The 56,847-nt window shown below is 67.4% G+C and carries 53 protein-coding genes (1 of these 53 only partly in view); 24 read left to right on the top strand and 29 right to left on the bottom strand.

Annotation, left to right across the window (positions count from 1 at the left end; genetic code table 11):
* The 3 genes in view from A5697_RS09900 to A5697_RS09890 are tightly spaced (at most 4 nt apart) and all read left to right on the top strand, a layout consistent with a single transcriptional unit that may run on beyond the window.
* Positions 1-1,284: the 3' portion of a CaiB/BaiF CoA-transferase family protein gene (locus tag A5697_RS09900; protein WP_068010126.1), read on the top strand. The gene continues 1,032 nt to the left of window position 1, outside the view; only the last 1,284 of its 2,316 coding nucleotides appear in the window; its start codon lies beyond the left edge, outside the window; it ends in the stop codon at positions 1,282-1,284.
* Positions 1,281-2,045, top strand: a complete 765-nt coding sequence (locus A5697_RS09895) for an SDR family NAD(P)-dependent oxidoreductase (RefSeq protein ID WP_068010124.1) — start codon at positions 1,281-1,283, stop codon at positions 2,043-2,045. The genes A5697_RS09900 and A5697_RS09895 overlap by 4 nt, the downstream gene beginning before the upstream one ends.
* A 4-nt stretch (positions 2,046-2,049) precedes the next feature.
* Positions 2,050-3,321: a hypothetical protein gene (locus tag A5697_RS09890; RefSeq protein WP_068010122.1), complete on the top strand. Its 1,272-nt coding sequence runs from the start codon at positions 2,050-2,052 to the stop codon at positions 3,319-3,321.
* A gap of 10 nt (positions 3,322-3,331) precedes the next feature.
* On the opposite strand, the gene A5697_RS09885 is transcribed toward A5697_RS09890, so the two are convergent.
* The 5 genes from A5697_RS09885 to A5697_RS09865 all read right to left on the bottom strand — a co-directional run bounded on the left by A5697_RS09885 (position 3,332) and on the right by A5697_RS09865 (position 9,218).
* Entirely contained in the window at positions 3,332-4,639 is a 1,308-nt protein-coding gene (locus tag A5697_RS09885; protein WP_082953320.1) for an HNH endonuclease signature motif containing protein, read from the bottom strand.
* A gap of 213 nt (positions 4,640-4,852) precedes the next feature.
* Positions 4,853-5,962 carry a Xaa-Pro peptidase family protein gene (locus tag A5697_RS09880; protein ID WP_068010117.1) on the bottom strand — a complete coding sequence of 370 codons (1,110 nt, stop codon included), beginning with the start codon at positions 5,960-5,962 and terminating at the stop codon, positions 4,853-4,855.
* A complete protein-coding gene (locus A5697_RS09875) occupies positions 5,952-7,184 on the bottom strand; it encodes a Xaa-Pro peptidase family protein (protein WP_068010116.1) in 1,233 nt (410 codons plus the stop codon). The genes A5697_RS09880 and A5697_RS09875 overlap by 11 nt, the downstream gene beginning before the upstream one ends.
* Before the next feature lie 93 nt (positions 7,185-7,277).
* A complete protein-coding gene (locus tag A5697_RS09870) occupies positions 7,278-8,501 on the bottom strand; it encodes a cytochrome P450 (protein WP_068010115.1) in 1,224 nt (407 codons plus the stop codon).
* A gap of 39 nt (positions 8,502-8,540) precedes the next feature.
* A complete protein-coding gene (locus A5697_RS09865) occupies positions 8,541-9,218 on the bottom strand; it encodes a TetR family transcriptional regulator (RefSeq protein WP_068010114.1) in 678 nt (225 codons plus the stop codon).
* Between the two features lie 145 nt (positions 9,219-9,363).
* Between A5697_RS09865 and A5697_RS09860 the strand changes: the two genes are divergently transcribed.
* Entirely contained in the window at positions 9,364-9,861 is a 498-nt protein-coding gene (locus A5697_RS09860) for a nitroreductase family deazaflavin-dependent oxidoreductase (protein ID WP_068010112.1), read from the top strand.
* Here the strand turns inward: A5697_RS09860 and A5697_RS09855 are convergent.
* The 3 genes from A5697_RS09855 to A5697_RS09845 all read right to left on the bottom strand — a co-directional run bounded on the left by A5697_RS09855 (position 9,858) and on the right by A5697_RS09845 (position 11,942).
* Positions 9,858-10,349: a DUF2231 domain-containing protein gene (locus tag A5697_RS09855; protein WP_068010111.1), complete on the bottom strand. Its 492-nt coding sequence runs from the start codon at positions 10,347-10,349 to the stop codon at positions 9,858-9,860. The two genes, A5697_RS09860 and A5697_RS09855, sit on opposite strands and share 4 nt — an antisense overlap.
* Positions 10,350-10,382: 33 nt before the next feature.
* Positions 10,383-11,006: a hypothetical protein gene (locus tag A5697_RS09850; RefSeq protein ID WP_067943691.1), complete on the bottom strand. Its 624-nt coding sequence runs from the start codon at positions 11,004-11,006 to the stop codon at positions 10,383-10,385.
* A gap of 117 nt (positions 11,007-11,123) precedes the next feature.
* Positions 11,124-11,942 carry a SigB/SigF/SigG family RNA polymerase sigma factor gene (locus A5697_RS09845; RefSeq protein ID WP_067943689.1) on the bottom strand — a complete coding sequence of 273 codons (819 nt, stop codon included), beginning with the start codon at positions 11,940-11,942 and terminating at the stop codon, positions 11,124-11,126.
* A 670-nt stretch (positions 11,943-12,612) separates the two neighbouring features.
* On the opposite strand from A5697_RS09845, the gene A5697_RS09840 reads away from it, so the two are divergent.
* The 3 genes from A5697_RS09840 to A5697_RS09830 all read left to right on the top strand — a co-directional run bounded on the left by A5697_RS09840 (position 12,613) and on the right by A5697_RS09830 (position 14,853).
* Positions 12,613-13,506: an SDR family NAD(P)-dependent oxidoreductase gene (locus tag A5697_RS09840; RefSeq protein ID WP_068010110.1), complete on the top strand. Its 894-nt coding sequence runs from the start codon at positions 12,613-12,615 to the stop codon at positions 13,504-13,506.
* 181 nt (positions 13,507-13,687) lie between these two features.
* The gene (locus A5697_RS09835; protein WP_067943685.1) at positions 13,688-14,473 is read left to right on the top strand and encodes a heavy metal-binding domain-containing protein; all 786 of its coding nucleotides are present in this window, start codon (positions 13,688-13,690) and stop codon (positions 14,471-14,473) included.
* Positions 14,473-14,853, top strand: coding sequence for a DUF5073 family protein (locus A5697_RS09830; protein WP_068010109.1), 381 nt, complete (start codon positions 14,473-14,475; stop codon positions 14,851-14,853). The genes A5697_RS09835 and A5697_RS09830 overlap by 1 nt, the downstream gene beginning before the upstream one ends.
* Before the next feature lie 46 nt (positions 14,854-14,899).
* Here A5697_RS09830 and A5697_RS09825 read toward each other — a convergent pair whose 3' ends face one another.
* From A5697_RS09825 to A5697_RS09815, 3 genes are all read right to left on the bottom strand, one after another.
* A complete protein-coding gene (locus A5697_RS09825; RefSeq protein WP_082953318.1) occupies positions 14,900-15,526 on the bottom strand; it encodes a cutinase family protein in 627 nt (208 codons plus the stop codon).
* Positions 15,527-15,623: 97 nt separating this feature from the next.
* On the bottom strand, positions 15,624-16,076 hold the full coding sequence (locus tag A5697_RS09820) for a hypothetical protein (protein WP_068010107.1): 453 nt from the start codon (positions 16,074-16,076) through the stop codon (positions 15,624-15,626).
* 37 nt (positions 16,077-16,113) lie between these two features.
* A complete protein-coding gene (locus tag A5697_RS09815; RefSeq protein WP_068010106.1) occupies positions 16,114-16,785 on the bottom strand; it encodes a TetR/AcrR family transcriptional regulator in 672 nt (223 codons plus the stop codon).
* A gap of 155 nt (positions 16,786-16,940) precedes the next feature.
* Here A5697_RS09815 and A5697_RS09810 point away from each other — a divergent pair, with 155 nt between their 5' ends.
* Positions 16,941-18,707, top strand: a complete 1,767-nt coding sequence (locus A5697_RS09810) for an amidohydrolase family protein (protein WP_068010143.1) — start codon at positions 16,941-16,943, stop codon at positions 18,705-18,707.
* A gap of 18 nt (positions 18,708-18,725) precedes the next feature.
* On the opposite strand, the gene A5697_RS09805 is transcribed toward A5697_RS09810, so the two are convergent.
* Positions 18,726-19,289 (bottom strand): TetR/AcrR family transcriptional regulator, encoded by a 564-nt coding sequence (locus A5697_RS09805; protein WP_197500965.1) that lies wholly within the window; start codon positions 19,287-19,289, stop codon positions 18,726-18,728.
* A 177-nt stretch (positions 19,290-19,466) separates the two neighbouring features.
* Here A5697_RS09805 and A5697_RS09800 point away from each other — a divergent pair, with 177 nt between their 5' ends.
* Positions 19,467-20,027 (top strand): bifunctional 2-polyprenyl-6-hydroxyphenol methylase/3-demethylubiquinol 3-O-methyltransferase UbiG, encoded by a 561-nt coding sequence (locus A5697_RS09800; protein WP_068010103.1) that lies wholly within the window; start codon positions 19,467-19,469, stop codon positions 20,025-20,027.
* Positions 20,028-20,117: 90 nt separating this feature from the next.
* Positions 20,118-20,963 carry an enoyl-CoA hydratase-related protein gene (locus A5697_RS09795; RefSeq protein ID WP_067943667.1) on the top strand — a complete coding sequence of 282 codons (846 nt, stop codon included), beginning with the start codon at positions 20,118-20,120 and terminating at the stop codon, positions 20,961-20,963.
* On the opposite strand, the gene A5697_RS09790 is transcribed toward A5697_RS09795, so the two are convergent.
* From A5697_RS09790 to A5697_RS09755, 8 genes are read right to left on the bottom strand one after another with little or no spacing between them, the layout of a single operon-like run.
* The gene (locus A5697_RS09790; RefSeq protein ID WP_068010099.1) at positions 20,960-22,657 is read right to left on the bottom strand and encodes an FAD-binding protein; all 1,698 of its coding nucleotides are present in this window, start codon (positions 22,655-22,657) and stop codon (positions 20,960-20,962) included. The two genes, A5697_RS09795 and A5697_RS09790, sit on opposite strands and share 4 nt — an antisense overlap.
* Complete coding sequence (locus A5697_RS09785) at positions 22,654-24,048, bottom strand: SRPBCC family protein (RefSeq protein WP_067943663.1); 1,395 nt, start codon at positions 24,046-24,048, stop codon at positions 22,654-22,656. The genes A5697_RS09790 and A5697_RS09785 overlap by 4 nt, the downstream gene beginning before the upstream one ends.
* 18 nt (positions 24,049-24,066) lie before the next feature.
* The gene (locus A5697_RS09780) at positions 24,067-25,602 is read right to left on the bottom strand and encodes an acyl-CoA synthetase (protein ID WP_068010096.1); all 1,536 of its coding nucleotides are present in this window, start codon (positions 25,600-25,602) and stop codon (positions 24,067-24,069) included.
* 9 nt (positions 25,603-25,611) lie between these two features.
* Positions 25,612-26,484 (bottom strand): enoyl-CoA hydratase-related protein, encoded by an 873-nt coding sequence (locus A5697_RS09775; protein WP_067943659.1) that lies wholly within the window; start codon positions 26,482-26,484, stop codon positions 25,612-25,614.
* Between the two features lie 20 nt (positions 26,485-26,504).
* Positions 26,505-26,741, bottom strand: coding sequence for a lipoyl domain-containing protein (locus A5697_RS09770; RefSeq protein ID WP_067943657.1), 237 nt, complete (start codon positions 26,739-26,741; stop codon positions 26,505-26,507).
* On the bottom strand, positions 26,734-27,750 hold the full coding sequence (locus A5697_RS09765; protein ID WP_067943655.1) for an alpha-ketoacid dehydrogenase subunit beta: 1,017 nt from the start codon (positions 27,748-27,750) through the stop codon (positions 26,734-26,736). Before A5697_RS09765 ends, A5697_RS09770 begins: the two co-directional genes overlap by 8 nt.
* On the bottom strand, positions 27,747-28,727 hold the full coding sequence (locus tag A5697_RS09760; protein ID WP_068010142.1) for a thiamine pyrophosphate-dependent dehydrogenase E1 component subunit alpha: 981 nt from the start codon (positions 28,725-28,727) through the stop codon (positions 27,747-27,749). The genes A5697_RS09765 and A5697_RS09760 overlap by 4 nt, the downstream gene beginning before the upstream one ends.
* A 5-nt stretch (positions 28,728-28,732) precedes the next feature.
* Positions 28,733-29,596, bottom strand: a complete 864-nt coding sequence (locus tag A5697_RS09755) for a mycofactocin-coupled SDR family oxidoreductase (RefSeq protein ID WP_067943653.1) — start codon at positions 29,594-29,596, stop codon at positions 28,733-28,735.
* A gap of 273 nt (positions 29,597-29,869) precedes the next feature.
* Between A5697_RS09755 and A5697_RS09750 the strand changes: the two genes are divergently transcribed.
* From A5697_RS09750 to A5697_RS09740, 3 genes are all read left to right on the top strand, one after another.
* Entirely contained in the window at positions 29,870-31,102 is a 1,233-nt protein-coding gene (locus A5697_RS09750; RefSeq protein ID WP_068010093.1) for a CaiB/BaiF CoA-transferase family protein, read from the top strand.
* Positions 31,103-31,215: 113 nt separating this feature from the next.
* Complete coding sequence (locus tag A5697_RS09745; RefSeq protein ID WP_068010090.1) at positions 31,216-32,580, top strand: wax ester/triacylglycerol synthase domain-containing protein; 1,365 nt, start codon at positions 31,216-31,218, stop codon at positions 32,578-32,580.
* 244 nt (positions 32,581-32,824) lie between these two features.
* Complete coding sequence (locus tag A5697_RS09740) at positions 32,825-33,112, top strand: ANTAR domain-containing protein (RefSeq protein WP_067943646.1); 288 nt, start codon at positions 32,825-32,827, stop codon at positions 33,110-33,112.
* 89 nt (positions 33,113-33,201) lie between these two features.
* On the opposite strand, the gene A5697_RS09735 is transcribed toward A5697_RS09740, so the two are convergent.
* Positions 33,202-33,948 carry an IclR family transcriptional regulator gene (locus A5697_RS09735; RefSeq protein WP_068010088.1) on the bottom strand — a complete coding sequence of 249 codons (747 nt, stop codon included), beginning with the start codon at positions 33,946-33,948 and terminating at the stop codon, positions 33,202-33,204.
* 67 nt (positions 33,949-34,015) lie between these two features.
* On the opposite strand from A5697_RS09735, the gene A5697_RS09730 reads away from it, so the two are divergent.
* Positions 34,016-35,356 (top strand): FAD-binding oxidoreductase, encoded by a 1,341-nt coding sequence (locus A5697_RS09730; protein ID WP_068010085.1) that lies wholly within the window; start codon positions 34,016-34,018, stop codon positions 35,354-35,356.
* A complete protein-coding gene (locus A5697_RS09725) occupies positions 35,356-36,174 on the top strand; it encodes a DAPG hydrolase family protein (RefSeq protein ID WP_068010083.1) in 819 nt (272 codons plus the stop codon). Before A5697_RS09730 ends, A5697_RS09725 begins: the two co-directional genes overlap by 1 nt.
* Before the next feature lie 7 nt (positions 36,175-36,181).
* Here the strand turns inward: A5697_RS09725 and A5697_RS09720 are convergent, their stop codons facing one another.
* Positions 36,182-37,144: a DMT family transporter gene (locus tag A5697_RS09720; protein ID WP_082953317.1), complete on the bottom strand. Its 963-nt coding sequence runs from the start codon at positions 37,142-37,144 to the stop codon at positions 36,182-36,184.
* Positions 37,145-37,206: 62 nt separating this feature from the next.
* Here A5697_RS09720 and A5697_RS09715 point away from each other — a divergent pair, with 62 nt between their 5' ends.
* Positions 37,207-37,830, top strand: a complete 624-nt coding sequence (locus tag A5697_RS09715; RefSeq protein ID WP_067943748.1) for a CGNR zinc finger domain-containing protein — start codon at positions 37,207-37,209, stop codon at positions 37,828-37,830.
* On the opposite strand, the gene A5697_RS09710 is transcribed toward A5697_RS09715, so the two are convergent.
* Positions 37,812-39,566 carry a DUF4407 domain-containing protein gene (locus A5697_RS09710; protein ID WP_068010081.1) on the bottom strand — a complete coding sequence of 585 codons (1,755 nt, stop codon included), beginning with the start codon at positions 39,564-39,566 and terminating at the stop codon, positions 37,812-37,814. The genes A5697_RS09715 and A5697_RS09710 overlap by 19 nt on opposite strands.
* Before the next feature lie 195 nt (positions 39,567-39,761).
* Between A5697_RS09710 and A5697_RS09705 the strand changes: the two genes are divergently transcribed.
* Positions 39,762-40,319: a hypothetical protein gene (locus A5697_RS09705; protein WP_067201090.1), complete on the top strand. Its 558-nt coding sequence runs from the start codon at positions 39,762-39,764 to the stop codon at positions 40,317-40,319.
* Between the two features lie 115 nt (positions 40,320-40,434).
* Complete coding sequence (locus A5697_RS09700; RefSeq protein WP_067943639.1) at positions 40,435-40,863, top strand: SRPBCC family protein; 429 nt, start codon at positions 40,435-40,437, stop codon at positions 40,861-40,863.
* Between the two features lie 18 nt (positions 40,864-40,881).
* On the opposite strand, the gene A5697_RS09695 is transcribed toward A5697_RS09700, so the two are convergent.
* From A5697_RS09695 to malQ, 5 genes are all read right to left on the bottom strand, one after another.
* Complete coding sequence (locus tag A5697_RS09695) at positions 40,882-41,163, bottom strand: hypothetical protein (protein ID WP_068010077.1); 282 nt, start codon at positions 41,161-41,163, stop codon at positions 40,882-40,884.
* Between the two features lie 109 nt (positions 41,164-41,272).
* Entirely contained in the window at positions 41,273-43,015 is a 1,743-nt protein-coding gene (locus tag A5697_RS09690) for a molybdopterin-dependent oxidoreductase (protein ID WP_068010138.1), read from the bottom strand.
* Positions 43,016-43,338: 323 nt separating this feature from the next.
* Positions 43,339-43,803 (bottom strand): nuclear transport factor 2 family protein, encoded by a 465-nt coding sequence (locus A5697_RS09685; protein WP_068010136.1) that lies wholly within the window; start codon positions 43,801-43,803, stop codon positions 43,339-43,341.
* 5 nt (positions 43,804-43,808) lie between these two features.
* On the bottom strand, positions 43,809-44,690 hold the full coding sequence (locus tag A5697_RS09680; RefSeq protein ID WP_068010074.1) for an LLM class F420-dependent oxidoreductase: 882 nt from the start codon (positions 44,688-44,690) through the stop codon (positions 43,809-43,811).
* 4 nt (positions 44,691-44,694) lie between these two features.
* The gene (gene malQ / locus A5697_RS09675; RefSeq protein WP_068010071.1) at positions 44,695-46,866 is read right to left on the bottom strand and encodes a 4-alpha-glucanotransferase; all 2,172 of its coding nucleotides are present in this window, start codon (positions 46,864-46,866) and stop codon (positions 44,695-44,697) included.
* A gap of 402 nt (positions 46,867-47,268) precedes the next feature.
* Here malQ and eccB point away from each other — a divergent pair, with 402 nt between their 5' ends.
* Entirely contained in the window at positions 47,269-48,786 is a 1,518-nt protein-coding gene (gene eccB, locus A5697_RS09670; RefSeq protein WP_068010069.1) for a type VII secretion protein EccB, read from the top strand.
* Positions 48,783-52,952 (top strand): type VII secretion protein EccCa, encoded by a 4,170-nt coding sequence (eccCa, locus tag A5697_RS09665; protein ID WP_067943633.1) that lies wholly within the window; start codon positions 48,783-48,785, stop codon positions 52,950-52,952. Before eccB ends, eccCa begins: the two co-directional genes overlap by 4 nt.
* A gap of 32 nt (positions 52,953-52,984) precedes the next feature.
* Here the strand turns inward: eccCa and A5697_RS09660 are convergent, their stop codons facing one another.
* Entirely contained in the window at positions 52,985-54,157 is a 1,173-nt protein-coding gene (locus A5697_RS09660) for a cytochrome P450 (RefSeq protein ID WP_067943632.1), read from the bottom strand.
* Positions 54,158-54,381: 224 nt separating this feature from the next.
* Between A5697_RS09660 and A5697_RS09655 the strand changes: the two genes are divergently transcribed.
* The 4 genes from A5697_RS09655 to A5697_RS28335 form a co-directional block, all read left to right on the top strand.
* Positions 54,382-54,576 (top strand): ferredoxin, encoded by a 195-nt coding sequence (locus tag A5697_RS09655; RefSeq protein WP_067943630.1) that lies wholly within the window; start codon positions 54,382-54,384, stop codon positions 54,574-54,576.
* Positions 54,577-55,047: 471 nt separating this feature from the next.
* Entirely contained in the window at positions 55,048-56,292 is a 1,245-nt protein-coding gene (locus A5697_RS09650) for a PPE family protein (protein WP_068010067.1), read from the top strand.
* Between the two features lie 167 nt (positions 56,293-56,459).
* Complete coding sequence (locus A5697_RS09645) at positions 56,460-56,759, top strand: PE family protein (protein ID WP_068010062.1); 300 nt, start codon at positions 56,460-56,462, stop codon at positions 56,757-56,759.
* 11 nt (positions 56,760-56,770) lie between these two features.
* A partial coding sequence (locus tag A5697_RS28335) for a PPE domain-containing protein (RefSeq protein ID WP_156624280.1) occupies positions 56,771-56,847 on the top strand: 77 nt, incomplete at its 3' end.

Raw genomic sequence — 56,847 nt, 5'->3', positions numbered from 1 at the left:
AGCGCGTCCCCGGCGCGAATCGCCTCCGCCGCACCGGCCCTCGGCGAGCACACCGGACAGGTCCTGGGCAACATCGATGCCCCGCGCCCGCGGCCCCGAGTCAGGTCGGCGCAACTCAAGCCGCCCAAGGATCCGCGCGGTGGACCGCTGCAGGGGGTTCGGGTCGTCGAACTCACCAAGGTGTGGGCCGGGCCCTACGCGGGCAAGCTGCTGGCGATGCTGGGCGCCGAGGTCATCAAGGTCGAAACCGCGGGCAGCCCCGAGGAGATGCGCGCCTACGGCGGCACCGACATCAACCACGCGCCCTACTTCCTCAGCATCAACCCCGAGATCCTCAGCGTGGACCTCGATATCAAGTCCAGCGACGGCATGGCGCGGCTGCGTGAGCTGATCGCCCGCAGCGACATCGTGATCAACAACCTGCGCCCGGGCGCGATGGAACGCCAAGGTCTCGGCCATGATCAGCTGACCGAGATCAAGGCGGACATCATCTCCGTGTCGATCAAGATGTGGGGCAACGACGGACCGCTGGGTCACCAAACCGGCTACGCGCCATGCTTCGCCGCGCTCGCGGGGCTCGCTTCGCTGGTCGGCTATCGCGGTGGGCCGCCGCTCGGGACGAGCATGCGCTACGGCGATTCGACCGTCGGCGCGGCGGCCGCATACGCCGCCGTGGTCGCGTTGTTGCATCGCGAGGTCAGCGGCGCCGGGCAGTTCATCGACTTGTCGGCCGTGGAAACCCTGTCATCGATGATCGGCGACTGCCTGCTCGAGCATGCCCTGACCGGAAGAGCTTTCGGGCCAAACGGAAATGACCATCCGGATCTCTGCCCGCATGGCTGCTATCCCTGCGCGGACGGTGGCTGGATCTCGGTGGCCGTCGCCGACGACGCGCAGTGGCGTCGGTTGTGCGACGTGCTGGGCGCGGGATCGCTGGCCCGAGAACGCTGCTACGCCACCATGCAGGGGCGACGGTGCGATGCCGAGACGCTCGACGCCTGCCTCACGCAACTCACCCGGTGCCATGAAGCCGAGCAACTCGCGGACCGCCTGCGCGCGGCGGGCGTCCCGGCCGGCAAGAGTGCGACCGCTCTCGACGTGATCGGTGATCAACGGCTGTGGGACCGCGAGCTCTATCGGTTCGTCAGCGACCATCGTGAGGGCCAGCGCCCGATTGTCGGGCCCTCCTGGCGGATGGCTCGCGGCCAGGCACGTATCGCCCGCGGCGCGCCGGACCTGGGCGAGCACACCGGCTACGTGCTACACGAGATACTGGGCGCATGACGGGGAAACTTGCACACACCGCGGCCCTGGTCACCGGTGCCAGCAGCGGAATCGGGGCCGCGACGGCGAAAGCGCTCGCCGCGGAGGGCGCGGCCGTGGCCCTGCTCGCGCGCCGCGCGGACCGGCTCGCCGAATTGCAAGCCGATATCGAATCCGCCGGTGGCACAGCGCTGGTGGTGGCGGCCGACGTCACCGACGCCGAGCAGGTATCGGCGGCCGTGCAGCGCGCCGTCGCGCATTTCGGCCGGCTCGACACCGTGGTGAACAACGCGGGGCTGATGCAATCCGGACCGGCGGTCGAGGCGTCGCTGCAGGATTGGGACGCCATGGTGACGGTCAACGTGCAAGGGGTCCTGTACGTCACGCGGGCGGCGCTCCCGCACCTGATCGCCGCCGCCGCCGACTCGCCGCGCGGTATCGCCGACCTGGTCACCATCAGTTCGACCGCCGGGTGGGTGGCCCGGCCGAACACCGCGGTCTACTCGCTGACCAAGTTCGGCGTGAACGCCTTCAGCGAGGGCATCCGGCAGGAGGTGCTCGGGCAGCGGGTCCGGGTCGGCGTGGTGGGCCCGGGAACGGTCGATACCGAAATCTTCACCAACCTCGCCGAATCGTCGCGGGAGGCGATCGAGCGCCAGACCGCCGGCATGGTCAAGTTGCGTCCCGAAGACATCGCCGACGCGGTGCTGTTCATGGTGACCCGGGACCGCCGGGTGGCCGTCAACCACATGCTGGTGCGCGCGGCCGAACAAACCTGGTAAGCAATTGACTTCACATTGGGCCGTGGGCGACCGGTACGGGTTGGCGTTTCCGGCCGACCCCGCGGCGCTCAAAAGCGGTGCGGCGCCATTCCTCACGGAGGCGCTTGTCGCCTCTGGTGCGTTGTGGGACAACGGTATCGCCCGCGTCACCGGGTTCGCTGAGGTTGCCGGCGGCAGCACGGGACGCAAGGCGATGCTCTCGGTCGAATACGCTCATCCGGCCCCGGGTCTGCCCGCCGACTTGTTCGTCAAGTTCTCGCGCGATTTCGACGACCCCGCGCGCGACCGCGGCAGAACCCAGATGGAACCCGAAGTGCGATTCGCCGCGCTGTCCGGTGCGGCGGGATTTCCGATCGCCGTACCCCGGGTGCTGTTCGCCGACTATCACCGCCGGACCGGCACCGGGATACTGGTCACCGAGCGGATCCGATTCGGCGGCAACGGGATCGAACCGAAGTATCACAAATGCCTGGACTACGAGATGCCCGAACCCCTCGAGCACTACCGAGCGCTGATCACCGCGCTGGCCCGGCTCGCCGGCACCCATCGATCCGGCCGGCTGCCGGCCGAGCTGACCGCGCCCTTCCCGCTGGACGTGGCGACCGCGACGGTGGGGGATCGGGCGGCGCTGTCCCCGGCCAAGCTCGAGCGCCGCGTTGACCAACTGGCCGACTTCGCCGAGACCCGCCCCGGGCTGCTGCCCGCTTGTTCACCCGAGTTGGTGGCGCGCCTGCGTGCGGACGTGCCCCGGTTCGCGCATTATGAGCAGGCTGTCGCGGCCCTCTTGTCGACGGACTCCGACTACGTTGCGCTGTGCCATTGGAACGCGAACATCGACAACGCATGGTTCTGGCGCGACCCCGGAGGCGTTCTGCGCTGCGGCCTGATGGACTGGGGCTGCGTCGGCCAGATGAACCTCGGGATGGCGGTCTGGGGAGCCATGTCTGGCGCCGAAACCGACTTGTGGGACTTGCATTTCGACGAGCTGTTGCAGCTGTTCGTCACCGAATTCCATTGTTGCGGCGGTCCGGAGCTCGATCCGGTTCGGTTGCGCCGACACACACTGCTGTACGCGGCGGCGATGGGCGTCGCCTGGCTGCTGGGGGTACCGGCGTTGATCCGCAAGCGATTCGAAGCCATACCGGACAGCCGGCTGCATCCACTGATCCGGGACGACGAGAGCGTGCGGGCGCCGCTGCAGATGCTGTCGAACCTGCTGTTCCTGTGGGATCGGCATCGCGTGGGGGAGCTGCTTGACGCCGCGCTCGCGGAATGAGACACCTGAGCTAAGGCTCTTCGTCGTCCTCGTCTCGGAGCAGCTTCTCGGGATGATGAAAAGTGTTGGTGCGCGGCTGACCGCGGTCCAAATGCGGTGGCGGTATCCATTCCGTGTCGCCCTTGGCGTTCTTACGTGTCGTCCAACCGCCGGGCTTCAGCAGGTGGTGATGCGGTCCGCGCGCGAAGGTGAGGTCGTTGACGTCGGTGCGCCGGCACTTGGCCCACTCTATGACGTGATGGACCTCCGCGTAGTAACCCGGCACGGTGCAACCCGGTGCGGAACACCCGCGATGCTTGGCGTACAGCACGATTCGCTGGCCGGGGGAGGCGAGTCGTTTGGTGTGGTACAGGGCCAGGGCTTTGCCTTTGTCGAAGATCGCCAGATAATGACGCGCGTGGCGGCTCAAGCGGATCACATCGCTCATCGGAAGGATGGTGCCGCCGCCGGTCAGGCCGCGCCCGGCGGCGGCCTCCAGCTCTTGCAGCGTCGTGGTGACGACGATGGAGGCGGGTAAGCCGTTGTGCTGACCCAGTTTTCCCGAGGCCAGGAGGGCTCTGAGGCCCGCATTCAGCCCGTCGTGATTGCGTTGGGCCGCCGACCGGGCGTCGGCATCGATGGCATCCTGGCTTGGTGCGCCGTCTACGCATGGCACGTCGTCGAGCGGGTTGCACATGCCGGGTGCGGCCAGCTTCGCGAGAACTGCCTCAATGGTGGCCCGCAGCTCCGGGCTGATCACGCCGCGCAACTCCGACATGCCGTCGGCTTGCTGCTTGCCCAGGGTCAGTCCACGCCGCCGCGCGCGGTCCTCGTCGGTGTAGGTGCCGTCGGGGTTCAGGCAATCGGCGACGTGATCGGCGAGCTGGGCCAATTGTTCGGGGCGATAGTTCATTCCGTGGGTAACGAGGTCGGCTTCGACGGCTTGACGCGTCGCGAAGTCCACCCACCCGGGCAGCTGACGGAAAAACCTGCGGATCACCGCCACCTGCCCGGTGCCCAGCTTTCCGTCTCGTTGGGCGTCGGCGGTTGCGGCAAGGATCGGCGCCAGGGGCTCGCCGGTTAGCCCGCGCCGCGGCCCCAGGTCGGCCGCCTCCTGGATGCGCCTCGACGCTTCGGCGCGGCTGATCGAAGTCGATTCGGCGATCGCATGGGAGAGCTTGCCGCCCAACTCCTCTGCCGTGGCCTGGCGGGCCAAGTTGTTGATCAGCGGATGCTCGATAGCCGGGAGCTGGCGGCGCACCTTCTCGCAGCGCTTCAACATCGCTAATTGCTCGGGAGTGGCCAGATCGTCACCGTCGTAGCCGACCAGGTCGCCCATGGCAGCGTCGATGGTGTCGAATGCTGCCAGCACAGCCTCGCGGTCAATAGCCACACTGCGAAACTATCGGCACCCACCGACAAAAAACCCGCCGTTGAGACCGCTGAAGCTAAAGTGACACAAGTGGTTTCAGCAGAGGGCGCGCCTTCTTTACTGCGGCATCGGCATCGGCATCGGCATCGGCATCCGCGGCTGCAGAAGGTCAAATCTTAATCAGCCAGTCCACGGCGGGCTGGTAGTCATCACATCGACGCCGTCCTCGGTGATGTGCACGGTGTCCCGCCGGAATACCGCGCCGATTCCCTCCTGCCACACGTAGCCGGTGATCGCCAACACCATGCCGGCCTCCAGCTCGTCGTATTCGCCCGCGGCGAGCAAAGGCTCGGACACCACCGGCGGATCGAAACCCAACCCCAATCCGTGCGCGATCGGCATCGGCGGTATTGGCTCGCCGGCCGACTGATAGGCGGCGAGCAGATCGGAGGTGGGTGCGCCGGGGCGGCAGGCCCCAAGCATGCTGTCGTGCAACGCGTCCGACCGTCGGAAGAGCTCACGGGGAGCGTCACCGACCGGCCGGGTGCAGCCCACCTCGGCGACATAGCCATTCGCCAGTGCCCCGGCGGCGAACGCCACCAGGTCGCCCGGCCGAGCCTCGCCGGAATCGGCACGGCGCCAAGGCTGTTCCTTCGACGTCACCCAGGCGGCGTCCTGAGTGGCCGGCGTGCTCACCCCGCCCGCGGCCATGGCCTCCATCATGGCAGCGGCCAGTGTCCGCTCAGAGACTCCCGGCGCGAATTCGGACAAAGCCGCGGCGAGTCCGCGTTCGGCGACGCGCAGGGCGGTGTCCATGGCCGCGATTTCGTCAGGTGTCTTGATGCGCCGCGCCGCGCGCATCGCCGGCTCCGCGTCGACGAGCTCGGCATTGGGGAACGCCTCGGGCAGCAGCGCGGCGAAAGTGGGTGTGATCGCATCGGATCCGACGCGGCGCGCCGTCTCGGCACCGTCGATCTTCTTCAGCACGGCGATGAGCGTCATCGGGTTCCACGCCAGTCCGTAGAGGTGATCGTGCCCGATCTCCTCCGGAACCCCCTCGTCGTCAGTGCTGTTGAGGTAGATGTCCCTGGAAGCGCGCACCACCACACACATGGGACCGAACGGCCGCGTCCCGGCGATCCAGAGCTGCGGTGCGCCGGTGACATAACGAATGTTGGCCTGCCGCCCGAGCACCAGGACGTCGAGCCCGTGGGCGTCCATTTGGGCCAGTGCGCGTTCCCGACGGCCCATCCGCAATGGGTGGGGGTCGGGCACAACCTCAGTCGCCATAAGGGGAGTAGGGGTAGTCGGTGATCGGCAGGTAGCCGTCTTCGGTGATCACCACGATCTCTTCACTGCGGTAGCCGCCTGTCCCGTCCTCCCACACCACGGGTTCCAGAACCAGAACCATCCCGGGCGCAAAGACGAAGTTGTCGTCGAATTCTTCGCCGAGATCCGTTCCGATCATGGGCGCTTCGGCGGGGTAGGTGCCGATGCCGTGGCCCAGGTAGAAATGCGGTAACCACGGTTTGCGGCCACCGTTGGCGGCGATCGCCGCCCGCGCCAGATCACCGGAAGTGACACCGGCTTTGGTCGCGGCGAGCACCGCATCCATGATGGCCCGCCATTGCCGGAACTGATCCTGTTGCCGGGGCGTGGGCTGCTCGCCGACAACCCAGGTTCGGCCGAAATCGGAGCAGTAACCGAGGTACGTCATGCTGATATCGGTCCAGAGCACATCACCGGCGGCGAGTTCACGATCCGTGGGCAGCAGCGGCAACGCAAGGTCACCGTGGGTCGTCCAGACTCCGGTTTCGCGCGAGCTGGGCATGACCTGCCAGATGGCCTCCAGCATGTTGGTGGTGGCGCCCAGCTCGAAGGCGCGACGCACCAACGTGGCCGAAAGCTCGGTCTGACGCACGCCCGGCGCCAGGGCCGCCTGCACGTCCACCATCGCCTCTTCGGTGATGCGGGCCGCCCGGCGAAGGCAGGACAGCTCATCTCGCGTCTTCACCAACTGCGCGGCACCAACCACGATCGCCGCGTCCGTCGGCGCGCCCGCGGGGAACAGGTTGGGGCCTGCCCTGCGCATCGCCCCGGTCAGCTCGTCGACGGCGATGTTCGCGCCCGGCGGAATCAGCCCGGCCAGCTCGCGCGCGAATTGCTCTACGCCATGGTCGAATTCGAGGTAGACCGGGCCGTGCAGGTGGTCGCCGGGCACCGGGGGTGCCGCCGACGCTCCGCCGCGGAACGGCATGAACAGGTGCGGATGTTCGTCGTCGGCGAGCACGACCGCGACCGGGCGCTCCACATGCGACAGGCCCGCGTCCAGCAGCGGCCAGCTGGCGCCCGTCGCATACCCGACGTAGCCGTTCATCGACAGGATCAGCGCGTCGACACCATGGTCGGCCATCGCGGACCGCAGGCGCGCCCCGATTTCCGTACGCATGCGTGCCCGGTCCGGTTCGTCGGGTATGTCGATCACCGAGTCGTGGGTGAGTGAATTCGTCATCAGATACCCAAGTTGTGCGGGCAGTCGGACGACCACGTCACCTTGTTGATTCCGATCTCAAGGGTGCGGGTTTGCGACGACATCATCGTTTACTCACCATGTCACCGGAAGCTCGTATAGGCCATAGGCCAGCGCGTCGTGTTTGAACGGCAGCTCTTCCACCGGCACCGCGAGCCGCAGGCTCGGGACGCGACGCAGCAACGTGGGCAAGACGATCTGCAGCTCCATCCGGGCCAGCTGCTGCCCGACGCACTGGTGGCGGCCGTAGCCGAAGCCGACGTGCGGGCCGTCCTCCCGGCGCAGGTCGAGCCGCTCGGGCTCGGGGAATTGGCGGGTGTCCCAGTTCGCCGGCGCCACGTCGAGGATGATGCCCTCGCCGGCGCGGATGGTCTCGCCGCCCACGTCGATGTCCTCGACCGCGATGCGGCGCTGGCCCGTCTGAATGATGCTCAGGTAGCGCATCAATTCCTCGACCGCGACGGCAATCTCCTTCGGATCGTCGCTGTCGCGCATCCACGCCAGCTGGTCGGGATGGTCGAGCAGGGCCGCGACGCTCAGGCTGATCATGTTGGCGGTGGTTTCGTGACCGGCGATGAGGACGCCGGTGGCCAACTGCGCGGCCTCGCGGACGCTGAGCTCTTCGGCGTTGACCCGCTCGGCGAGGTCGGACACCAAATCCTCCGAGGGGCTTTGCATTTTCGCCCGCACCAGATCGGTCAGGTACTTCGCCAACGATGCAGCGCCCTGGGCCGTGTCCTCCTCCGTCGCGTAGCGGCCCATGCCCCGTTGGGCTTGGGCCTGGAAGAAGTCGGCGTCCTCGTAGGGCACACCCAGCAATTGGCTGATCACCAGCGATGGGACGGGCAGCGCCAACCTGCTGACGATGTCGCCCGGCTTGGGGCCGGCCAACAGCGCGTCGATGTGATCGTCGGTGATCTGCTGCACCGCCGGGCGCAGCGCCTCAACCCGCTTGAACGTGAAGGGCTTTGACAGCATCCGCCGGAATCGGGTGTGTTCCTCGGCGTCGGAGGTGAACACCGATCGCGGGCGCTTGTGCACCGTCGCGAGCATGCCCTCGTTCCAATGTGGATATCCCGGCAGCCGGTCGTCGACGCTGGCGCGCGAGTCGGTGAACAACGCCCGGATCGCCTCATAGCCGTGGATCAGCCACGGCGTGCTGTCGTCCCAAATTCGGACCCGGCTCAGCTGCTTGTCGGCGTTGAGCTCCAACACCTTTGGCGGCGGGGCGAACGGGCAGCCCGGCGCCCGCGACATCGGGAACTCCGGGATATCGGTGGTGGTCGAGACGTCGGTCATCGTTCTCCTTGCTGCTGGCCTGCTTCGGTTTTCGCCGGACTAGCCGGATGCCGCACCCACGTGGACCGGTGCGCGCCACAGGCCGACGATGGCGTCGATCAGGCCTTCGCCGGCGACCGGCCAGGCCGAACGCGACCGTGGCCCGTGTTCGGCAAGGGCGCCTTCGTGCTCGGCGCAGGTGTGCATGAGGAGGTTGCGCACCATGACCATGCGCTCGGAACGCACCCGCTTGGGCAGGTCGGGGAGGCAACGATTGATGCCGTCGATGGTCCGCACCAGCAGCGGCGACGTGAGCGCGTCTTTGGTGACGACGTGGCGGCAGGCGGGGTCGGCCATGGCTTGAGCGGCGAACCGCGCGTACCAGCTGGGCGTACCCAGCGCGTGCAGGTGATCGGTGAGGGGTCGCACCAACGCGCCCACCCAGTCGCGCAGGTCGGTCGACTCGTCGATGGCGCCCAACATCTGCGCGCGGAGCTCCTCGATGGGTTCCCGATGCCTGCTCTCGATCGCCCGGAGCAGGTCGGTCCTGGTGCCGAAGTGATAACAAGGCGCGGCGTTGTTGCCCTGCCCTGCCGCCTCGCTGATCTGCCGATTCGATACGGCGTACATGCCGCGTTCGGCGAACAGCACCTCCGCGGCCGACAGGATCGCGTCCCGCGTGCCCGTCGATCGGACGGACCGGGCCATCCGCTCGGCGGTCATCGCCTCAGTGAACACCGCGTGCCTGATTAAATCAAGCAGTTTATTTAATGGCTTGGCCGCCGCGGCGCTGTGCTACGCGTCCGCATTGGAATCCCGTTCCGTCAAGGTGATTTCATCGCTGCGACGCCCGGGCCGGCCCGCACCGGAATACAGTCGCCGTATGAATCCGCTCCAGCGGCTGGCCGCCAATCCGACGGCCTACCGCCGGCTCGTCCTCAATGGCCGGCCTGTCGCGGAAGCCGTTGAGGCGCTGATGCGGTTCGTGACGGGTGGGCGGCTCGGCGTGCTGGACCTGGCCGGCCTGCCGAACGTCCGGATCACGACGTCGGGACGCAAAACGGGCCTCGCCCGCACGGCGACGGTGCAGTACGTGCCCGTCGACAATGGGCTGTTGCTGGTGGGCTCCAACTGGGGCCGGACCCACCACCCGTCGTGGTCGGCGAATCTGAAAGCCACGCAGCGGGTTACCGTCCGCAGGCGCGGGCAGCGCTTCGTCGCGGCGGTACGGTTACTCACCGGCGAGGAGCGGGACAAAGCGTGGTCAGAGGCGCTGGCGCACTGGCCGAACTATCAATTAGCCCAAGACCGCGCGGGCGGGCGCCAGTTCCGCCTGTTTCTCCTCACGCCGCAGATCCCATCGCGACGCGGCGGGGACTAACCCGGATGCGACTTTTTCAGCTTCGCGATCTCGTCGCCCCAAACCGACTGCGCACCAGCATCACCCACGCGATAGATCTGGACCGTCGACCCGATGGCGGCGGCAAGAACGAGTATCGCGATGGTCGCCCGGACGACCACGCGGCTCTTGTCCGAGCGGCGTTCGATCACGCGCATCACCACTAGCACCAGCGCGGCCGCCAGCAGTGCGGCGGCGAAGTAGGTCATCGTCGCGCCCAGAGTGGCGTGCTTCTGCAGGATGGCGCTGGGTTTGGCCCTCAGGTCGTAAAGCCATTCCCCGGCGTTCACCGTGATCGGTGTCAACACCATGGTGACGACCGCGAATATCAGAGCGAGCCACAACAGCGGGCCCCGACGCGCCGTCGGCCAAAACACGCAGACGATCTCCAGCAGGGCGGTCAGCGGTACCAGCACGACCACGAAGTGCAGCAGCAGGGCATGGGCTGGCATGCCGTTGATGATGGTCATCGGGCTCCTTGGTGGTGGGCGGTCAGTTCGCGCTCAGCCGCCGAGGCCCTTCTTGATGGCGGCATCTTGTTTCTGACCAACGTCGTTGACGAAATCCGCGGGGGCCAGGGTGTCGGGCGGGCCGTCGAACTGCAGCGTGACGAAGGCCCTGCCCTCGGTGAACAGCAGTATCGTCACGCCCTTGCTCTTGTCCGGATTGTTGCCCAATAAGGTCGTTCCGCCGGTTCCGACGTTGGCAGCTTGCGTCGTCGGGTTCTTGATCACGTCACCCTGGGCGCCCTTGGCCGTGTTCAACGCGTCGGTGGCGGCACCGGGGTCCGCGAACACCTGGATGGTGTCCTTGATGACGTGGCTGCCGTCCTCGTCCTTGAACGTCGTCGCGACGCCCGGCTGGCCATTCGGGTTCGGGGTCGGTGGGGTGGCGGTGAACGGTATCGGCGCGTTGATGTCGCTCGCCTGGATCAGCAGTCCGGTGTACTCGCTCGGCTGCGCGGCGGCCGACGACGTCGGAGCCGAGCTGTGCGCACTGGTGGCCGAGCTGGACGACCCCGACTTCGACGGCGTCGAGGTCGTCGAATTCTTGCCGCACCCCGCTATCGCCACCGCCAGCGCCGCCGTCACCGCGACGCCCGCGGCCACCGTCCGTGAAGTCCTCATCGCTCGAGCTCCCTTCCAGGCCGCCTTCGGCGCCACCGTCGAGTTCGTTCCCGAATCGCACAGTACATTGCGGCGCGGCGCCACCGTGGCGCCGAAGGCCCCGGAAGAGATGAGGGGCTAATCCAGTTGGTCGCGTAGGCAGCGCAGGGTGCTGGCCAGAATGCGCGAGACCTGCATCTGCGACACCCCGATGCACTCGGCGATCTGGCTCTGCGTCATCGATTCGAAGAATCGCATGCGCAAGACCTCGCGTTCGCGCTCGGGGAGTCCGGCAACCAGGACGCGCAGCGCTTCCCGGTTGGTGATGTGTTCGATCTGCGGGTCGATGCCGCCGACCGCGTCCGCGACCAGTCGCGGTGTGCCCGAGCTGTCGGTGCCCACCGGCGCGTCCAGGGAATCCAGCCGGTAGGCGTCGCCCGCCACCAGGCATTCCACGATCTCCTCGCGCGGGACTTCCAGCTCCTGCGACAACTCGCCCGCGGTGGGTGCGCGTCCCAGTTTCTGGGCCAGATCGCCGGTCGTCCTGCTGATCTGCACGTGCAGTTCACGTAATCTCCGCGGGACCCGCATGCCCCAGCTGTAGTCGCGGAAGTAACGCCGAACCTCGCCCATCATGGTCGGCACCGCGAAGCCGATGAAGCTCGGGCCCTTATCGGGATCGAACCTGTTGATGGCGTTCATCAGGCCCAGTCGCGCTACCTGGATGAGGTCATCGAGCCCCTCGCCGCGGCGGGCGAAGTGGCTGGCCACGTGGTCGGCCAGGGGCAGGCATCGGGTCACGATCCGTTCGCGCTGGCGACGGTATTCGTGCGACTCGGCCGGCATCCGGCGCAGCAGCACGAACATCTCGACCACGTCGTCGTACGAATCGTCGGCTTTCTTGTCACGGCACGGCGGGGTGGACGCAGGACGGGCGGGAGCAATCACATTGGTCATAGGCGCACGCGCCCGTTCGCGGCGCGGCTGATCCTGAAAACTTTGGTGCACAAACATTTCTGCATTACTGACTCACTCCTCTGAGTCGTGTGCAACGAGACTGGCAGCTATGCGCACGTCGCCTCACTGCACCTGTATCCGCAGGACTGGTCGGTAATCGAACGCGCGGGTTACCGGCGGGAGATGACTCAGGTGCTTGTCGCCGGAGCCATGCCAAGCTCAGTAGCCATGCGGCTGACTGGCCGCTTTGAGCTAAACGGCGACACGTCCAGAACGGACTTCGTTTACGACTATACGCCCCGTTGCGTGCGCCCGCGATCGGTCACCCCGAGTCGGCCCCGGCCCTTGTCCCGACCGTTTGCACCGAATAAACGAACCGCATCGCAGCAAACCTCCTGACGCTTGCCCGGGCCAGTACTTTCACCGCGCGAAATGGACCGTCGGGATTACTCCGGTTCGAACCGGCGGCCGCTGGCAAAGCGGAGCGGCATTTCTCAGGTTAACCGGAGTCGACGCGCCCATCACATTCCGCGCGTGTCGGAAGGTGCCGGCCACGGTTCTCATTTCTGGCCCGGCTGGGTACTGTTCGCCTAATGTTCGTGACCGATTTCCCGCGACTTGCTCTCGACCCTAGCCGAGAGCCGTTCGCGCACAACGCATTACGACGGCGATGAATGCCGGCGGGCGCTCGCTGGACGGGCGCGGCGTGGTGGTGGCCGGCGGCAGCCGGGGGATCGGGCGGGCGGTCGTCGAGCTGCTCTGCGGCCTGGGCGCGGGCGTGATCGTCAACGGGCGCGACGCGGAGGCGGTGGAGGAGACCGTCGCCGCGGTCACGGCGTCCGGCGGGCACGCCAGCGCGGTGATCGGACCCGCGGACGACGAGCGCATCGCCGGCGTCCTTATCGATGACTGCGTGCGCAGGTATGGACGACTAAATGCGCTGATCAACTGCGCGGGGATCGCCGAACCCCCCGGCTCCTCGATTCTGAACATCTCGCCGGGCGACTTCGACCGCTTGATCAGCGCTCACCTCGGCACCGCTTTTCACACCTGCCGGGCGGCGGCTCCCGTCATGGCCGCGCAGGGGCACGGCGCCATCGTCAACACCAGTTCGGTCGCGTTTCTGGGCGACTACGGCGGCACCGGCTATCCCGCGGGCAAGGGCGCCGTGAACGCGCTGACCATGGCCATCGCCGCCGAACTGAAAGGCCACGGCGTGCGAGCCAACGTGGTGTGTCCCGGCGCCCGGACCCGGCTGTCCACGGGTGCCGAGTACGAGAAGCACATCGAAGACCTGCACCGGCGCGGGCTGCTGGACGAGATCACCATGCGCGCCTCGCTCGACAGCGCGCCGCCGGCCTTCGTGGCTCCGCTCTACGCGTATCTCGTGAGCGACCTGGCGCGGGCCGTCACGGGCCAGATCTTCGTCGCGGCAGGCGGATTCGTCGGCGGCTTCGACCGGCCGACGCCGCGGGTGCTGGGCTACCGCGACCACCGCGACGGCGAACCCTGGTCGCTCGACGATCTGCACGCGATGATCGGCGCCGCGCAAGCCGCGCACTGATCGACCCGGGCGGCAGCAAATTGATCTGGTCGACGCCGTGGCGGTGTCGCCACGGGCCGGGAGCGGCACCCCCGGGCGCCCTGATTTCACCACCGGTGCACGGGAAAGTCGCACGTTGTGGGTGTGCGGGGCGGCCCGGCGGCCTACGCTGTCCTGCGAACCGCAGGAGGGTGTTTTGACAATGCAACCGAACCCGCTCGACCCAGTTGCCAGCGAACGGCTGTCGCACGCAGGCAAAGTGTTCACCTCTGATCTCTCGATCAACGAATTCGCCTTGTTGCATGGGGCCGGGTTCGAGCCGATCGAGCTGGTGATGGGCGTCTCGGTCTACCACGTCGGTTATCAGTTCACCGGGATCCGGCAACAATCCGAGCTGCCCGTGCTCACCGACGCGACCTACCGGGCGCGCTGGAACGCGATGTCGCGGATGCAGGCGGAGGCCGATTCGCTGGGCGCGGACGGCGTGGTGGGTGTCCGCCTCGAATGGCGCCATCAGGGCGAGGGCGAGCATCTCGAGTTCATCGCGGTCGGCACCGCGGTGCGATACACGGAGAAGCCCGGAGCCTATCGCCGTCCCAACGGGCAGGCGTTCACCAGTCACCTGTCCGGGCAGGACCTGACCACCCTCCTGCGATCGGGATTCGTCCCGGTCGCGTTCGTGATGGGCAACTGCGTGTTCCACATCGCCGTGCAAGGGTTCCTGCGCACGCTCGGCCAGGTGGGGCGCAACGCCGAGATGCCCCAGTGGACGCAAGGCAGCTACCAGGCCAGAGAGCTGGCGATGTCGCGCATGCAGAGTGAGGCCGAGCGCGATGGCGGAAGCGGCGTCGTCGGGGTGCACTTCGCCATCTCCAACTACGCCTGGGGGCATCACACCGTGGAGTTCTACGTCGCGGGAACCGCGGTGCGTCGCGGCGGTGCGGCGCAGCCGGTGACGCCGTCGTTCGTCCTGCCCATGAGCGATTGATGACGAGCCTCGATCACGAGCGGGTCGGCCAGTCCATCGGAGCGGCCTTGTCGGGTCCCGGGGGAGTTGGGCTGGTCCTTCGGGTGTTCTCCGGCGTTCCGGGGGTGATTTTCACTCCCGCGCGCCGCGGCTTCTTCCGGTCGCAGCCGGAACGGGTGCAGATCGGCCACTGGCGTTATGAAGTCACCCCCGACGGCCGCCTGAGCGCCTCCCACCTGGTGAACGGCATCGTTCTGGGCGAGGAGGTCCTCGCCGCGGGAGCCGTCGGACCGCACATCGCCCGCGCCCTCGGGCAGCTGGTGACCGGCTACGGCCCGACGATCATCCCGAACATCGATGCGGCCATCGAGGTCCTCGATGCCGGGGCCGGACCGCGCTGACGCCGCCCGCTCGCCGGATGCCTCGGGGCCCGGTTCGAGCGCCGGTCTACACGCGTCCGGCGGCGAAATCGGCCGCCTGGTCCACCAAGCCGGCCTCGACGTACTGGCGGTGCGCGACGGGGTTGCCCCCGTCCGAACAGACCGGGTCGCCGGGCACGCACAACTCGATGGTTTTGGCCGAATAAGGTGGGCCGATCGTCACGGGCGGTTCGTTGAGGATGCTCATGAACTGGTTCGACGGCTTGCCAAAGAGCGCGAGCGCGGCCACGTGTTTGGAAACCTCGGCCGGCATCGGCTGCAGCGCCTGGACCAGGTGCACCCCCTCCGGCACCGCGCTTTCGGTGACGAAACCAATCACGGCCGCGCCCTGGGAGTATCCGCCCAACACCATCCTGGTTCGGGGGCACGAGACCGCCATGTGTTCGACGTGCGCGCCCGCGTCGCTGATGCCATCCACGGCCCTGGGGAAGTCCGTGGTCGCCGGATAGTCGACGGGATACACGCCAAGGGACCTGCCGCCGACGCGCGGGCGCAGGCTGTCGACAAAGCTCTGTCCGATCCGGCCGACGCCGGGCGGCTCATTGGTGCCCCGCGCGAACACCACCTCGACGTCGGGGCACGGCTCGGCCGCCGCGACCGGAACGGCCGCGAACGCCCAAAAGGGTGCCAGCACAGCACAAATCAAACCGCCGAGACGATGTGCCTTCACATCGCGATCTTGTCACAGGGTGACGAAGTGCGCGCGTTATGCGGTCGCGGCCGCCGGCGTGCTACCGCGCTTGCCGGTGCACCAACGAACCGGCGGCCCGGAGCACGCCGCGAAACGCGTAGGCGGCGGTCACCACGGTCAAGATGATGAGGAGCACGAACATGGGCAGCCAGTTGCCCCGACTGTGGTCGACCTCCCACCAGATGATGGTGAACAGCACGACACAGAGCAGCAGCACCACGTCCCGCCAGTTGCCCCGGTAAGACAGCGCCGCCTTGCGCAGCGCCCGGCCCCGGTCCGCGGTGTCGATCAGGTCGTCGATGCGGGCGTCGATGGTGCGTTGCAGCTCGGCGCGCCTCTCGGCGGCCTCCGGCGGCAGCCGGTCGAGCAAGTCCATGTCCTGTTTGATCAGCCCCCGATAATCCGGGCCCCGGAATTGCCCGGCGGCCACGGCAAGCATCGCGCCGCCGAACACGGGCGCGCTGTTCAGAGCGATCTGTCCGAGACCCGTCATGCCCGCTCCTTAACGGTCGTGGTCAACGTCGGCGGGGTCAGGATGCCTTGAACGGGCGCCGTCGCGTTCGCGGGGGCTCGGGGCTGTGCAGCGCGTCCATCGCACGCATCATCTGCGGGTAGGCGATCGCCGGTCCGAGCCAACGCGTGAGATAGCGCCGCAGATCGGCACCGCTGCGCGCCGGGCGTCCCGGGTCGGCGAGGAACGAATGCAGCACCCGCAGGCTGAATTCGTTCAATTCATCGAGGCCGGCTTCGTCGAAACCGTACCTCTCCCAATCGATGTCGTAGCGATGCAGCATCGAGCGGCCGAACGCCAGGGCGGTGTCGGAGATGATGGAGACCTTCTGCCCGCCGCGATGGCGTTGGTTGAGCACGAATTCGACCTGGTTGTCCGAGGCCAGCTCTTCGATGGCGTACGCAATTCCTTCGGTGATCGCCACGACGGGGTCGGTGACCCCCTCGAGGTGGGCCGCCATCCGATCCAGGAAGCCGTCGGCCGATCGCATCGCCGAGGCCACCAGCAGCGCCTGCGTCCCGGGGAAGTATCGATACACGGTCTGCCGGGTGACCCCGAGCGCCCGCGCCACGTCGGCGATCCGCAGCGCCGAGCCGGGCTCGGCAATGATCTTGTCGGCGGCATCAAGGATGCGCCCGATCGCCTCCTCGTCGGAGGCGGGCGTGTTCCCTGCCCAACCGTGACTGCGCATTTAGCGGGCGGCAAACCCGTAGTCGGTGATCCCCACAGCCGGATCATAGCGGCTGGGAGCAGGCGATCGTGGCTGGTTAACACGGGCGGACACTTCCGCGATTATGTATGCTCACTGCGGACCATGGGGGTGCCGCGCGGCAGGAAGGCCGAACTTTGCACTACGACACCGTGATCACCAACGGTCGCTGGTTCGACGGGACGGGTGCGCCGTCGGCGCGCAGAAACATCGGTGTGCGCGACGGCCGGGTCGCCACCATCACGCCAGAACCACTCGACACGGCGGGTGCCGATGTCATCGACGCGACGGGCCAGTGGGTGATCCCAGGGATCATCGACATCCACACGCATTACGACGTCGAAATACTCTGTGAGCCCGAGCTTTCCGAATCGCTGCGGCATGGCGTGACCACCGTGATGCTGGGATCGTGTTCGTTGTCCACGGTTTACCTGGACAACGTGGACGCGGGCGATATCTTCGGCCGCGTCGAGGCGATTCCCCGCCGCTACGTCATCGAGCACCTGGACACGGCCCGCTCATGGACCAATCCTGCGGAGTATGTCGCCGAACTCGAGCGGCGAAACCTGGGGCCCAACGTCGCCGCCTTCATGGGCCACTCCGACATGCGTGCCGCAACGATGGGGCTGGACCGCGCAACCCGCAAGGACGTCCGGCCGTCGGCCGCCGAGCTGGCGCGGATGGAGTCGATGCTGAACGAGGCGCTCGACGAAGGCTTCGTTGGGATGTCATCGCAGCAACTGCTGTTCGACAAACTCGACGGCGAGGTCTGCCGGTCGCGAACCCTGCCGTCGACGTACGCGACGTCCCGCGAACTGCGCCGGCTGAACGCTATCTTGCGGCGGCGCAACAAGATTCTGCAGTCGGGGCCCGACATCAAAAACCCGCTGTCGGTGGTGTCCCAGCTGGCGACGTCGCTGGGATTCGGCCGGCCCCGGTTGAAGACCAGCCTGCTCTCGGCGGCCGACATCAAGGCCATACCGCCGGTGATCCACCTGATGGACTCCCTGGCCCGAGCGGTGAACGCCCTGGGCGGTGACTTCCGGTGGCAGCATCTGCCGGTCCCGTTCGAGGTCTACGCCGACGGGATCTCGCTGGTGGTGTTCGAAGAGTTCGGCGCAGGCGCGGCGGCGCTGCACCTGCAGGGCGAGATCGAGCGCAATCAGCTGATGCGCGACCAGGACTACCGCCGGTGGTTCCGCGAGGACTACGACAAGAGGTTCGGGCCCCGGGTGTGGCACCGGGACTTCTTCGACGCCGAGATCGTCGCCTGCCCGGATGCGTCGGTGGTCGGCAAGTCCTTCGGCCAAGTGGGCCTGGACCGCGGCGGGCTGCATCCGGTCGACGCCTTCCTCGACCTGGTGGTGGAGCACGGCGAAAGCCTGCGCTGGCGGACCACGATCTCCAATCATCGCCCCGAGGTGCTCAAGAAACTGGCGCGGAACGAAACCGTCCAGATGGGCTTCTCGGACGCCGGCGCACACCTGCGCAACATGGCCTTCTACAACTCCGGATTGCGTCTGCTGCGGCACGTGCACGAGGCGGACAAGCACGGCTCCCCGTTCATGTCGATCGAGCGTGCCGTGCACCGGCTCACCGGCGAGCTCGGGTCCTGGTACGGAATCGACGCCGGCACCCTGCGCGAAGGGGACCGTGCCGACATCGTCGTGATCAACCCGGACAAGCTCGACGATTCGCTGGATCGCTACGCCGAGCATCCGGTGCAGTCCTACGGCGGCTTGTCCCGGATGGTCAACCGTAACGACGACACCGTCAGCGCCGTGTTGGTGGGCGGACGGTTGGCGTTCGGTGCCGGCGAGGCCGCACCGGCGCTGGGCAAGCAGAAATTCGGCCGCTTCCTGCGGGCGGACCAGACATCCAGGAACTTGACGCCGGTCGCTTAACCGTTGCCGGGCAGCGGCTTACGCCACGGATGCACCCAAAATCAGGTTGACGGCCTCGTCGAGTTGTCCCGCGATCTCATCGAAGCTGACGAACCGGGCGGTCATCAGCGCGCCGGAGAAAGTCATCTGCAGCGTCGATTTCACGGCGCGCGGCCAGCCCGGTCCCAGCGCGGCACCGATCCGGGTGCCGACCTCTTGGCCGATCTGCTCACGAATCGGCTTCACCGCCGGGTCATCTGCCATCAGGGCCGCGCCGCACGCCGCGGTCAGTTCGGGCTCGTCGGCTACCACGACGGCCATGTCTCGCAGGGTTGAGCTGACCCGGGTCTTGGTGGTGTCGTTGACATCGGTATGCAGCGGCAGCTCGCGGAGAAAGCGCAGGTACACCGCCGCGACCAGTGCGCTTTTCGACGGAAAGTAGGTGTAGGCGCTGGCCGGTGACACTCCGGCACGACTCGCCACCGAACGCATCGTCAGATTGGCGTACGACGACGCGCGCAGCTCCTCGAGCCCGGCGTCGAGGACCTTGCGGATCGTCTGTCCGGGCCGGCGGTCGGACCGACGAGCCGCATCTTTGGACACCGGTCCAGTGTAGGAAGGCGCCGAGAGCGCGAACAACCGTCTTCCGAATCTTGCCCGGCGGCGGATTTGCGCTACGCGCTGTTGTTTCGCGTCACCGCCGAACGGCGGTCCGGTACCCGCCGACGGCGATTTACAGACAGCTGTCCAGAACAGCTGGGCGCCCCTAGAGTGGCGGCTATGGCCGAAGCGGACCGGCAGCGCTGGGACGAGCGGTACGCGACCAAAGCACCGCCATCGATGGACGCGGTGGGACCACCCGACTTCTTGGCGCCCCACCTGGACGTACTGCCCACTGCGGGAAGGGCTCTCGATGTCGCATGCGGACCCGGACCGAGCGCGGTGTGGCTCGCGCTGCGCGGGCTCGAGGTGGTGGGCGTGGACGTCTCGCCGGTGGCGGTCGGTCAGGCGCGGGAGCTGGCTCAGCGCGCCGGCGTGAGCGATCGGTGCCGTTTCGAGGTCGCTGACCTCGATGACGGCCTGCCGGCCGGGCCGCCCGTGGACCTCGTCCTGTGCCATCGATTCCGGGACCGCCGCCTCGACCGGTTGATCATCGAACGCCTGGCGCCCGGCGGGCTGCTCGCGATCACCGTGCTGAGCGAAGTGGGAGCCGCCCCAGGCCCGTATCGCGCGGCCGCCGGCGAGCTACCCGCGGCGTTCGCCGAACTCGAGCAGCTGGCCGCCGGCGAAGGCGAGGGTCAGGCCTGGCTGCTTGCGCGCGCGGGACGCGAAGGCCGCTGAACGGCAAGCGTTTTCACCGCGTGAATCGGTGCTCACCGAAATGGCGTTTGGCGCTGCCATTTCGGCTCCCAGCCGGGTAATGTCACGCAGATGGAGCGGCGCGTTCTCGAAGCGGTCATCTACGAGCGCGAACCGCCGATCGCGCGGATCATCCTGAACCGGGTGGACAAGGCCAACACCAAGGACGCGGTCCTGGTCACCGAAGTCGACGAATGCCTGCACGAAGCCGACCGGGATAAAGAGATCAAGGTCGTCATCCTAAAGGCCAACGGAAAAGGGTTCTGCGGCGGGCATGTGGCCCGCTGGGGCCCTGACGAAAACCCGTATCCGGACTTCGGTGAGACGTTCGAGGACCTGTACAAGGGCACGGCCGACTTGTTCCTGTGGCCGACGCTGTACCTGTGGGAGTTTCCGAAGCCGACGATTTCCGCGATTCACGGCTATTGCATGGGGGGCGGGATCTATCTCGGTCTGCTGACCGACTTTTGCGTCGCGTCCGAGGATGCGTATTTTCAAATGCCGCTTGCTCAAAGCCTTGGCGAGCCCGGCGGGCACACCATGATCGAGCCGTGGTTGCTGATGAACTGGCATCGGACCATGGACTGGCTGCTGCTCGCCCCGACGCTCTCCGCGCAGGAAGCCCTCGACTGGGGCCTGCTCAACAAGGTGGTGCCGCGCGAAGACCTCGACGAAGTCGTCGAGGAGATGGCGCGCAAGATCGCTCAAATCCCATTGACCACACTGATGGCGGTGAAGAACAACGTGAAGCGCGCGTGGGAACTGATGGGCATGCGGGTGCACCTGCAGGTCAGCCACATCCTGACGAACATGGTCGGCGCCGCCTCCGACGTCCAGGCGCGGCGGGCCGAGCTGAAGCAATCGGGCATGAAGCCACGCGAATTCATCGGCCGCGACGAGAAGGATGCCGGGGCCTAGCCGCCTGGCTCGCCGGCGCCACCCCGGCGCCCGGCGTGCCGAGCCGCGACGTAGCCGAACACCATTGTGTACGCGATGCTTCCGCCGGCGCCCAGATAGTTGCGGCCCATCACCGTCGCGGTGATGTTGCCGGTCGCGTACAGTCCGCCGATCACGCGGTCGTCCTCGTCGAGCACCTGGGCGTGCTCGTTCGTGATCACGCCGCCGCACGTGCCGACATCGGCCGGAACGACTTTGGTGGCATAGAACGGTGACCGCTCGAGCGGACCGAGCGCGGCGTTGGGGCGATGCCCGGGATCACCCAGGCAGTCGTTGTACGCCGACTGACCGCGCCCGAAGTCGGGATCGAGGCCCTTGGCCGCAAAACCGTTGAAGCGCCTGATCGTCTGCTCCAGCGCGTCGGCCGGGACCCCCATCTGGTGCGCCAGCTCGCCGATGGTCTCACCGCGCATCACCGCGCCCCGTGTGATGAGTTCTTCGGGGAGGCGACGCTTCTTGAACGGGTTCGCCCCCGAAACGTACCGGCCGATGTAGCCCTCGTCGAAGACCATCCAGCACGGCACCGCCTTGTTCGCATACATCGCCTTGCCGACTTCGACGTACGAGTTGGACTCGTTGCAGAACCGCCTGCCGGTTCCGTCGACGTAGATGGCGCCGGGGCGCTGCCGCCCGCTGCCCAGCGCCTTCGCGGCGTCGCCCCCGTCGGCGATGAAAACCGACGGCAGCCACCAGGCCTCGTCCATCAGGTCGGTCTTGGCGCCCAGCCGGATCGCGGTCTGCAACACCTCGCCGGTGTCGCCGGCGTTCGCGATCGACCAGAGCCCCTCGTTCGGCTGGTCCCCGCTGTAGCGGCGGCGCATGTCCGCGTTGCGGCTGAACCCGCCCGCGGCCAGCAGGACGCCCTTCCGCGCCTCGATGTTCAGCGCCTCGCCGTGCCGTGAGACGCGCGCGCCTACGACCCGGCCATCCTCGACGATCAGGTCATCCATCGCCGCGCCCGTCCAGATCGGCGGCTCGCCGCGCAGATCGATCAGCACCTTGAGCATCTGACCGATGAGCGACGCTCCGTTGGTGAGGATCTCCCGACGGCGCAGCCGGGCGGCCCTGGTGCGCGCGAACACTCGCATCGCCACCGCGAAGGCTCGCGGCGACCGATTGAAGTACTGCACCGAACGCAGCTCGTTGGTCTTGAGCACGAACCCGCCATACGCCTTGGCCATCGAAGGCTGGACCCTGTCCCGCCAGGTCCCCAGAGCGGCGGCATCGTACGGGACGCACTCGATAGCACGACCGGCTTCGTTGCCCCCCTTGTGGTTCGGGTAATAATCGCTCCAGCCGGGGCACCGCACGAACCGAACACCCTTGCGGGTGAGGAAGTCGATCATTTCGTAGCCCGCGCTGAGGAACATCTCGCGGCGCGCCGGCGAGGAGGCCGGACCGATGTCACCGACGACGTCGTCGAAATAGGCCAGACCGTCCTCGTGCGAGTCCGGGATGCCCGCGGCGCGCATGAGCGGGTTGTTCGGCAGCCACACCATGCCGCCCGAGAGGCCGGTGGAACCGCCGACCAGGGCCTGCTTTTCGATCACCAGCGGCTCGATGCCGGAGTCGAGCGCCGCCAGCGCCGCGACCATGCCGCCCCCGCCGCTGCCCGCAATGAGCAGATCCACGGAGCGGTCCCACCGGGTGGTCATCGTGCCTCCGCGCGCAAGGCCAGGTCGGCGACCGGTACGTCGATGGTGGTGTTGGTCTTCTGGATCGCGGGAACCAACGCCTCGTGCGGCAGGCCGGCGAGAAAGCCGTCGACGACGCGTTCGAAGTTGGAGATCAGGCCCTCGATCTGGTCCGACAGGCGCATGTACTCGAAGCCCTTGGAGTGCAACCCTTTCTGCTGCCTCGGCAGATTGGAGAAGTCTTGCGCTGGGATCGGTGGCCAGCGCGGGTCGTCGGGCGCCATCGGCTCCGGGGGCTGGGGCCTGCCCGCGGAAACATCGTCGGGGAACCGGGTGAGGGACCAGATCTCGAACAGGGTGTCCTCGGGGCCCAGCGGGCGGATGCGGTAGGACGACGCGCTGCTGTAGGTGGGCAGGATGAAGTAGTGCGGGAAGCAGAACCCGATCGCGTCGGTGATCCCGCGGCGGACCAGCTCGTTGAGGTCGGGCATGGTGCTGCCCCGGGCCCGGTGCCAGCTGACGACGGCGTCGTTGAGGGCGCCGCGCCAGGCATTCATCGCCGCGGCGGGATCGGCGGGGAGCTCAATGTTCTGCAGTCCCTCGGCGATTCGGATGTCGTTGTCGTGCGTCATGCCGCCCATGCCGGTGCCGAGGGTACGCATGAAGTACAGGCTGCTCGCGACGACGGGGTGCACCGATTTGACGGGGCCGCCGTTCTGCGCGGAGGGCAGCAGCTGCGGATGGGTCTGGGGGACGTGGTAGCCCTCCATGAACGCCGCCGCCGCCAGCTTCCAGTTCACCGGCAGCCGGCAGGACTGCCACCACTCGACCCGCAGCGATTCCACCTGCCAGGCGTCGTAGGTCGACGCGAAGGGCTCCAGGCAGTCACGCAGCGCGGGGGCCCCGTCGTCGAGGTTGATCCACGCGCACCCGCCCCAGGTCTCACATCGCACCGAAACCAGCTGCAGGTCTTGCGGATTCATGTTTTCGTCGGCGAACGCCTCGGGCCGCAACACGAATGTGCTGCGCCCGTCGAGGCCCCAGCACCAGCCGTGGAAGGGGCAAACGAAAGTTCGCCGGGAACCCCCGCCTTCCACGAGTTTCACCCCGCGATGGCGGCACGCGTTGTGGTAGGCCCGCACCGTGTCCGCGTCGACACGCACCACGATGATCGACTGGTCGAGGATCTCGTATTCGACGAAGTCGCCGGGTTTGGGAATCTCCTCGAGCCGGCATGCCATCTGCCAGACGCGCGGCCAGAAGGCCGCCGCTTCCAGCGCGAAGAACTCGGCGTCGTAGTAGCGCTGCTTGGGAATGCGATCGACGGTCTGGACCGCCCACGGCACCGGCAGCGGTGTCCAGGTCCTGTCCGTGCCCACCGGGCTTGTCGCTGAGTCTGTCTTGGAAGCCATCTCGCCATCCCTCTTCGGTTACACGATTCGCGTTGTCCGCCCCTGCCAGTAACGCTCGCGAATGCGTCTCTTGTACAGCTTTCCGTTCGGGTCCCGTGGCAATTCCGGAACGAATTCGACGGTGCGCGGGCACTTGTAGCCGGCCAGGTGCGCTCGGCAGTACTCGATGAGCTCCGCCTCGAGGTCGGGCCCTGGACGGACGCCGTCGACCGGCTGTACGACGGCCTTGACCTCCTCGCCGAACTCGTCGTTCGGGACGCCGAAGACGGCCGCGTCAACGAGCTTGGGATGCATGATCAGCAGGTTCTCGACCTCCTGGGGGTAGATGTTCACCCCGCCGGAAACGATCATGAACGTGGACCGGTCGGTGAGATAGAGGTAGCCGTCGTCGTCGACGTACCCCATGTCGCCCAGGGTGCGCCAGCCGCGGTCGTTGTACACCGAGGCGGTCTTGGCGGGGTCCTTGAAGTATTCGAAGTCGGGTCCGCCTTCGAAGAAGAGCTCACCGGCGTGCCTGGCGGGCAACTCGGCGCCGTCTTCTCCGATCACGTGCACCGGTGTCATCGGTCTGCCCACCGAACCGGGGTGGGCCAGCCATTCCTCGGGACCGATGGTCGTCCCCGCGAATCCCTCGGTGCCGCCGTAGTATTCGTGGATGATCGGCCCGAACCACTTCATCATGTGGTGCTTGACGTCGACCGGGCAGGGCGCGGCCGCGTGGATCACACATCGCAGGCTCGACACGTCATACTTTTCCCGAACCGCCCTGGGCAGCTTGAGCATCCGCACGAACATGGTGGGCACGAACTGGGCGTGCGTCACGCGGTGGGTCTCGATCAATCGCAAGACGGTCTCGGCGTCGAACTTGCGCATGAGAATCGCCGCGGCGCCGACGCGGTTGACCGCCATGGTGTAGTTCACTCCGGCGGCGTGGTACAGCGGTGCGGGGGAGAGGTACACGCTGGACATGCTCATTCCGTACTTGTGAGTCAGCGCTAGCTCCAGCACCGCCTGAGCCCAGGAGCCGTTGCCGTCGGTCGGAAGGGGCCGGCGGACCGCCTTGGGCCGACCCGTGGTGCCCGACGAGTACAGCATTTCCGACCCGTCCGACGCGGGCGGCGCGGCACCGGCCGTCGCGAGCGCCTCCTCGTAATCCCGCCAGCCGGGCAGGGCTCCCCCCACCGCGAGGCGAATGGTGACGGCAGGGTTGGCCGCGCGGACGTGGGCGGCAAGCTCGGGCATGGTCGCGTCGACGAAGACCGCCCGCGCATCGGAGTCCCCGATGACGTAGGCGACCTCGTCCGCGGTGAAGTGGGTGTTGACCGCGGTGTAATACAGGCCGGAAAGCTGACAGGCCCAGGTGATTTCGAGGAACTCAGGCCGGTTCGGCGAGATCAGGGCCACGCCGTCGCCGGGGCGCAGTCCAGCCTCGTGCAACACCGCCGCGACGCGCCGGCTGCGGGCGTACAGCTCGGAGTGCGAGATCGTGCCACCGTCCGCGACGATGAGGGCCGGCGCCTGTCCGGCCCTCTTGGCGTGATCGGCGAGGTTCACTGGCGGCGCCTATGAAGGTGACGCGCCATCGGTCGTTGCGGCCGCCGCGGCCTGGCGCCGTGCGTGCTCGGACGGCAGCACCTTGTCCCTGAACACCGTCTGGATCAGCTCCTGGACGTCCTTGCTAATGGAAGCCAGGGCGACGAGGTCGTTCGAGCTCTGCCAGTGCACCCGCATGCCCATCAGCTCCCAGGCCCGCTTCAGATTGGCCTTGGTGAGCATCAGCGTCGTCAACGGCGCCTGGGCGATATGCCGGGCGATCGCCTCGACACGATCGTCGAGCTGGTCGCGCGGGACCACTTCGTTGACGAGGCCAACCTCCAGCGCCTTTTTGGCGTCGATCACCTCCGCGGTGAACAGGTAGTAGGCGGCCCGCCGCCAGTTCATGAAAACCCAAGGCTCAATGGAACATTCGCCGGAAGGCATGCCGAAACCCTGCAGCGGCGGATACGAGAAGTAGGCATCCTCGGCGGCGATGACGATGTCGGTGGTCAGGCCCATGTGCGTGCCGCCACCGACGCAGTAGCCGTGCACCTGAGCGATCGTTGGCTTGGAGAACTCCCACAGGTTCAGGGTTGGCTTGACGAACAGATCGGATTGCGCCTTCCACGGGTGGCCCGTCACCATGGCGTTCTCCACGAACGACGGGTAGTCGACGGCGTTGTTACCGATGGCGTGTCCCGAGCAGAAGCCCTTGCCGTTGGCCTTGAGGACGAGCACCTTGATGTCGTAGTCGCGGTCGGCGTCCAGCAGGGCGGCGTCGACCTCTTCGGCCAGCTTCTGGTCCTGGGCATTCGCCTTCTCCGGCCAGTTGAGCGTGACGCGGGCGATGGGCCCCTCTTTTTGGTAGATGATTCTCTCGCGAGTCTCGTTGAGATCCATGCGTTTCACCTTTCGTTGGTTCAAGAAGTGATGACGCCGATTTCGGCGCCGATGTCGTAGGTGGTCCCGACCCGGCCCGTCCATTGCACGGTGCCCGAGGCCCCCGCTTCGATCTCCTGTTCCACCTTCTCGGTGGCGATCACGTAGAGGGGTGTGCCCGCGTCCACGTGCTGGCCGGCGTCGACGAGGAGCCCGGTGAGCTCGGCCTCCGACACGGCCACCGAGACGCGCGGAATGCGAATGATGAAGTCAGCCACGCGCTTTCGCCTCCGCCAGCGTCCTCCCGAAGGTCTTCAGCGCCGCCGCGACGATTCGTGCCGGCGAGGGGTATACCTGCGCCTCGAGCGCCGCCGCGGCCGGGTTGGGGACGAATCGGGCGGCCACTCGTTCGACGGGCGCGGCCAGCTCGGAGAACAGCTCCGAGTGCAGGATCGCGGCGAGTTCGGCTCCGGGGCCGGCGAATTGGACCGCGTCATGGATGATGACGGCACGGCGGGTACGGCGGGCGGAGTCGACGATGGTCTCGACGTCGAGCGGCACCAGGGTGCGCAGATCGACGACCTCGGCGCTCACGCCCTGTTCGTCCAGCGTGTCCGCGGCGGTGAGGGCGTCGTGCACGCACCGTCCGTAGGCGATCAGGCTCACGTCGGTGCCCGGCCGCTTGATGTCGGCTCGGCCCAGCGGGATCGAGAACGCGGGATCGACGGGGACGGGACCTTTCTTGCCTTGCAGCCGAATGGTTTCGACGAACAGGCAGGGATCCTCGTCGAAAATCGCCGATGTCAGGAGGCCCTTCCCGTCGCGGGGTGTGGACGGCACGATCACCTTCATGCCCGGGATGTGCATGAACCATGCCTCGAGGCTTTGCGAATGCGTGGCACCGGTGGCCAGCCCGGCGTAGACCTGGGTGCGGATGGTGATCGGTGCCGTTGTGCGTCCGGCGGTCATGAACCTCAGCTTGGCCGCGTTGTTGATCAGCTGGTCGGCCGCGATGCCGATGAAGTCCATGATCATGATCTCGGCCACCGGCAGCAGCCCGTCGATGGCGGCGCCGATGGCCGCGCCGACGATCGCCGCCTCGGAGATCGGTGTGTCCAGGACACGGTCGTGACCGTACTTCGTCGACAGGCCCGCGGTCGGTCCGGACGCACCCGGATCGGCGATGTCCTCACCGAGCAGGAACACCCGGTCGTCGGCGGCAAGCGCTTGATCCAGCGCGAGGTTGAGCGCCTCGCGCATCGTCATCTCCCGCTCCTGCGTGTTCATACCGGGAACCCGATCGGGGTCGCGTACACATCCCGGTCCAGCTCGTCGATGGACGGGGAATCGGCGCCCATCACGGTTTGCAGCGCCGCTTCCACCGCCGCCAGCGCCTCGCCGTCGATGCGGTCGAGTTCGTCGGAAGCGCAGATGCCGGTGGCGGCGAGGTGGCTGCGGAACCGGGGGACCGGGTCGGCTTCCATCGCGGCGGCAAGTTGATCCTTGGGAATGTAGGGCATCCGGTCGCCGAAGTAATGGCCTCTAAAGCGGAACGTGACGCATTCGATGAAGCTGGGGCCGTCACCGGCGCGGGCCCGCCGCAGCGCGTCCTCGAGTGCGGATTTGACCGCCAGCGGGTCGTTTCCGTCGACCCGCACCCCGGGCATGCCATAGCCGGCCGCCCGGTCGGCGACGCGTTCGAGCTTCATGGTGTCGGCCGTGGGCGTCATCTCCGCGTACTGGTTGTTCTGGCAGACGAAGACCATCGGCAGGTCCCACAGCGCCGCCATGTTCGCCGCCTCGTGGAACGACCCGGTGTTGGTGGCGCCGTCACCGAAGCTGACCACCGTGACGCGATCGGAGCCCTTGCGTTTGGCCGCCATCGCCAGTCCCACCGCCACCGGTGGCCCGGCCCCGACGATCCCGGTCGAAAGCATCACGCCCATAACGGGATTGGCGATGTGCATGGTGCCGCCCTTGCCCCGGCTGGCGCCGACGGTGCGGCCCATCATCTCGCCGTAGATCTCCTCGAGCGGGACGCCCTTGCCGATGAGGTCGTGCAGGCCGCGGTAGGTGGTCACCAGCTGATCGTCGGGGCGCAGCGCCACGCCCATCGCGGCGGCAATGGCCTCCTGGCCGCGCGAGGGCCAGTAGACGCACATGAACTCGCCCGTGCCGATGCCTTTGAACAGCCGGTCATCGGCCGCCTTCATCAGCACCATCAGCTCGTACAGCCGGCGCTCGACGTCGGGGGAGTCGGTCATCGATGTCACGCACCCGACCACGGCTTGACCTTGAGGAAGCCGCCGCCGTCGACACGGAGCTGCTGCCCGGTGATGTAGCGCGCCGCGTCGGAGGCCAGGAACAACACTGCCTCGCTGATGTCCTCGGGCTCGACGTAGGGGATCGGCATCGCCTGCACGAGCGGGAAAACCGGTTCGGCGTCCTCGCGCGTCGGATCCTTCAGGTCCGGCCGGAAGGCCCGATACATGGGAGGGCTGTGCAGCATGTCGGTGTTGACATTGGTGGGGTGCACCGCGTTCATCCGGATGGAGAATCGGGCGAGCGCCAGGGCGAAGTCGTTGACGTAGTGCGCGGCAGCCAATTTCGCGAAGGCATACCCCGCGCCGCCGGGGCCCCCGTCGATGCCGGTGGTGTTCATCGACGACATGAACGCCGCATTGGAACCGATCACGATGATCGACGCGCCGGCCTGCAGATGTTTGAGGCTCGCGTGCACCAGGTTCAGCACTCCGACCAGGTCCACGTCCACGGCGTCGGCGAAGGCCTGCGGCGGCAGGCCCGCGGTGAGCGGGCAGATGCCCGCGTTGGCGACGACGACGTCGAGATGCCCCAACTCGGCGACGCCCTCATCGATCGCGGTGGACAGGGCCACCCGGTCGCGAACGTCCGCGACCGCGGTGAACGCGCGCTGGCCCTCCTTCTCGACCAGCCGGGCCGTCTCGTCGAGGTCTTCCCGCCGGGCCAGGGGATACTCGTTGGTCTCGATGTCGGCGCACAGGTCCACCGCAATGATGTCCGCGCCTTCGGCAGCCAGCATCCGCGCGTGCGAACGGCCTTGGCCTCGCGCGGCGCCACTGATCACGGCCACCTTGCCGGTTACCCTGCCCATCGCCCGTCCTTCGTCCGTGTATCTGCATCGCAACTCTCGTTGGGGCCCAACGGCATTGGTTTGCGTCGCCGCCGGTGCGGCCGCAACGACTCCGTCGGCCGCACGTTTTCGCGGGGATATGCGGGGGGCGTCGGAATCGTGCCAACGGTCGGATCCATCGCATCTCTTCCACGAAAAACTGCTCTGACCTGCGGTTGGGCTACCACTACGCCCTAGACTAGCTAGAATATCTAAAATAGCAAGGAATGAACGGGTCGACCGAGGGAGTTGGCGATGTCTGGCGTGCGCGGTGGTGTCCTGCACGGGGTGCGGGTGGTCGAATTGGCATCGTGGACCTACGTGCCATCGGCCGGTGCGGCCCTGTCGGACTGGGGCGCCGACGTGATCAAGGTCGAGGGTGTCGCCTCGGGTGACCCCGGGCGCGCGCTGGTCGTCGGCGGCTTCACCCGGCAGGCGGCGCGCCCGGACGCCGACTTCATCCTCGAGCTGGGCAACCGCGGTAAGCGCAGCATCGCCATCGACATCAAATCCGACACGGGTCGCGAGCTGTTCGGCCGCCTGTTGGCCAGTGCCGATGTGTTCCTTACCAATTGGCTGCCGGGTGCGCTCGAGCGGGCCCGGCTGACCGTGGACGACATCCGCTCGTTCAACCCGAAGATCATCATCGCGCGAGGCACCGGTCTGGGGGTGCGGGGGCCGGACCGCGACCGTGGCGGGTTCGACGCGGCCACCTACCTGGCGCGCGGCGGGGTCGCGTACACGCTCACGCCGTTCGGCACGGACACGCCCGCGGTGCAGGGTCCGGGGTTCGGTGATCTTCAAGGTGGGGCGACGCTCGCCGGTGGCGTTTGCGCCGCGCTGTTCCACCGCGAACGCACCGGCGAACCGACGATCGTCGACTCCTCGCTGCTGGCGCAGGCGATGTGGGCGATAGCGCCGTCCATCTCGGCGGCCGATTTCTTCGACATCGACGGGATCCCGGGCGCACCGCCGGGGCTGGCCATCAACCCGCTGGTGAACAGGTACAAGACCCGCGACGGCAGGTGGATCCAGTTGGTGTTCTTGCAGCCGGACAAGTTCTGGGCAGGGTTCTGTGAGCGAGTCGGCCTGGCCGAGCTGGCCACCGATCAGCGATTCGTGCCGTCGAGCAACCTGATCGCCAACGCCGCGGAGGCCACGGAGATCCTGACCAACGCGTTCGCCCGCCACGATCTCGCCCACTGGCAGAAGGCGCTCGAGGAGGAGCCGGGCGTGTGGGGCGCCCTGGCGACGCCGCGGGAAACGCTCAACGATCCGCAGGTCGAACCGAACGGGTACGTGGTGACCAACGTCGACGACCACGGCGAGAAGTACCGCATTGTCGCCGCGCCCGTCCAGTTCGACGAGACTCCGCCGGCGCCCGCGCGTGCGCCCGAACACGGCCAGCACACGGAAGAGATCCTGCTCGAGCTCGACGTCGATTGGGACGACATCGCCAGGGCGAAGGATCGGAAGGCGATTCTGTAGGGCGCCGGGCAGTCGACGAAAGGCGCTAACTGTGGGGACCAAAGTCATCGGCTGCCGATAACCCGGTGACCTAGGGCGCCCGCAGTCGTACGTTCGGTGCAAGGAGCACCGACATGACTGCATTCATGCGCGCCACCGACGCGTTCACCTGGGCGATGGAGACTGACCCACGGCTGCGATCGACGGTGGTCAGCGTCGTACTTCTGGACCGGACCCCGGACTGGGGGGAGGTGCGGAAGCGGTTCGACCTGATCAGCCGCACGTTGCCCATGTTCCGGCAGCGGGTGGTGCAGTCGCCTCCGCCGGTCCCGCCGCGATGGGAGTATTACCGGGACTTCGACCTCGATTACCACCTGCGGCGAGCAACGGTCTCCGCCCCCGGAACGCTCGACGACGTGCTCGAGATGGCCCGATTGGCCGAGATGCAGGACTTCGATCGGGCCCGCGCGCTGTGGGAAACGACGTTCGTCGAGGGTCTGGAAAACGGCGGCGCGGCCGTGATCTGCAAGTTTCACCACGCGCTCACCGACGGGGTCGGCGGGGTCCAGATCGCGATGCACCTGTTCGACCTCTCGGAAGACCCGTATCCCGTGGAACCCATGCCGCCCGAGCCGCAGGTCGTGGGCCCAGCGCTGCTCGGGCCCTACCGCGACGCCGTGCGGTACGACACCGGCTTGCTCAACAGCGCCCTGACGGGGGCAGTTTCCCTGGTGCCACGTTTGATGTACGACGGCGTCCGGCGCCCCGTCGCCACCATCCGGTCCGCGGCGACCACCGCGGCATCGGTCTACCGAACCGTCCGGCCGATCAGCCGAACCGGGTCACCGCTTGCGACGGACCGTGGCCTGATCCGGCGTCTCGGGGTGCATCAGGTGCCGACGCGTCCGCTTCGGGAAGCGGCGCACCGTTGCGGTGGGGCGCTGAACGACGCGTTCGTCGCCGGGGTGGCGGGCGGGCTTCGCCTCTACCACGAGAAGCACGGCGTGGCGGTGAACGACTTGCACATCACCATGCCGATCAGTCTGCGGACCGAAGCCGATGGCATTGGCGGGAACCGGATCACGCTGATGCGCTTCGACGTGCCCGTCGGCGAGGCGGATCCGGCGAGGCGCATCGCGGCGATACGGCAGCGCACCGCGGCGGTACGGAACGAAAGATCGCTGCCCTACACGCAATTGATCGCCGGGGTGCTCAACCTGGTGCCCCGGTGGTACATCGGTTCGGTGCTGCGCCATGTCGATTTCGTGGCCAGCGATGTGCCGGGCGTTCCGGTGCCCGTCTACCTCGGCGGCGCTGCGGTGCGGGCGCAGTACGCGTTCGGGCCCACCATCGGTGCGGCGGTCAACGTCACGCTTCTCACCTATGTCGACACGTGTGGTCTCGGGTTGAACGTCGATACCACCGCGATACCCGACTACGACGTCTTCCATGACGCTATGGTCGCCGGCTTCGACGAATTATTGTCTTTGGCAACCTGATCCGAAGTTCATGGATTACGGCACCGGGCAGGCACTTCACCGGATTGGTTGATTAGCAACCGATCCCGGAACGGTCACAGGCAGGTATCGATCTCGGCGGTTGTCTGGCACAACGCGAAATATCGACAAATCATGGCACAGGGCGCCTTTGAGGTTTGCGGCCGCGATGATGCGTTGCGCAGGAATTCCTCGTCCGCTTTGCGAGTAGCGGATTCGTGACGGCGCCGCAGGAGGTATCCACAACATGACGACGAACTGGGTTCCCGCCCAGACCTCGTGCGGCCCACACTCTGGTCGCATCCTCGACACCGCGCGCGGCATTCTCATCGGCCTTCGCCGATGCCCGTCGGAAGCTGCCTTGGACGAATTGCACAGCGCGGCATTGCGGCACAAGGTGCCGGTATTCGCGATGGCGTGGGCGCTGGTACACCTGGCCGGCGACGGCGAAAAGACACCGAGCTTCACCGACGCGCAATCGGCGGCCCGGCACGAGTGGGGAACGCTGTTCTCCTCCGCCGCATTGCCCTGCTGAGCGGGCATCAAGACGTTGGGACGGCCGAGCTTTCGAGGGGTAACCCGGCCGTCTCCAACTCCAGTCGGCGTCACCGTGCTCGGCCGACCCTAGCGCGGCCAGGCCGCCGATTCGCCGGCCGCGCGCAATGCCGCCACGATGCGCTGTTCCTTTTCCCGGAAGCGCTCCGTAGGTGCCGGCACCGAGATAGCAACCAGATTGTCGCCCAACGCGCGTCGTGCGATCGCGGCCGCCGAAATTCCCGGTGTGTGTTCGTCTCGATCGAAAGCGATTCCGGTGCGCCGGATCTCGGCCACCTCGGCGCGGAGTCGGTCGGCGGACCCGGGATCCAAGCGAGAGATCACCGCCTCGGCGTCGGCGCCGTCGAGCGCCGCCAGGGCCGCTTTGCCGTTGGCGGTCGACTCCAGGGGGAACCGGACGCCGACAGCCGACACGGCGCGAAGCCGATGCGACGATTCGATCTGGTCGACGAACCACATTCGCCGGCCACGCAATACCGAGAGGTCGACCGTCTCGCCGTCGGTCGCGCGCGCTACCCGTTCGATCGTTGGCCGGAACACCGCCGCGATGTGCGCGCCGTCGGAATTGCCGAACGCCAGCAATCGGTCGCCGAGGGAGAAACGGCCCTGTGGATCGACACTGGCGAGTCCGACCTCGACCAGGCCCACCAGCAGCCGACGGACCGTCGACTTGGCCAGCCCGAGTCGCTCACCGAGGTCGACCAGACGCAACCGTCCTGGCTCGGCGGCGATCTCGTCCAGCGCGGCGGCGGCGCGCCGCAATACCTGGATCCCCTCGTCGCGTCCCGCTGCAAAGTTTTCCCCCGAGGACGGCATTCGTCTACTATAGTGTTCCGCATCGCGAATCGTAAAGATCCGTAATGCGAATCAGAGGAGATTCCAGATGAGCGGGCTACCGGCCGGGCGGCACTATTTCCGCGGCGACGACGGCTACGAGGCGGCCCGTCGTGGCACCGTCTGGCACCAGCGGGTGCCCGAACGCTACCCCGAAGTGATCGTGCAGGCCGTTGACACCGACGACATCGTCGCCGGTATCCGCCATGCGAAGGCCCACGGGCTGAAGGTCAGCATCGTCTCGGGCGGCCACAGCTTCGCGGCCAGCCACCTGCGCGACGGCTCCGTGCTGCTCGACGTCAGCCGTCTCGACCACGTTTCCATCGACGCCGAAAAGGGGCTCGCCCGAGTGGGTCCGGGCAAGGGCGGCAGCCTGCTCATGGCCGACCTCGAGGCGCAGGGCCTGTTCTTTCCCGGGGGTCACTGCAAAGGGGTCTGCCTCGGTGGCTACCTCTTGCAGGGCGGATACGGCTGGAACAGCCGCATTTGGGGCCCGGCCTGCGAGAGTGTCGTGGGCCTCGATGTCGTCACCGCCGAAGGCGAACGGATTCACTGCGACGCCAGCAACAACGCCGATCTCTACTGGGCTGCCCGTGGTGCCGGACCCGGATTCTTCGCCGTGGTCACGTCGTTCTATCTGAAGCTTTATCCGCGCCCCGCCGCCTGCGGCACCAGCGTCTATGTCTATCCGTTCGAGCTCGCCGACGAGGTCTTCACGTGGACCCGCGCGGTCAGTGCCGAAGTGGACCCCCGAGTCGAGCTGCAGGCCGTGGCATCCCGCGGCGAACCGAACATGGGCATCGACACCCCGGTCATCTCGCTGGCGTCACCCGCCTTCGCGGACTCCGATGCGGAGGCGGAAAAGGCGCTCGCCCTGTTCGGCACCTGCCCGGTCGCCGATCAGGCGCTGGTCAAAATCCCTTATATGCCAACCGATCTGGCGACCTGGTACGACGTCGCGATGAGCCACTATCTGTCCGATCATTACTACGCGGTCGACAACATGTGGACGTCGGCGCCGGCCGAGGACCTGCTTCCGGGCATCCGGACGATCCTGGACACCATGCCCCCGCACCCGGCGCATTTCCTGTGGCTGAACTGGGGCCCGTGCCCTCCCCGCCAGGACATGGCCTACAGCATCGAGGGCGACATCTACCTGGCCCTCTACGGTTCGTGGAAGGACCCGGCCGACGAGGCGAAGTACGCCGACTGGGCGCGGTCCAACATGGCCGCGATGTCCGAATTCGCCATCGGGATTCAGCTCGCCGACGAGAACCTCGGCCAGCGTCCGGCGCGGTTCGCCAGCGACGCCGCGATGGCCAAACTCGACCGCGTGCGCGCCGAGTACGACCCCGACGGAGTGTTCAACAGCTGGATGGGGCGGCTCTGATGGCCGGCGACCTGTATCTGGGGTATCGCGGTGACGACGCGAAGACCCCGTTCGGCAAGTTCTTCACGCCCGAGATGGCCCCGCTGCCACGCCATGTCGTCGAGGCACTCGAACACGGCCCACAAGGCGCCATGGCGCTGTCGTCGTTCGACGAGGCCGCGCGCGTCGCCGACGACGGATACCAGCGGACCGAGAACGGTTATGGGGTCCTCGACGACGGTGGCTACCAGGTGTCGGTCCGCACCGACATGCCGGGCGTCACGCCGCAGATGTGGTCGTGGTGGTTCGGCTGGCACGGCTGCGACACCCGCCGTTACAAGCTGTGGCATCCCCGGGCCCATCTGCACGCCGCCTGGAAAGACGGCTCGGGCGTTGAAGACGACGGCCGCCGGGGCGCCGAACGCTACGTCGGCCGCTGGTCACTGATCAGCGAGTACATCGGCTCGACAATGCTCAACGGCGCAATCCAATTCGTCGATCCGGCGGCGATGGGCTGCCCGCCCGACGGCGCCGGTGCGGTGGCGATCTGCGCCCGCTTGGGATCCAGCGAGGCCCCGGTGGACGTCGGATGGTTCATTCACCACGTCCGGTCGACGCCGAACGGGGCCGAGATGCGGTCACGATTCTGGATGGGCGGACGGCACATCGAAGTGCGCAACGTCCCCGGTGTCGCATCACGCGCGGTGCGCCCGATCGCCTCGCGGGTGCTCGGTAACGCGGAAGCCGGCGCTCGCAATCTGATGGTCCACTGCGCCCAGGAGATGAATCACCTGGCGGCCTTCCTGCCGGAACTCTATGCCGCCTTCGGCGACGAATAGGCGGATCCTAGCGCTGGGCGCCCGACGGCGGACGCACTGCGCGAACCGCGGAACGATCGGGCGCATCCACGTCCTGTGATGCGTTGGCCGGCATGGCAATTCGTGTGCTTCCGAGATATCCCGCCAGCAGCACGAGTGCGCAACCGGCAAGCTGAAGGGGAGACGGGCGCTCGCCGAGCGCGACCGCGCCGAGCGCGACAGCGCCCACCGGGGTGAGCAACAGGAGGGCGGAGCTCACCGTGCTGGGTAGCCGGCCCGAGCAGAACGCGACAAGCAGCCAGCCGAACAATTGCCCGGTGATGGCAACCAGTGTCAACCACGCGAGGGCGCGCCAGCCCGGCCAGATGTCCAGACCATGCCACCACGGGCCGACGGCCACCGCCACGATCCCGGACGTCGCGAGCACGACGCCATAAGTCTGAATGGGCCTGCCGGCTTGCCCGCCGCGCCGCAGCAGGAACAGGAAACCGGAGTAGCAGACCGCTGCGCCCACAGCGTGCACCGTTCCGCGGGTCGGATCGGAGCCCGAAAGTCCTTGCTCGAGTACGCCACCGGCGAGCAGCACGCCAACCAGCAGGGCGGGCAGCGTCAGCAGGAATCGGCGCGAAATCCGCTCCCGATCGGCCAGCCAGCTGAGCACCGGGACAATAGCGACTTGGGCATTGACGATGACCGTGGACAAGCCGGCGCCGACTTCCGGGATGGCCTGCGTCCACAGCAACATGTCGCCGGCGAACAACACGCCACACACGATCGCCGACAGCAGCCCGCGCCGTGGCAAGCCACCGCGGTGTTGCCATTCGGGGATCGCAAGGATCACGACCACGGGCAACGCGATCAGACAGCGCGCGGCCGTGGCGGTGGCCGGCGTAGCGGCGGCCAGCTTGAGCAGCACCGCTGACGCCGACACGGACAAGGCGCCGATTGCCAACCCGGCCCGGTCCAGTGAGTGTGCGGGAATCCGGCTCATGGTCGGGCGGATACCCGTCGTGCTAATGGTTAAATCATTCTTTACCCATTAGCATGTTCCTGATGGCGCGGTCGGAAGCGGCCAATCTCGATCTGCGCGGAGGCCATCCCGCAGTCGATTTGGTCAACACGGTGGCATGGCGAGGTGACCCACAGCGCCGTGCGGACTATTTATCGGACTATCCGGACCTGGTGGCTTGGGCGCATCACGCAGGGGTGTTGTCGCTTCGCGAGGCGCGCACCCTCGCCGCGGACGTCGTCTTGGACCGCGTTGCCGCCACCGGAGCGCTGCATCGGACGAAGCTGCTCAGGGAGGCCCTGCACCGCATCTGGACGGGGTGCGCTTCGGCCGGAGATTCCGGGAAAGTCGCCGACGCCTACCGATCCGCGCTGCGGGCCAGCCGCCTGGTCGTCGGTCAGGATGCCGCGAACTGGGAGGAGTCCGCGCTGACGGCGCAAACCCCACTGCACCGGCTCGCGGTCGAAGCGGTGACCTTCCTGACCGAGGTCCCGGGCTCGCGCATCAAGCGATGTGGCGACGACCAGTGCGGATGGCTGTTCCTCGACACCAGCCACCGGCAGAACCGCCGCTGGTGCAGTACGGCCGACTGCGGCAACAGGGCCCGGGTCCGTCGGTACTACGAGCGCACCAGGGACGGCTCAGATCGTCAAGCCGGCGGGAGCTGACGCGGTCCGGAGGGCGAATCCAGTTCGGCCGGCCCCTCGCGCTGCGTCAATTCCGGGTCGGTGCCGCGCTCCGATGCGCCCAGCGACGGGCCGTGCCGCCCTCGGCTGCCCTGCCGGCTGGTCACCGGCGCGCGGTCAACACGTGACGAGTCGATGAATCCCGCGGTGCCGGAAGGGGATTCGTTCGCATCGGCGGGCCGGCTGCCGCCGCCGCCGGGGTCGGAGCTTTCGGAGTCGACCGTCACTCTGTGGGTGCGCCTGAACGCGAACGTGATCTCCTCGACCTCCTCGAACACCTGCCGCGCGGTGCGCAACGGTGCGGTCGTGGTGTCGATCACCCGGGCGACGAAAGGCGGCACCAGCGGGCGGATCCAGCGCGCCGCGGCCTTGGTGGCGTCCGGAATCGACGGAATCGACGGGGTGCCACGCTCTTGGTGCGGCTCCAACTCTCGTCCGACGGGCGCCGGCAGGTTCTCCACGCCGGCACTCTCAGCCGGGACGGGCGGGGCGAGGGCCGCGCGGGTGGCGGCCTCGGCTTCGGCGGCGATTGGCAGGTAGATGTCTTCGTCGGCCGGCTCGAAGGTGCGTTGTGACGGCGCCAGCACCGGGGAATCGAAGGCGTCCACGATGCGTCGGCGCTGCTGCTCGCGGTCGATCTCGGTCTGGGCCTCGATGGCAAGCCGGGCCTGGGTGAGCTGGTGCTCGGCCCACATGATTTCGGCCTCCCGGCGAACCTCGGCCCGCTTGATCGCGATCGCCGTGTCCGCCTCGAGTTCCGCGCGTTCCCGCTCCGCCCGCGCCGCCGCATGGCGATCGTGGCTGGTCTCGCCGCGCCACCGCCCCAGGATCAGCGGTAGCAGGTAGACCAGGACGCAGAACGCGATGGTCAGCAGCCGCAACGTCAGCGCCCCGAGGTCGGCGGAGGTCAGGTCGTTCATCGCGACCCAGCGCGCGCCCAGGCCACGATCGGCGCCCGCGATGACGCCGTGGCGTGCCTCGCCCACCGCGCGCGCCTCGCGGGAGATCTCGGCGTCCAACCCCGGCGCCTGGCGATCCCGGGCCGCCAGCGCGTCGTCCAGTTCACGCTGGGCGTCCGCGAGGATCTCGTTCGCCGTGCGCGTTTCGGGTCCGGCGCCGGGCACACCGGTGATCCGGGTTTGCGGGCAGGTGGGGGTGGGATGGTATTCGCAGCGCGCGATGACCAGGGCCTGGTCCTGCTGCTGGTGAGCGCGGTCGACGGCCGTGTCGAGCGCGGTGCGTGCGTCCCGGCTTTGTTGCAGGGACGCCGTCGCCTGCGCGACCGCCGGCGTGGAGCCAGCGTTGTGCAGGGCGCGCTCGTCGAGACGGTGATCGATCGAGCCGGAGAGCAGGACGACTGCGGCCAATTCACCCACCGTGACCCCGAGGGCGGCCGCGACCAGCGCGCGTGCGGCGAGGCCGGCCCGACCGCGGCCCGTCCCGGTCGTGATGGCGCGGGTGACCGCGCCGACCAGCAGACCGAAGAGCAACGTCAGCGGCGCGACCGAATAGAGCGGCCAGCGAGCCGACTCGCTCACCGCCAGGGCCGCGACGAGCCACGCCAGCAGCCCTCCGAACAACACCACCGCGCCCGTGATGGCGTGCGTGGACCGCTCGTCGCGCTCACTCAGCTCCAGCCGATGGCCGCCGCCAAGCCAGGTGAGTAGGCCCGCGGGCGAGAAGTCCGAGCGCCGCTCGGGAATTTTCTGGGCGCACATCAAAACACCTCCCAAGTGATCAAGCCTCCCAGGCCACCACCCGCCGGATCGAATCGAAGCGCCCGGCCTGTGGCGTGCTTCACAGCACCCGCCCGGGATCACCGGTGATCCCGGGAGGGTGCGACGAACGCGGATTTCTGCGACGCGAGCAGATCAGCGTCGGTTCCGGCGGCCGACATGAGACGGTATAAGCCTATGGAGACTCACGATTATGTCACCTACGAAGAGTTCGGACGCAGATTCTTCGAGGTCGCTGTCACCCCGGAGCGTGTCGCCGCCGCGTTTGCCGACATCGCCGGCAACGAGTTCGCCATGGAGCCCATCGCGCAGGGGCCCGGCGGGATCGCCAAGGTCAGCGCCAACGTCAAGATCCACGAACCCAAGGTCACCCGCCGCCTGGGCGACAGCATCACGTTCGTCATCCACATCCCCTTGTCGATCGATCTGCTGCTCGACCTTCGGCTCGACAAGCAGCGGTTCGTCGTGTCCGGGGACATCGCGTTACGGGCCACGGCGCGCGCCGCCGAACCGCTACTGCTGATCGTCGATGTCGCGAAACCGCGGCCCTCCGATATCACCGTCAACGTGTCGTCGAAGTCCTTCCGCGGCGAGGTGCTGCGGATCCTCGCCGGCGTCGATGGCGAGATCCGCCGGTTCGTCGCGCAGTACGTCGCCGAGGAAATCGACGCGCCCCAGTCGCAGGCCGCGCAAATCATCGACGTGGCGAAGCAACTACAGGAAGCCTGGCCCTAAAGGCGCCGCTAACGCGTAAGCCCGGCCCCGCCGGGGTACTCAGTGCGCGTTGCGCGTTGGACGTCTGTGCTGCCGAGCCGACGCTAGCCGCAATCATGGGGAGGAGCGACAGGGCGTGGCACGAGTAGATGTTTCGGTGTCCTCGGAGGTCGACCCGGAGGCCGCCTGGAAGCTGGCGTCCGACCTGAGCCGATTCGACGAGTGGATGACCATATTCGCCGGATGGCGCGGACCCGTCCCCGACAAGATCGAGGAGGGCACGTGCGTGTCGTCGTGCGTGAAGGTCAAGGGCTTCCGCAATGTCATCCATTGGACGGTCACCCGGTATGACGAGCCGAAATCGATTGAACTGCAGGGCCGCGGCCGCGGCGGGATCCGCCTCGGGGTGGCGATGACCGTCACGGACCGCGAGCCGGGAACCGATTTCCACCTCACCGCCGACCTCCGGGGCGGGTTGCTCAGCGGCCCGATCGGCGGGTTGGTCGCCCGGGTGTTGCGCTCCGATGTGGAGAAGTCGGTGAAAAACCTCGCCTCGTTGCAGTAGGCGTTGGAACCGGCGGCGCTACCGCGCCGCGTGGCCGATAGGCCAGTCTCGTTCCGCCTGCCGAATCCGCCTGCGGTCCATGCCAAGCCACGCCAGCCCGGCGCCGAACGCGAGCATGGCGACGATCGCGGCGGCGACACCCGCGCCGGCGTCCCCGAGGGCGAAGGTGGCAACGCACATCACGAGCGCCAACACGGCGGCCCCGACGATCACCAGCCCGGGCGTGCGCGCCAAGTCATGCGGCGGCTCGGCGTTACCCGTGCGGAGTTCCCGATCATGGTCGACAGCGCTGTGGCGCATGGGTGTCTCTCCTCTGGTCACTTCCGTTCGGCTGCTTCCGTGGAGCTACCCGGATTGCCGTCGGGACAAACGACCTGAGGCGTCGGTGCCGAGGGTTCGGCGCTACGCCCTACAGCGTCTGGTGCCGCCCAAAGTATTTGTGGTCCTCGCTGTAACCGCCGTAGCCGCTGCCGATGTCGCGGTAGTCGGCGACGAATTCGATGCCCTTGATCCACTTGACGAGTTTGAAGCCATGCTGCAGTTCGTTGCGCAGCCGCAGCGGCCTGCCATGCATGTAGGGGAGGGGCTGGTCGTTCATCTTGTACGCGAGCATCGTCATGTGGTGGTCCATCTGGCCGATGTGATGGGCGTTGTAATAGATGCCGCCCGTCGCGCCGAGGCCCATCGAATAGAACACCGCCCACTTGGCTTCGGGCAGCGGTTTGACGATGTCCATGATCGTCTTCATCTGCACGCCACCCCATTTGGCGACACCCGACCAGGCTTGGATGCAGAAGTGCTGGCTGATCTGCTCGTGGTACGGCAGCGCCATCAAGTCCTCGAGCGAAAACTCCATCGGATGCTCGACCAGACCGTAGACCTTGAGCCGCCAGTCGCGGAAGTCGTTTGCTTCCAGCTCTTTGTACTCGACGGTCTCCGGCAGCCTGCCGTTGCGCCAGTGGTGCGGCGAGATGTCCTTCTCGGTGAAGGCGCCGGGCTTGGGGTCGAGCTGTTCCAGCATCCGCTGGAACGGGCCGACGAGCGCGTATCCGACCCGCTGAATCACCCGCGGATGGCGAATGGTGAAGGGCGTGGCCCAAACCCACGCGATCGCCGTGAACACCATGGCCGCGGCGAAGATTCCGAAGCCCACCCAGCTGTTGTCGTCGCGGGAAGCGAACATGTGGTTGAGGTTGCGCAGCGCGCTGGTCGTCAACACCATCGTGACGTGCACCAGGATGAAGAACAGGAAGTAGACCAGCACCACGAAATGCAGTGACCGCGCGTGCTGAATGCTCAGCCGCTTGCTGAGCCAGTGCACGCGCTGCGACAGCGCGGGCGACATGCCCAGCCCGGTGATCAACGCCGCGGGCGCGGCAATGAACACGGTGGTGAAGTAGGACAACAACTGCAGGCCGTTGTAGGCGACCCAGCCGTTGTCGGTCGGCCAGTCCAGCGACAGGTACTGGATGGCCACCGATGCGGCGTTGGGGAAGACGTCCCAACTGGTGGGGACGATGTGCCGCCACTGTCCGGTGGCGAAGAGCAAGACGTAGAAGACCGCACCGTTGACGAGCCACAGCACGTCCACGCCCAGGTGCCACCACCGGGCCAGCCCGATGGAGTGCCGGAATCCCGGCAAGCCCAATTGAGGTGGCAGAGCGACGGTGTCGGCGTTGGCGGTCCACAGCTCGTCGTCCGGTACGGGTGGGCCGACGCGCAGCCACTCGTCCTTACCCGGGGTGGCGTTGCGGCTGAAGTAGAGCCGGGGATGGTCGCAGAGGATCTGGATCCCGGTCCTGATGATGAACATCATCATGAACAGGTTGAAGAAATGCGTCCACCCGATCCAGGCCGGCAGGCCGGGGGTGACATTGGCGCTGTCCGTCCCGGGGTGACGCTGAATGAACGACTGGACGGCCGGCATGTTGTGCAGGCCTTTGCCAACCGCCACCCCGGCGATCAGCAGGGCAAAGCCGATGGGGATCAGCCAGAGCAGGTTGAACCACCGGTCGCGGCCGATGCGCAGCTTCGGTGCGGTCGCCCGCCTGGTGAGATCGAAACCGCCGCCGTAGGTCTCGACATCGATGATGTCTTCGGCGGTGTGAATCTCGTTGCGGTAGTCCGGGGACGAGTCCAGCGGCGTGCCCACTGCCAGTGTCGATACGTTGCCGTTCGGCGCTTCCCGTCCTCCGGTGGCTCCGGCGGTATTGACGTTCAGGTTCCGATGTTCGGTGTTCGTCACGCGGCCGAAAATACACGGATCGACTTGTAAAAATTGGACCCGATCAGGAAGACGCGCGCGGCTCGCGGCCTCGTCCGGGCGCGGGGCCGCCGGCTCGCGCCCGGTGCGGGCAAAATCCACCGCACTGCCGGAAGCAATAGCCGCACCTGCTTAAGGATGCGCCCTTTTGCGCCGCAGATTCGGTTCATGGGGGGTCGCTGTGAGTTTGCGCAAAGTCTTCTGGAAGCTCGCTAATTCGCGTCGTGTGGCCGCACCCGGCGGGCCGGACGGGTCTCAAGGGCGTTGATGGTCAACGCGCGGCGGCCGATCAGCCATCCGTCGGTCAGCTCGTATTCGTCGTCGTAGCGCAAATGCCAGACGATGTCGACGAATTCGTCGCCGCGTCGGTCCCAGTGGTGCGCGATGCACGCAATGCGCCCACTGGCCGTGCCAGGCCCGGTGGCCTCGTAGACCTCGCCGACGATGGCGTGCTCGGTGCGGGCGACGGCCGCGACGGTAGCGACCGCGGCGGTGATGGCGCCTCGCCCACGATGCGAGTGGATCGGCTCCAGCGCCGTGGGCGGTTCGGGCACCACCAGCATGGCGGTGTCAGTGAAAAGTGTTGCGACGGAATCGAACCGACGCCCGTCCACGTATGCCGCGTATCTGTGCACCAAGTCGCTGAGTGCTGATCGGTCGTCGGCTGACAGGCTCATCGGGATCACGCGATCAGCGACAGCCGCTGCGCGCACGCCGAGAGCACGTCCCTGGCCTGCTCGATGTCGACCGTCGACGGCATCGACAGCACGAGCCGGTCGGCGCCCTGATCGACCAGACTGCCCGCCCGTTCGGCGTCAATCTTGTTGACCGCGTGGCCCAATGACACTTCCAGGGCCGCCGGATCACGGCCCGCCGCCGCCGCCTCGTCGCGCATGAGCGCGATCAATGACGCCAGCTGCGGACCCGCCACCCCGAGCGGCTGGAAGCCGTCCGCCAAGCGGCCGGCGCGGCGGGCCGCCGCCCGGCTGTGCCCGCCGATATGAACGGGAAGCCGCTCTCCGGCAATGGGTTTGGGATAACACATGACGTTGTCGAAGCTGAAGAACTCACCGTGGTGCGAAGCCCCCTGCGGTTCGTCGGCCCACAGTGCCCGTAAGACGGCCAACTGCTCGTCGGCGCGTCTGCCGCGGTTCTCGAAGTCCGCGCCGCACGCCTCCAGCTCCTCCCTGAGCCATCCAACGCCCACACACAGCCGCAGCCGTCCGCCCGACAACGCGTCCACGCTTGCGGCGCGCTTGGCGAGGACCACCGGATGGTGGTTGGGCAGCACCAGGACGCCGGTGGCCAGCCCGAGGGTGGTGGTGCGGCCGGCCAAGAACGCCAGCAGATCGAGCGGGTCGGGGATGGGGCAGTCGGCCGCCAGCCCCACGCGTCCCGAACTGTCATATGGGTAGACGCTGTCGTAGCGGGTGACCAGCACGGTGTGCTCGACCACAACGATCGATTCGAACCCGCACTGCTCGAGGTGGCCGGCGAAGGCCGCCATCCATTCGGGATCCGCGGTGACGCCGTCGGCCACCGGCGCCACGACTGAAACCTTCATGGCCTCAGAAGCTAACAGGCGCGCTCTCGACCGCCGCCGGCGCGATCGCACCGCGCACGGCCTCGGCCAGGGTTGCCGCGCGGGCATCGGTGAACAGGTCCTCGAGCAGCACCGGGCGCCCGGCGGGGTCGGTCAGCGGAATCCGCCAGTTGGGGTATTCGTCGGTGGTGCCGGGCTGATTCTGGGTCCGGCGGTCACCCACCGCATCGGCCAGCGCCACGCCCACCAGCCGCGACGGCGTCCGGCCCAGGTAGCGATAAAGGGCGATGACGACTTTCTCCGCGTCGTCTTCGCCGTCGTCGAGCAACCCCACCCGGCGCAACTCGGCCAGCCACGCCGCCAGCTCGGCCCGGTCGGTGGCGAGCTCGTCCTCGGCGGGGCGGGTCAGCAACCCGAGAGCTTCGCGCAGCCGCACGTGGTCGCCGGCCAGGTAGCCGGCGGTCGGCGGCAGATCGTGGGTGGTCACCGAGGACAGGCAGTACTCGCGCCAGCGCTCGGCCGGCAGCGGCCCGCCGTTTCCGTCCCGATCCAATTCGAACCACAGGATCGAGGTGCCGAGCAAGCCGCGCAACAGCAGGTAGTCGCGCACCCACGGTTCGACCGTGCCCAAATCCTCGCCCACGACCAGCGCGCCGGCGCGGTATGCCTCCAGGGCGACGATGCCGATCATCGCTTCGTGGTCGTAACGCACGTACGTGCCCTCGGTGGGCGCGGTACCGTCCGGGATCCACCACAGGCGGAACAACCCGATGATGTGGTCGATGCGCACGCCGCCGGCGTGCCGCAGCACCGCCCTTATCAGTGCCCGAAACGGCCGGTACTCCTCGGCATCGAGCCGATCGGGCCGCCAGGGCGGCTGGGACCAGTTCTGGCCGAGTTGATTGAACTCGTCCGGCGGTGCGCCGGCGGTGACACCCAGCGCCAACACGTCCTGCAGGGCCCACGCGTCGGCGCCGTTGGGATGCACGCCGACGGCGAGGTCGTGCATCACGCCCAGCGCCATCCCGGCCCGGATCGCCTGCGACTGCGCCGAGGCGAGTTGCTCGTCGAGTTGCCACTGCAGCCAGCGATGGAAATCGACTGCCTCCGCATGCTTCTCGACGAATCGGTCGACGCCGGGCGCGCGGGGATGCTGTAGCGACTTCGGCCACGAATGCCAATCGTCGCCGTACTTCTCGGCCAGGGCGCACCAGGTGGCGAAGTCGTCCAGCGCGCTGCCCTCGCGGGCGCGGAAGGCTTCGTAGGACAACTCGCGGCCCGCGGACCGCGGCACTCGGTGCAAGAGCTGGAGCGCCGCGCACTTCGCGGCCCAAGCGCTGTCGCGATCGATGGCGTCGAGCCGAGCGGCTCGCTGTTGCACGTCGAATCGCAGCCGCCGCACCCGGCTGCGCTTGGGCAGCTCGGCGAACTCGGGAATCGCCTCGACGTGAAGGTAAATGGGGTTGACGAAGCGCCGCGATGTCGGCAGGTAGGGCGAGGGCTCCATATGGCCCGTCGGTCCGCAAAACTGCGCCGCGTGCAGCGGATTGACCAACAAGTAGTCGGCGCCGTGCCGCGACGCCGACCAGACGGCTAGGTCGGCCAGGTCCGTCAGGTCGCCGACCCCCCACGATTGTCTGGAGCGCACGCTGTAGAGCTGGGCGGCCAGGCCCCAGCCCCGCCGGGCGCCGAGCCGCTCCGGCAGCCCGAGCCAATCCGGCGTCACGATCACGGCGCTGCTGGTCTCAGTGCCACCGGAACGCAGGTGCACCCGGTGATAACCGAGGGGCAGATCGGCCGGCAGCATGAAGCTGGCCTCGCCGACCCAGCGCCCGTCCAAATCGAACGGCGGGGTGAAGTTGTCCACCTGTTGGATCCCGCCGCGTACCGCGCCGTCCTCGAGCTGCAACCAGACCTCCGCGGGATCGCCGTGGGTCACGTGCACCCAGAACCGCGTCGGCTCACCCGTGCGGCCGACGATGGTCGCCGGCAATCGCCGCGCCCAATACGACCGGAGCTTCGCGGTCAGCGCGATGTTGCGCTCCTGCTCCGTGCCGGCCGCCACGCCGAGCGCGGCCAACACCGCCACCAGCGTGGTTGCCGAGACCGGCACCCGCCGCCCGGTCCAGTCGTCGTACTCGGTCGCGATGCCGTACCTCCTGGCAAGTTCGACCAGCGACGGCGCGAGCTCACTCATACCGCTCATCTTGCTGCCAGAATTCAACGGCCGACCAATCGGGGAGAGGCGGCGCGCGCCGTCGCCCGTTTCGTCGCTCTTCCGTTCGCTGAGCGCACCCGCTCGACAGGACGAGCCGGCCTTTCGCCATTACGATGCCCTGAGGAGACGTGAGTGTCCGGGCGGGATCGGCGGGGGAACCTGAAAGTGCCAGTTCAACGGCGCTTGGGGCGTTGCCTGCGTCGGCCCACGCGGCGAGGCGAGGGCGTCCGCATAGATGTACGCAAAGTGATGTAGATGTGAACGCACGTCGTCGCGTGGCGAGGTCGCTACGGGTGACTTACCGTTGTCGATGTAATTCGCGCTGCGGATATGTTCAGGGACAATATCCAGGCGTTCTAGCAGACCGGATGGTGAATAAACGTGGCGGAAGAGAGTCGCGGGCAACGCGGGTCGGGGTATGGCCTCGGGTTGTCGACGCGGACCCAGGTGACCGGCTACCAGTTCCTCGCTCGCCGCACCGCAATGGCGCTCACCCGGTGGCGCGTCCGCATGGAGGTCGAGCCGGGACGGCGCCAGACCCTGGCCGTCGTGGCGTCGGTGTCGGCGGCCCTGGTGATCTGCCTGGGCGCGCTGCTCTACTCGTTCCTCAGCCCGGCGGGCCAGGTCGGTGACTCGCCGATCATCGCCGACCGTGACTCCGGCGCGCTGTACGTCCGCGTCGGCGACAAGCTGTACCCGGCGCTGAACCTGGCGTCGGCGCGGCTGATCACCGGGCGCCCCGACAACCCGCACCTGGTCAAGTCCAACCAGATCGCCACGCTGCCGCGCGGCCCGCTGGTGGGCATCCCGGGCGCGCCGTCGAACTTCCATCCCTCGAGCCCGTCCACGTCGTCGTGGCTGGTGTGCGACACCGTCGGCACCTCGACCGGGGTGAGCGCGCCGTCCGGGGTGACGGTAACCGTCATCGACGGAAACCCCGACCTCAGCAACCACCGGCACGTGCTGACCGGGTCGGACGCCGTGGTGCTGAGCTACGGCGGGGACGCGTGGGTGATCCGCGAGGGACGCCGGTCGCGCATCGACGCGACGAACCGTTCGGTGCTGCTGCCGCTGGGCCTGACGCCCGAGCAGGTGGGCCAGGCGAAGCCCATGAGCCGCGCCCTGTTCGACGCGTTGCCGGTGGGCCCCGAGCTGACCGTGCCGCAGGTGCAGAACGCGGGCTCCGGCGCGTCGTTCCCGAATGCGCCCGGTCCGATCGGCACCGTGATCGTCACGCCGCAAATCAGTGGGCCGCAGCAGTATTCGCTGGTGCTGGCTGACGGTGTGCAGACGCTGCCCCCGTTGGTGGCGCAGATCCTGCAGAACGCCGGGCCCGGCAACACCAAGCCGGTGACCGTCGAACCGTCGGCCCTGGCCAAGATGCCCGTGGTCAACAAGCTCGACCTGTCCTCCTACCCGGACGCCCCGCTCAACGTGGCGGACATCCGCGAGAACCCCTCGACCTGCTGGTGGTGGCAGAAGACGTCCGGGGAGAACCGGGCCCGCATCCAGGTTGTGTCCGGCGCGACCATTCCGGTCGCGGCCAAGGACGAGAACAGGGTGGTGTCGCTGGTCAAGGCGGACACCACCGGCCGCGAGGCCGACCAGGTCTTCTTCGGTCCCGACTACGGGAACTTCGTGGCCGTCACCGGCAACGACCCCGGGGCCAAGACGACGGAGTCGCTGTGGTGGCTGAGTGACGCGGGCGCCCGGTTCGGGGTCGACGACACCCGGGACGTGCGCGAGGCGTTGGGCCTGAAGACGAAACCGAGCCTGGCGCCGTGGGTGGCGCTGCGGTTGCTCCCGCAAGGCCCGACCCTGTCGCGCGCGGACGCGCTCGTGGAGCACGACACCCTACCGATGGATATGTCCCCAGGAGAATTGGCGGTACCTAAGTGAAACGCGGGTTTGCTCGGCCGACACCGGAGAAGCCTCCGGTCATCAAGCCGGAGAACATCGTCCTCCCGACGCCCCTGAGCATTCCGCCGCCGGAGGGCAAGCCCTGGTGGCTGGTGGTGGTCGGCGTCCTGGTCGTCGGCCTGCTGATCGGCATGGTCGGCATGACCTTCGCCAGCGGCTCGCACGTGTTCGGCGGCGCCGGCGCCATCTTCCCGATCTTCATGATCGGTGGCGTCGCGATGATGATGTTCGGCGGCCGGTTCGGCGGTCAGCAGCAGATGAGCCGGCCGAAGCTGGACGCGATGCGCGCGCAGTTCATGCTGATGCTGGACATGCTGCGCGAGACCGCCCACGAGTCGGCCGACAGCATGGACGCCAACTACCGGTGGTTCCACCCGGCGCCCACCACGCTGTCCGCCGCGGTGGGGTCGTCGCGGATGTGGGAACGCAAGCCCGACGGCAAGGACCTCAACTTCGGTGTGGTGCGAGTGGGCGTCGGCATGACGCGCCCCGAGGTGACCTGGGGTGAGCCCCAGAACATGCCGACCGACATCGAGCTGGAGCCGGTGACGGGTAAGGCGCTGCAGGAATTCGGGCGCTACCAAAGCGTCGTCTACAACCTGCCCAAGATGATCTCGCTGCTCGTCGAACCCTGGTACTCGCTCGACGGGGAGCGGGAGCAGGTCCTGGGACTGATGCGGGCGATCATCTGCCAGCTGGCGTTTTCGCACGGCCCGGACCACGTGCAGATGGTCGTCGTCACCTCGGATCTGGACGAGTGGGACTGGGTGAAGTGGCTTCCGCACTTCGGCGACCCGCGACGTCAGGACGCGGCGGGGAACGCGCGGATGGTCTACAGCTCGGTGCGCGAGTTCGCCGCCGAGCAGGCCGAATTGTTCGCCGGCCGTGGCTCTTTCACGCCGCGGCACGCGAGTTCGTCGGCGCAGACTCCGACGCCCCACACGGTGATCGTCGCCGATGTCGTCGACCCCCAGTGGGAGTACGTGATCAGCTCCGAGGGCGTCGACGGGGTGACGTTCTTCGACCTGACCGGCGCCTCGATGTGGACGGCGGTCCCCGAGCGCACCTTGCGGTTCGACGAGAAGGGCGTGATCGAGGCGCTGCCCCGCGACCGCGACACCTGGATGGTGATCGACGAGAAGCCGTGGTTCTTCGCGCTCACGGACCACATCAGCATCGCGGAGGCCGAGGAATTCGCTCAGGCGCTGGCCCGCTGGCGGCTCGCCGAGGCGTACGAAGAGATCGGTCAGCGGGTCGCCCACATCGGCGCCCGAGACATCATGGCCTACTACGGAATCGACGATCCGGGCCGCATCGACTTCGAGTCGTTGTGGGGCAGCCGCAACGACTCGATGGGCCGGTCGCGGTTGCGGGCACCGTTCGGTGTTCGTTCCGACAACGGCGAGCTGCTGTTCTTGGACATGAAGTCGCTCGACGAGGGCGGTGACGGCCCGCACGGCGTCATGTCCGGTACGACCGGTTCGGGTAAATCGACCCTGGTGCGAACCGTGATCGAGTCGCTGATGCTCAGCCACCCGCCGGAAGAGCTGCAGTTCGTGCTGGCCGACCTCAAGGGTGGATCGGCGGTCAAGCCGTTCGCCGGGGTGCCGCACGTGTCGCGGATCATCACCGACCTGGAAGAGGACCAGGCGCTCATGGAGCGCTTCCTCGACGCCCTCTGGGGCGAGATCGCCCGGCGCAAGGCGATCTGCGACAGCGCCGGTGTCGACGACGCCAAGGAGTACAACTCCGTCCGCCTCAGGATGCGGGCGCGCGGCCAGGACATGGCGCCGCTGCCGATGCTGGTGGTGGTCATCGACGAGTTCTACGAATGGTTCCGCATCATGCCGACCGCGGTCGACGTGCTCGACTCGATCGGCCGGCAGGGCCGCGCCTACTGGATCCACCTGATGATGGCGTCGCAGACCATCGAGAGCCGTGCCGAAAAGCTCATGGAGAACATGGGTTACCGGCTGGTGCTGAAGGCGCGCACCGCCGGTGCGGCGCAGGCCGCCGGTGTGCCGAACGCCGTGAACCTGCCGGCGCAGGCGGGTCTGGGCTACTTCCGACGCAGCCTGGAGGACATCGTCCGGTTCCAGGCCGAGTTCCTGTGGCGGGACTACTTCCCCCGCGGGCTCACCGATGACGGCGAGGAAGCACCCGCGTTGGTGCACAGCATCGATTACGTTCGCCCGCAACTGTTTACCAACTCGTTCACCCCGCTCGAGGTGAGCGTTGGCGGACCGGAGCTCACGCCGGCCGCCATCACGAATGGCGAGACGCTGGAGGCCGACGGCCTGCCGCGCGAAGACGACGACGTCGAGGGCATCCGGGTTCCGAAGGTCGGCACGGTCATCATCGATCAGCTGCGCAAGATCGACTTCGAGCCGTACCGGTTGTGGCAACCGCCGCTCAACCAGCCGATCCCGATCGACGAATTGGTCAACCGGTTCCTCGGCCACCCGTGGCAGGAGGATTACGGCACGGCGCGCGACCTGGTCTTCCCGATCGGGATCATCGACCGTCCGTTCAAGCACGACCAGCCGCCGTGGACGGTCGACACCTCGGGTCCGGGCGCCAACGTGCTGATCCTGGGCGCCGGCGGTTCGGGTAAGACCACGGCCCTGCAGACCCTGATCTGCTCGGCCGCGCTGACCCACACCCCCGAGCAGGTCCAGTTCTACTGCCTGGCCTACAGCAGCACCGCGCTGACCACCGTCGCCCGGCTGCCGCACGTGGGTGAGGTGGCCGGTCCGACGGACCCGTACGGTGTGCGCCGCACGGTGGCCGAGCTGCTGGCGCTGGTGCGTCAGCGCAAGAGCACCTTCCTCGAGTACGGGATCGCCTCAATGGAGGTCTTCCGGCGCCGCAAGTTCGGCGGCGAGCCCGGCCCCGTCCCCAACGACGGGTTCGGCGACGTCTACCTGGTGGTCGACAACTACCGGGCGCTGGCCGAAGAGAACGAGGTGCTGATCGAGCAGGTGAACCTGATCATCAACCAGGGCCCGTCGTTCGGTGTGCACGTGATCGTCACCGCCGACCGCGAATCCGAGCTGCGGCCCCCGGTGCGCAGCGGCTTCGGCTCCCGGGTCGAATTGCGGCTGGCGGCCGTGGAAGACGCCAAGCTGGTGCGGTCCCGGTTCGCCAAGGACGTTCCGGTCAAGCCGGGTCGCGGCATGGTCGCGGTCAACTACGTCCGGCTGGACTCCGACCCGCAGGCCGGTCTGCACACCTTGGTGGCCCGGCCCGCGCTCGCCACCACGCCCGACTACGTCTTCGAGTCCGACAGCGTCATCGACGCGGTCAGCCGTCTCACCAGCGGCCAGGCCCCGCCGGTGCGCCGGCTCCCCGCCCGGTTCGACGTGGAGCAGTTGCGGGAACTGGCGGCGCGGGACACCCGGCAGGGTGTCGGCGCGGGCGGAATCGCCTGGGCCATCTCCGAATTGGATTTGTCGCCGGTGTACCTCAACTTCGCCGAGAATGCGCACCTGATGGTGACGGGTCGACGCGAATGTGGGCGTACCACCACGCTGGCCACCATCATGAGCGAAATCGGCCGGCTGTACGCACCGGGAGCCAGCAGCGCACCACCGCCACCGGCCGGCCAGCCGTCGGCACAGGTGTGGCTGGTCGACCCACGCCGTCAGCTGCTGACCACCCTGGGTTCGGACTACGTCGAGAAGTTCGCGTACAACCTCGACGGCGTCCAGGCGATGATGGGCGAGCTGGCCGCCGTCCTGGCCGGACGCGAGCCGCCGCCCGGCCTGTCCGCGGAGGAGTTGTTGTCGCGGTCGTGGTGGAGCGGCCCGGAGATCTTCCTGATCGTCGACGACATCCAGCAGCTGCCAGCCGGATTCGATTCGCCGCTGCACAAGGCCGCGCCGTGGGTGACCCGGGCCGCCGACGTCGGGCTGCACGTCCTGGTGACCCGCACCTTCGGTGGCTGGTCTTCGGCGGGCAGCGATCCGATGTTGCGGGCCCTGGCCCAGGCGAACGCGCCGTTGCTGGTGATGGACGCCGACCCGGACGAGGGATTCATCCGCGGAAAGATGAAGGGTGGCCCGCTGCCCCGTGGTCGAGGCCTACTGATGGCCGAGGACACCGGCGTGTTCGTACAGGTGGCCGCGACGGAGTTGCGCAAGTAAGACGGAACGCCGCTGCGTTGGGGCTGGCTGGATCAGCCCCAGCGCAGCGGTAATTCTTTGAGCGCGAAGCTTTTTGACGGGTAATTGATCGCCGGAACATAGTCCGCGGGAACGTCGAAGTCGGGAATCTGCCTGAGCCATTCCCCGACGATCACCGTCAGTTCGATCCTGGCCAGGTGGGACCCCAGGCAGCGGTGCGGCCCGCCCCCAAACCCCCAGTGCCGGTGCACCTTTCCGTCCATCACCAATTCGTTGACCGACGTCGCATCGCTGTCGTCTCGGTTGACCGCGGCCATGCACAACCGCACCGACGTCCCAGGGGGCAACGTCATCCCGCCGATGTTGACGAATTCGGTGGTGATCCGGGGCGCCACCGGCGCCGAAGGTTCCAGCCGGACGATCTCTTCGATGAAAACCCGGATCTGCCTTGGGTTGTCGCGCAGCAACTCGCGCAGCTGTGGTCGGCGCGCCAGCTCGAACAGGCAGAATCCGATCGCCGCCGTCACCGTGTCCAGGCCGGCCAGCACCAGCAGGTGGCTCATGCCCAGCAGTTCCAGATCGCTGAAATCGCCGTCACTGTTCATGATTTGCGACAGCATGTCGGTTCCCGGGTTCTGCCGGCGTTGCTGGATCGCATCGGCCAGATACGTCAGCAGCAGCTCACTCTTCTGGATGTCATCCTGGGTGATGTAGGGCTTGTCGTTGACGACGGCGTCCTTCCAATCGATCAGCCGATCGCGATCTTCCAGCGGCAGGCCGTAAAGGTCCATGAAGACCTGAAACGGGTACAGGTGTGCGAAGTCGGCCATCACTTCGCACTTGCCCTGCGCGGCAAGCGCAGCGATCATTTCGGCGGCATGGCGCTCCAGCACCGGGCGGGACTTACTCAGACCGAGCGGGCTGAAGAACGGCTGCAGCACCTTCCGATAACGCGTGTGCTGCGGCGGGTCAAACGCCAGCGGCAGCACCGGTAATCGGTGCCCGGGGGGCTGCAGGATCGTCGACGAGAACACCTTGGGATTGCGTAGCGCGGCCAGCACGTCTTCGCGGCGCGTGATGTAGTAGTGGCCGTTCATGAACACCACGGGCCCGGCGTCCCGCAGCGTTTTCCACCCGACGCCCCGGTCCAGGGCCATGGGCAACTTCTCGAAATCGAGCCGTGGCAGGTGGAACGTGGCTTGCTGGCCTTCGCCAGGAGTGCTCATGGGCTCTCCGCATGTCTGTCTGATCTCGGCATCCGAAGCGGCGGGGACGTCGTCGGCACCGATTTTCGCTGAACCCCAATATCGCATGTGTCGCAAAGGGACACGAATCCGACCGCTGGCCGGTTTACGGCGGCCGGTCACGCTCCGCGAGGATCTTCTACACTCGAGCGAGCGGCTGATCTCCGTCTGGATTACTCAGCCGAGCCGGGTAGGGAGGAAACCTGATGAGGGTTCGTCTCGAACAATCCAAATGCGTTGGCCACGCCCAGTGCTACGCCGTTGATCCGAAGCTGTTTCCGATAGACGACTCGGGCTATTCGATCCTCGAAGAGCACGAGGTGCGGCCCGAGGACGAGCAGCTGACTCGCGACGGTGTGGCTTCCTGCCCGGAAATGGCATTGGTTCTCGAAGAGGACTGACATCCGACCCGCGTTGAAAGCAAACCGCGGATGAACAATTAGTTCGTCGAAATGAACGGCAGTCGACTGGGAGTGAACAGTGGCTGGCCTGGAATGAACAGTTGGCGTCGCGTATCGGCGTGCCCACGATAACGAACTAATCTCATGGACGAGCGACAGTTCGGGAAGACCGTGAACTGTCGCTCGGTTGCTGACAGCAGGGGATCAATCGAGGCTAAAGGTGCACGTTGTTCCTGACCCGGGTGTCCGAGAAGCGTGGTACGAGACCACATTTGGACGCCGGACAAGGGATCGGCGGGATGCGCCGGCCAGCCCGCCGACTGGGGTGGCAGACCGTGAGGTCTGAGTCGGTGATTCCGGGCCGTCAGCGACCTACGGGTGGCAATTGCTTACGAAGCCGTGACCACGGCCACCACTGATCCGATGCGACTGCCGCGACCGCCAGCGATCGCGGCCAACTGAGGAGAACAGGTGTTTGACTTCGGGGCGTTACCGCCGGAGGTTAATTCCGGTCGGATGTATGCGGGTCCGGGTTCGGGGCCGTTGATGGCGGCGGCGGCGGCGTGGGATGAGATTGCTGCTGAGGTGGCTGCGGCGGCCAGTGGGTATAGCTCGGTGGTTTCGGAGTTGACGTCGGGGCCGTGGGTGGGTCCGGCGGCGTCGTCGATGGTGTCGGCGGTGGTGCCGTATGTGAATTGGTTGGGTGCGGTGGCGGGGTTGGCCGAGGACACGGCCAGTCAGGGGCGCGCGGCGGCGGCGGCGTTTGAGGCGGCGTTTGCGATGACGGTGCCCCCGCCGGTGATTGCGGCTAATCGGGTGTTGTTGGCGACGTTGATCGCGACGAATTTCTTTGGCCAGAACACCCCGGCGATCATGGCGACGGAGGCCCAGTACATGGAGATGTGGGCCCAAGACGCGGCGGCGATGTATGGCTATGCGGCGGCCTCGGCGACGGCGTCGGCGTTGGCGCCCTTTGAGCCCGCGCCGAATACCACTACCCCTGAGGGGGTGGCCGATCAGGCGTTGGCGCTGACCCAGGCCGCCCAGCAGCCCGCGGGCAACACCGCCCAGACCGTGGCCTCGAGCACCTCGCAGCTGGCGAGCACGCAGCTGGTCACCACCGCGGCGCCCCAGGTGACCGCGACGTCGACCCAGCCGGGTCCGTTGACCTGGCTGACCAACGCGATTCAGGGCCTGCAGACGGGGTTGCCCACGCCGACCAACAACTATCTGGGGCTCAATCCGACCTTGTACACGGTGATCCTCAAGCAGACCTCGGGTCTGGCCTATTTCTCCAACGGTATCCCGGCGTTTTGGTCGCAGCTGGCGCAGCAGTTGGTGTCGGGTCCGGGTGGTAGCACGGCCGGTGCCGGTGGTGCGTGGTATCCCACGCCGCAGTTCGCCCAGTTGGGCCTGGGCAACCTGGGCAGCCTGAGCAGCAGCGTTTCGGCCGGTGCCGGGCAGGCCGCCCAAGTCGGGGGTTTGTCGGTGCCCCAGCAGTGGGCCACGCTGACCTCGGCGGTCAGCCCGGCCAACGCCGAGGCCGAGGCCCTTCCCGTGCAGACCGCCGGGGCCACCGCCAGCCCGCCGGGCAACGCCCTGCTGCGCGGCATGCCCACCGGCGTCATGGGCCGACGCGCCGGCGCCGCCGCGGGCTACTCCCACAAATACGGCTTCCGCTACAGCGTCCTAACCCGCCCACCCTCAGCCGGATAGGGAAAGCCGAGGTGAACGGGAGTTGTACACGAATGAACAGTCGGCACTAGGGAGGCGAGCCAAGGCGTGACCCCATTAATCTCACGAGTAAGCCATGCCTGCGGTAAGCCCACCGGCAAACCGTTCCTCGACGGCCAGCGGGCCTAGAGAATAGGGAGGGAATCCGAATGTCGTTTGTCACGACGCAGCCCGAGGCGTTGGCTGTGGCGGCGAGCAACCTACAAAGCATTGGCTCGACGCTGAGCGCGCAGAACGCGGCGGCGGTGGCCCCAACGACGGGGGTGGTGCCAGCCGCCGCGGACGAGGTGTCGGCACTGACCGCGGCGCAGTTCTCCGCGCACGCCCAGATGTACCAGGCCGTGAGCGCCCAAGCCACGGCGATTCACGAGATGTTCGTCAACACCCTGGGCATGAGCTCGGGATCGTACGCGGTGACTGAGGCGGCCAACGCGGCCGCGACGGGTTAAAGGAGTCAATGGTGTTTGATTTTGGGGCGCTTCCGCCGGAGGTTAATTCGGCGCGGATTTATGCCGGTCCGGGGTCGGGGTCGTTGAT

This window comes from Mycobacterium sp. E3251 (genome assembly GCF_001666835.1).
Classification (GTDB): domain Bacteria; phylum Actinomycetota; class Actinomycetes; order Mycobacteriales; family Mycobacteriaceae; genus Mycobacterium.
This window is presented reverse-complemented; position numbering and strand designations above follow the sequence as displayed.

Bases quoted from the DNA above. Each gene is read 5' to 3' on its own strand.
- A5697_RS09820 (WP_068010107.1), bottom strand. From the start codon at position 16,076: ATGACGGGTCTCGGACAGATCGCTCTGAACAGCGCGCCCGTGTTCGGC.
- A5697_RS09750 (WP_068010093.1), top strand. From the start codon at position 29,870: ATGTCTGGCGTGCGCGGTGGTGTCCTGCACGGGGTGCGGGTGGTCGAA.
- A5697_RS09815 (WP_068010106.1), bottom strand. From the start codon at position 16,785: ATGCGCAGTCACGGTTGGGCAGGGAACACGCCCGCCTCCGACGAGGAG.
- A5697_RS09860 (WP_068010112.1), top strand. From the start codon at position 9,364: ATGAATCCGCTCCAGCGGCTGGCCGCCAATCCGACGGCCTACCGCCGG.
- A5697_RS09720 (WP_082953317.1), bottom strand. From the start codon at position 37,144: ATGAGCCGGATTCCCGCACACTCACTGGACCGGGCCGGGTTGGCAATC.
- A5697_RS09715 (WP_067943748.1), top strand. From the start codon at position 37,207: ATGGCGCGGTCGGAAGCGGCCAATCTCGATCTGCGCGGAGGCCATCCC.
- A5697_RS09895 (WP_068010124.1), top strand. From the start codon at position 1,281: ATGACGGGGAAACTTGCACACACCGCGGCCCTGGTCACCGGTGCCAGC.
- A5697_RS09730 (WP_068010085.1), top strand. From the start codon at position 34,016: ATGAGCGGGCTACCGGCCGGGCGGCACTATTTCCGCGGCGACGACGGC.
- A5697_RS09855 (WP_068010111.1), bottom strand. From the start codon at position 10,349: ATGACCATCATCAACGGCATGCCAGCCCATGCCCTGCTGCTGCACTTC.
- A5697_RS09800 (WP_068010103.1), top strand. From the start codon at position 19,467: ATGGCCGAAGCGGACCGGCAGCGCTGGGACGAGCGGTACGCGACCAAA.
- A5697_RS09790 (WP_068010099.1), bottom strand. From the start codon at position 22,657: ATGACCACCCGGTGGGACCGCTCCGTGGATCTGCTCATTGCGGGCAGC.
- A5697_RS09775 (WP_067943659.1), bottom strand. From the start codon at position 26,484: ATGGATCTCAACGAGACTCGCGAGAGAATCATCTACCAAAAAGAGGGG.
- A5697_RS09685 (WP_068010136.1), bottom strand. From the start codon at position 43,803: ATGAGCCTGTCAGCCGACGACCGATCAGCACTCAGCGACTTGGTGCAC.
- A5697_RS09845 (WP_067943689.1), bottom strand. From the start codon at position 11,942: ATGACCAATGTGATTGCTCCCGCCCGTCCTGCGTCCACCCCGCCGTGC.
- A5697_RS09885 (WP_082953320.1), bottom strand. From the start codon at position 4,639: ATGGGCGACCTGGTCGGCTACGACGGTGACGATCTGGCCACTCCCGAG.
- A5697_RS09830 (WP_068010109.1), top strand. From the start codon at position 14,473: ATGACGAGCCTCGATCACGAGCGGGTCGGCCAGTCCATCGGAGCGGCC.
- malQ (WP_068010071.1), bottom strand. From the start codon at position 46,866: ATGAGTGAGCTCGCGCCGTCGCTGGTCGAACTTGCCAGGAGGTACGGC.
- A5697_RS09740 (WP_067943646.1), top strand. From the start codon at position 32,825: ATGACGACGAACTGGGTTCCCGCCCAGACCTCGTGCGGCCCACACTCT.
- A5697_RS09705 (WP_067201090.1), top strand. From the start codon at position 39,762: ATGGAGACTCACGATTATGTCACCTACGAAGAGTTCGGACGCAGATTC.
- A5697_RS09710 (WP_068010081.1), bottom strand. From the start codon at position 39,566: ATGTGCGCCCAGAAAATTCCCGAGCGGCGCTCGGACTTCTCGCCCGCG.
- A5697_RS09655 (WP_067943630.1), top strand. From the start codon at position 54,382: ATGAGGGTTCGTCTCGAACAATCCAAATGCGTTGGCCACGCCCAGTGC.
- A5697_RS09835 (WP_067943685.1), top strand. From the start codon at position 13,688: ATGCAACCGAACCCGCTCGACCCAGTTGCCAGCGAACGGCTGTCGCAC.
- A5697_RS09870 (WP_068010115.1), bottom strand. From the start codon at position 8,501: ATGACCGACGTCTCGACCACCACCGATATCCCGGAGTTCCCGATGTCG.
- A5697_RS09850 (WP_067943691.1), bottom strand. From the start codon at position 11,006: ATGAGGACTTCACGGACGGTGGCCGCGGGCGTCGCGGTGACGGCGGCG.
- A5697_RS09760 (WP_068010142.1), bottom strand. From the start codon at position 28,727: ATGACCGACTCCCCCGACGTCGAGCGCCGGCTGTACGAGCTGATGGTG.
- A5697_RS09765 (WP_067943655.1), bottom strand. From the start codon at position 27,750: ATGAACACGCAGGAGCGGGAGATGACGATGCGCGAGGCGCTCAACCTC.
- A5697_RS09680 (WP_068010074.1), bottom strand. From the start codon at position 44,690: ATGAAGGTTTCAGTCGTGGCGCCGGTGGCCGACGGCGTCACCGCGGAT.
- A5697_RS09725 (WP_068010083.1), top strand. From the start codon at position 35,356: ATGGCCGGCGACCTGTATCTGGGGTATCGCGGTGACGACGCGAAGACC.
- A5697_RS09695 (WP_068010077.1), bottom strand. From the start codon at position 41,163: ATGCGCCACAGCGCTGTCGACCATGATCGGGAACTCCGCACGGGTAAC.
- A5697_RS09785 (WP_067943663.1), bottom strand. From the start codon at position 24,048: ATGGCTTCCAAGACAGACTCAGCGACAAGCCCGGTGGGCACGGACAGG.
- A5697_RS09795 (WP_067943667.1), top strand. From the start codon at position 20,118: ATGGAGCGGCGCGTTCTCGAAGCGGTCATCTACGAGCGCGAACCGCCG.
- A5697_RS09840 (WP_068010110.1), top strand. From the start codon at position 12,613: ATGAATGCCGGCGGGCGCTCGCTGGACGGGCGCGGCGTGGTGGTGGCC.
- A5697_RS09660 (WP_067943632.1), bottom strand. From the start codon at position 54,157: ATGAGCACTCCTGGCGAAGGCCAGCAAGCCACGTTCCACCTGCCACGG.
- A5697_RS09875 (WP_068010116.1), bottom strand. From the start codon at position 7,184: ATGACGAATTCACTCACCCACGACTCGGTGATCGACATACCCGACGAA.
- A5697_RS09755 (WP_067943653.1), bottom strand. From the start codon at position 29,596: ATGGGCAGGGTAACCGGCAAGGTGGCCGTGATCAGTGGCGCCGCGCGA.
- A5697_RS09645 (WP_068010062.1), top strand. From the start codon at position 56,460: ATGTCGTTTGTCACGACGCAGCCCGAGGCGTTGGCTGTGGCGGCGAGC.
- A5697_RS09880 (WP_068010117.1), bottom strand. From the start codon at position 5,962: ATGGCGACTGAGGTTGTGCCCGACCCCCACCCATTGCGGATGGGCCGT.
- A5697_RS09735 (WP_068010088.1), bottom strand. From the start codon at position 33,948: ATGCCGTCCTCGGGGGAAAACTTTGCAGCGGGACGCGACGAGGGGATC.
- A5697_RS09745 (WP_068010090.1), top strand. From the start codon at position 31,216: ATGACTGCATTCATGCGCGCCACCGACGCGTTCACCTGGGCGATGGAG.